This is a genomic window from Chryseobacterium sp. SN22 (assembly GCF_008329705.1).
Lineage (GTDB): Bacteria > Bacteroidota > Bacteroidia > Flavobacteriales > Weeksellaceae > Chryseobacterium.
Genome location: NZ_VTSX01000018.1, coordinates 57,672 through 111,539, shown reverse-complemented (window position 1 = coordinate 111,539; position 53,868 = coordinate 57,672). Strand labels below are relative to the sequence as shown.

Below are 53,868 nucleotides of genomic sequence, written 5' to 3'. Positions count from 1 at the left end.
ACACCCCAGAGTTCGCTGCCCTTGGAATTCATGTGGCAGAATACAATGCCCGGATATTCCATTCCGCCTTCGTTTCCGGCCACACAAATATGCAGGACAAGAAAATACATCAGGGCAGGAACATCAAGCGGTTCCGGGAAATGTTGGGCATCAAGCAGGAAACACTGGCTTATGAGCTTGGTGAGTGGAGCCAGCAGAAAATGTCCATTTTGGAACAGAAAGAAACCATAGAAAAGGATATTTTGGAAAAAATAGCGCAGCTTCTGAAAATTCCTGTAGAAGCCATTGAAAATATGGATGATGAACAGGCTGTCAATATTATTTCCAATACTTTTGACAATGGTTCTATACTTAATGGCATCAACTATAATCCTTCATTCCATCCTATTGACAAAGTTCTGCAACTTCACGAAGAGAAAATTGCCCTGTACGAAAGAATGCTGAAAGAGAAAGACGAAATGATGGCGAAGCTGGAGCAATACCTGCAGAAACCGTGATCCGGATTTTCCTGGCGGTGATTTCGGGTATTCTTTTGTTCAGTTGTTCTAAAACCGATACGTTGGTGCAAACGTCACACCTCTGATTTTCAACAGAATATTTTTCAGTATCATTGAAAGTTAGCTAAAATCAATACTTATGATCGATCCGGATTATGTTCAGCAAATCATCGAAAAAGAAATAAGCCCGGATTTTAAAATCTCCGGATATTTTGACACCGAAGATATGGTGATCTATTTTTGAACGCAAAAAGAATATGATCCCGATGACGAAAGAGGACATATTATTGGTTCCGGACCTGTAGTTTATGATAAGAAAACGAAAGAGTACCGGGTAATGGGTTCCCGGGAATGGTTCAGTGAAGAAATCTGCAAGCTTTTCGAAACTGAGGAAGGAAAAGAACGTATGAACGAACATGACTACCTGATGAGCCTGTTCGAAAACGGTGAAGAAAATCCCGACTATACCCGCTCACTGATTGAAAAAATCAAAGCGAGAATTCTTCGCAGGAAATATGTAAATTCTGAAGATGTGGATTTTCTGTCTATCCTTACCGGAGCCAGAAGAATAGATAAGGAATTTGATTTAATGTTCAAACCGCAATGGAAATTTGAAGAACATATTGTTGTCGTATCAGATAACATTGTTGCACGGGAAAAATTAATGGAGATCTGGAAAGAGATTAATTTTGACTGTAAATTACTGTCTGAAAATGAACTGCTTTTATTTCGGATAAAGAAATAATCTTTTAACGCCGGCGCAAGCTACCAGGCTTGTGTCCCCATACTTAAACGGACATCCTGCCCATATCTGACAGAAAGACTATTCTGCGTAAAGCACAAGACGCTCATACCGGCAAAGGAAGAGCGCTTTTCATTTCATTAAACTCAACATCAGTGATTTATGATGCTTATTTTTTCCCTATCTTTAAAAATAAATTCAACAAAACCTTGCTACCATTGAAAAAAACAGTATTTCTCCTTTTCATTTCCGGCTTATTCTTCGCGAATGCGCAAACCCTGAATTTTAAGCATCTTGCCGATATGTCCGTTCGCAGAGGAGGGATCAGCAGTGCTGTTGCAGATGATGATATCTATGTGAGTAACGGGTATAGAGATAATGACGGCAATGCCACTTTTATTGAGAAATACAGCATTAAAGATAACCGCTGGAGTGTCGTCAATGCTAAGCTGCTTCCCAGAAGATTCGGTAATTCCGAGACGGATAGTCATAAAATCTATATTTTTAACGGCTGGGGAAACAGCCATCTTGAAATCCTGGACCTTGAAACCAATAAGATCACAAAGGGAGCGGTGAACCGTGCCTACACGGGAAATGCAGGTTCTGCCATCCACAACGGAAAAATATATGTATTCGGCGGCAGCGGACTGAACAATGCTGCCACCACCGTATTTTCCAACAGGTTCCAGTACTATGATATTGCTTCCGATACCTGGCATCCCCTACCCGATATGCCCACGGCCAGAGAAACAAAAGGCAAAATTGTGAATGATAAGCTGTATGTCATCGGTGGGTTTAACGGTACGCCTTCCCGGCTGGTCAATGTTTACGATCTCAACAAAAGTCTCTGGACTGAGCAATATACGATGCCTGTGGGGATAGCCGGTCATTCATTGGCGGTATCCGGTCATAAGATTTTTATTGCAGGAGGAAGTAATAATCAGACTTTCTTAGCCTATTTCGATACGGAAACCAATACATTGCATCAGCTATCCTCCAATATGATTCCCAGAAGACACGCAGCTGCGGAAATCTATAACAATAAATTATACATCATCGGCGGAAGTACAACGTCTTCAGCCAAATCGGCCCTTAAAAGCCTTCAGGCTGCGGATATCAGCGAGGGAGCACTTTCCGCTGAAGGTACCCGTTAATACCCTCTGCCGGCGCGAGTTTTCAGGCTCGTTGCCCCATTATGCACTGGAACATTTTATCTAACCTATGGATTTCCAATCTGCAAATTTACTTGTAGTCATTTTATTAAAACACACAAATATAACGATGAAATTAGATCTCATTTTATTTTTCATTCTTCGTTTTACTTTACCGTGATTTTTCTTAGTTTAGCTGCCTAAAAATTAATCCTTAAAAATGAAAATCGAATTAAAACCGGAATTCTCTATTGAGCACGACGAATTTCCGAAAATGATTGAAGTCGATATCGATGAAAATTCATCCTCGATCGGGGAGCTGATTTCTAAAATTCATGAGCAGACGAATATTCCCGCCAATATAGAATTGAAATGGGAAGATTTTATCGAAAAAATTTCCTGTACCTATTATGTCATTGAAAAAGGCGAATATGATGACTACCTGATGATTACAGACATGGAAGAAAAAATCACTAATTTCCCCAAACACGGGCAGGACGGGGCCTTGCTTTTAGTAATCGATGGAAGAACCAGGCTTGTTAATTAATCATCAGTGGGGACAGCATCCAGGTGATGCGGCCATCAAAGAAAGTCTGCAGCAGGGATATCCCTTAGTTATAAAAAATTTCCCCCTGTCTGACGAGGAACTGCAATTATTCATCAGCCGGTTGGGCACCGCATTAAACGAAAGGCGAAATAACAATGGAAAATCAGTTTTTGATGTGACCATTCACCGCCATAACAATTTTTTCACCTCGATTGCCAATTCCAATTTGGCTTTTCCGCTGCATACTGACTGCGCCGATTTCGATGCCATTCCCAATACGATAGGCCTATTGTGCGTGGAGCCGGATGAGGAAGGCCGGGGTTCCAATACCTTTATGCTGTTGAGCAGTCTTTTAAAGCACCTTCCGGAAGAGGAAAAGCAGAAAATGCTGGGTAAAAAATGGAAGTTCGGAAATCAGCAAAGAAGTATTTTATCGGTGGAAGACGGAAACTATGCCCTCTGCTACGACCGGATCACGATGGAATCTTTTTCCAGGCTTGAGGCAACAGAAATTGATGAATTAAATAAACTCGATAAGCTTTTTAAAAGTTTTTCCTTCGAGATTAAGCTGGAAAAAGGTGACCTTATCTTATTCAGAAATGATTTAATGCTGCACGGACGGGATAAAATCCATATCGATTCAAAAAGATGGATTAAAAGGATCAGGTTCGATGTGAGATAGTTCAGGCTTATTACTTATACAATTTGCCAGAGCTTATTAAATCTTAACCTCAACCCCAATTAACAAATGAACCGTAACCAAAAGAAATTTGAAGAAATTAAACAGCTCCTCATTGAAAAATTAGGAGACCAAGCTGAATATTCAAAAGACGAAGACGGAACCGAATATCTGGCTGTTAAAGATTCAGATTTCTGGGTTTCAACGACTTTTGGAGAATTGGTGATAGGCTACGGTTTACATCATACGCATTTCAGCGAAGAATTCGAAAATTTAGACAACGGAATCGTTCAGGCTTTCGATTTATTAACCAACAAAGTCAAAACAACCAATTACATAAAAGGAAACACGGTATTTAAAACCGTTGTAGAAATTGAATATCCGGATGCTACACTTGTCAATATCGGAAGTTCAGGTCTGTTCCTGTTTCCTTTCTGGAAAAAAACAAAGTCTGAGATAAAGTATGATGAAAAGATTTTAGAGAAAAAAGAAATTGAGGATTGCGTGAATTCAATTTTAAATACCTGAAATTACTGAATACCGTCATCATAATTATCATTTCTGAAGACAATTTCACATAAAAATAAACCGTTATGAGCAATAATTTATATTTTAACAAAACAATAATCAATGAATAAAGTACTCACCATTTTAATCTTAATGACTTTAAGCATAAAACTAAATGCCCAAGACAAGCCATCTTATCCGCAACCAAAAGAGGGCTTCAAAAGAGTTGACCTGCTTCTCCCCAAAATAGAAAATTCAAAAAACTATAAAGTACAGGTTAAGTTTTCGTTTGAAGCAACAGCCAGAGAATGTTCAGACGCAAGTTTCAGTTTTAACAGAAAAAATTTAAAAGAAGAATATGGAATTCAGCAGGGTTCGAGATATCCCTATTATGTTATAGAAAATAGTTCAGCAGAAATTTTTGAAGGAATGAATCCGGATTGTAAAAGTGATAAAAAAGTAAAAAGGAAAATCATCAGCGGTCAGGATATTTTCATTGAATATCAGAGTTATTACGCAACACCGTTTTATATTCCCGAATCTTGGTCAGTTGAATACAGAATATGGAAAGCGGACGATAAATACACGACTGTAAAAAATTAATAGACTTCTCTTTCCCTGCCAGCGCGAGCTTCCAGGCTCGTGCCTTTTTTCAGCTTAAAATAAGGTTCACTCCAGATCCACCAGCTCCGGCAAAGAGATCTCCAAAGCATTAGCCAGTTCCAGCAGCGTATAAAGTGTAGGGTTTACCTTGCCGTTTTCCAGTTTTTCGATGGCCTGGCGGTCTTTGTTGCAGGCGCGGGCGAGATCAGACTGGCTCCAGCCTCTCTTTCCGCGAAGCATGATAATGCGTTTGCCTAATGCGATCTTTAACTGATCTTTGATCATGAACCCGTAGATACCAATAATTCCCGGATATCTACTTTCAGAAACTTAGATATTTCGTAAAGTGTTTCAATGGAAGGCTGAACTTCGTTGGTACACCAGCGTGAAACGGTAGATTCCGTCTTTCCTAAATGACCGGCGAGATCCTTGCTGGTCTTATTTTTTTCTGCTAAGACAGACTTTATTCTATTTAAATTTATTTTCGGCACAGTGCTCAATGATTAACTTCTCCTGCAAATATCGTAAAATTCTAAAGACCTGAAAATCATATTTAAAACAACAATAATTATAATTTCATGCGTTTTTATTTGTTTTTAATTATAATTAATTATACTTTTAAATCAATAAATCCGCATGATGAAGCAAGAAAAAAATTTCAATACAAAAAAGATCGCTATCTGAAAGTATATGGAAAATACACCGGAAATTCCAATTTCCGGCGGCCTAATATCCTTCCTGAAATCCGTTTATGCGGCAAATGGCTGCAGGAAATCGGCTTTGAACAGGGAAACAGCATCAAGGTACAGCAGAGAAAAAATAAGATAACCATTATGCTGGACCGGCAAAAACAGAATTAGTATTTTTTTGTTTTTGCCATACTTCCATTTCAAATTTTTGGTTAAGTTTGCGCTGTAGAAAATACCGGCTCCGCTTCATCTTTCCCTGATTCAGGTTTTTTGAAAGTCTGCATTCCCAATTTTCTCATGTGATATTACGCAATATAAAAATTAATAACAAATGAAATTCACTACGACTATCGCTGCCATTTTTCTTTCGACTGCAGCTTTAACGGCACAAGCTACCCAAAAAAGCAAATCTGTAGAAATTATTGAAAAATCCATTGAGGCCCAGGGCGGAAAACAGGTGCTGGAAAACATCAGAACATTATACACCAAATCAGAAACCGTGATGGACGGCAGAAACGTTTTCTGGATTACCAAGGAGATGGCTCCCAACAAGGGAAGTTTTGAAATCGAATACCAGGGCAGAATTGTGTATCAGTCTTTTTATGATGGAAAAACGGGTTATGAAGTGGTGAACGGACAAAAAAAGGTTGCTGATCAGGAACAATTTAAAGACAAAAATTACCGCCGTCACATCATGAATTCTTTAGATTATATTGATCCTGCACTTTATACTTTGGAATACGTCGGGGAAGAAAAAGCCTGTAACAAAGACTGTGATAAAATTAAAGCGACCCTGATTAATGGGAAAGTAACCTATCTATACTATGAGAAGACCTCAAATTTTTTAATGAAATCCGAAGTCGTTAAAAATCCTGAAAAAGATTCTTTCTCTGTTATCCTTAATGATGACTATAAAAAATTCGGTGACCTGTTTTATGAGACCAAAGAGACCTTAGTATCTGGAGATGGCAATCAGGTCGTTAAACTTGTCGATTTATATTATAACAAAAAGATCAGCGAAAAAGACTTTAAATAATTGCATCCCCGCCTGCACTTCCCTGCTAATACGCATAAAAACCTGACGGGTTTGGTGAAACTTAGAGCATCTGTCTTTCAGTATTCACCATCCGATCTGATTCAACGGATCGTAATTTGTTTGTAAATATTTAATTTCACTAAAAACCGTAAGATGAAAAAAGCCTTTGAATTCCTGAAGCAGCTGGAGAAAAACAACACCCGCGAATGGTTTGCCGCCCACAAAGCGGAATATGACGTGTTGGCAAAAGAAAACAAGGCGCTTTTCAACCGGATCCATGCCGGACTTCAGCAACATGACCGGGTACCGGGAATCCATCTGTACCGGATTTACCGGGATGTCCGGTTTTCAAAGGACCAGACGCCGTACAAGACCCATTTCGGAGCCGGGTACTCCCGCCTGAAGCCGATGCTGAGAGGAGGCTATTACATCCATCTCGAACCCGGCAACAGCTTTGTGGGCGGTGGATTTTGGGGACCGGATGCCAAAGACCTGCTCCGCATCCGCAAAGAATTTGAGATCAGCACCGTGGAAATTGAAAAGATCACTTCAGACCAGACCTTCATCAATTATTTTAAAGAGATAAAAGGCGAAGCTGTGAAAACCGCACCGAGAGGTTTCAATAAAAACCATCCCGCCATTAATCTCATCCGGAAAAAGCAGTATGTCGTGATGCGGCCGTTTACCGATCAGGAAGTTTTTTCAGATGATTTCCAAAAAGAAGCCGTGCTCACCTTCCTGGCCATGCGTCCTTTCTTTGATTATATGAGCGAAGTGCTGACGACGGATCTGAACGGACAACCTCTATGATGGCTGTAAATGTGATTTGGAATTTATTTTGGCAGAAAACCATTGATATTTTATTTATTTTTACCGTTTTAAACATCAGTTAAAATCATGAAAACCATTCTTTCAGTTGCTTTACTATTGATGGCTTCTGTTTTTCATTCTCAAACGAAAGACATTGCAGGAATATATGGCGAAGGACTTCTCAACAGACTCAACCCGGCAGCAAGTTATATTGAATTGAAACCGGACTCCACTTTCATCTACAACTATTATGGAAAAAAATATGAGGGCCATTGGAAGCTTTCCGGAAACAGGGTTCTGCTGAATCCCGATCTTAAGAAAGAATTTGCCAAAGTAAAAATGAAAGAATCCAGAAACGATTCGGATTCCATCACCATTAAGATCAGCTACATTCCGAAAAAAGATGATTCCGGAAATACGGTAAGCGACGGCTTCAAAATGGCAACCGTTTATTTTGATAAAAAAGCAAATTATATCAATATCCTGAAGTCGCCTTATGTAAAAAGCAGCGGCAGGGCTCCGTATATAGATAGGCAAAATATCCTTAACAAGGAAAATTCGGTAAGTGTTTCCAAAAAAGATTTTTCACAGCTCGGTTTCAGGACCCACAATCTCAGCAACTACCTTATTTTCAATAAGGCTAATAAGGATTCCAACGTCTTCGAGTTTGAAATCGAGGATATCGCCGCCTATGAAGACAACATCCGGGACGAATTTTTTATTCTTGATGGAAAATCATTGTATTATCCCAATAAGAAAGGGAAAATCGATGTGATGCAGCTGCCTTTGATGAAAAAGAAAATGTAACAGCAAGCCCTTAAATATCCTCTGAAATAACCATGAAAATAAAGCTTCTCATCTTATCATTTCTGATTTCAGTAAAATTATCCGGATGCAAATGCGAGAACATGAGTATTCGGGAATCGTTTAAGTATGCGGATTTTGTGTTTACAGGAAAAGTATATGACATTATTCAGGTCCCTTCCGGATTCAAGACCTTAAATAGCTATCTCAGCAAAATAAAGGTCAATACAATTTATAAGTCGGAGGCTTACGGAGAATTTTACAAAAAAGACGCCGTCCTTTTTTCATCCCCGCTCAGATCATGCGATCTGTCTTACGATAAAAATACCGAGTATCTGATTTTCGGCTATATCGAACCCGATACCGGTTTACTCTACTCTGAATTCTGCACCTACACCAGGCCTCTGAAAAACGTCACGAAGGACGAACTGAAAATTTTACAGGATTTGGGAAAAGAATATGTAAATCAGGATGAGGATGTGGTTCTAAAGCCTTTTATAGAAGACTTTGAGCTGGAGCCAAATAAGCCGGACATTTATATTAAAAAGCTAAAACGAAAAGCTGATTTGGACGAATCCAGATATGAAGCACTGAAAACCGAACATAGAAATTTAAAGATTCTTTTATTTGCAGTCATCGGTATGCTAATAGTTGGTATTTCGCTTATGTTTTGGAAAGGAAATAATAAATTCAGGTAGCTTTCAACCGGCTGCTATTGTAATAATTCTTCAGCTATACACAACCTTTTTTCCTGTATCTTAATTCCCCAAAATCTACCCGTGAATACAGAAGAATACATAACAATTTATCGGAGACGCTGCCATTGCTATTAGGACAAAATTATAACGGCTTTAACAAGAACACACTATGAAATTTATAAAAAATTTTCTGATCAGGCTCCTGATTATCGGCACTCCCCTCCTGGTCCTGTATGGATATTCACAGGCGGTATTTGAAGCCAACCGGAAAAAAGAACATCCTACCGATGCCGGATTAGGCATTGCTTACCTGCTGTTTATTATTCTGGCCTTAATGATTACCGGCCTGATTACAGACCTAATCATCAGGATCCGGAACAAGCAGTATGCCGCCGCCGCATCCGACCTTCCGTTTATCATCCTGTTTTTAATTCCGGTCCTGTATATCCTTTATCAGATGAAGAGTTGATAAGAAAGCTAATTTCCCGGATTTGCAGTCCGCGAAATGCCATTCTGCATAAAACTTGGCAGTAACCCCTTTTTTCCGTACCTTAATTCTTCAAAAATCCACCAATGACTACAGAAGAATACAGAAAACAATTTACGGAAGACGATGCCGTCGGCTGGGAATGCATTGACAGGGAACTGGAAAAAATCTATCCCGGCCAGGAGCCGCTTCATTTTGCACCGCCACTCCATTATGCGGTTGGTGGCAACGATCCGCTGGATGGAATCAGTGTGTACCGGAGCGAAAAACAGGAAAAGCATTTCCATTTTGTGACCTACGGATTCTCGGAACTCTATTACAGTGAAAAAAGTACCGGCGGGGAATTCAGCAAATTCGGATTTGAGCTCACTTTCCGGCTGAAAATGGAACAGGAAGATGACAACATCCATTGGGTTTGCAACCTTCTCCAGAATCTGGCGAGGTATGTCTTCCAATCCGGCAAATGGTTTGAGGAATACCACCTGATCCCCGCCAACGGTCCGATACGGATCGGATATGATACCGACATCACCGCATTGTCTTTTACCCTCGATCCCGAATTTGGAAAAATAAATACGCCGCACGGGGAAGTTTCCTTTTTACAGATCGTAGGCCTTACCACCAGTGAATTTAAACAACTGGAGCAGAATCCGGTTCCTTCCGAAACCGAGAAAACCGTTGATCGGCTAAGACAAAACAACGGATTACTGATCACCGACCTGCGCCGGAAATAATTTCGGGTTTGAATAGTAAAGCATACTCCGCTGTTATAAGCATTTACGCTTATACTCATCATCTAAAAACATTTTAAAATATCATGCAGTAACCGTTTTTCCAAAGTCTTTCCTTATTTTTATCTTTCAAACAGCCACTTATGAAAAATCTGGAATCAAAAATAGATGAAGCCTTTCAGGAAACCATCCTTTTCCCAAGGGAAAGGGCAGTTACCGATTTTCTGGTAAAGGTTTTGAATTCAACCGATACCTTCAGGGAAGATGACCGGAAAGTGGAAGTGATCGGCCTGTATTATTATGCCGCAAGCCCTTTAAGCTTCCTCTTTGCCATGCCGAATTACGCCTATTATGCCCCCGACAAAACCGTTCACATCGCAGAACTCCACCTGAAGGAACATGGATTTCAAGATTACACGCAGGCAGACCTTCAGGACCTGTGCCGGAAAATCCTGGATGAAAACGACATCCAGTATACCGGACATCTTAATGCCGACAACAGGCTGGACACGACCGGTTATTGGGAAAACCAGTCCGGGCTGGAACATGAATTCCTGAAGCAGTGCTGGAAAAAAGCCAAAGAACAGACCCGCTCGAAAGTCCTCGGATTCCTGGAAGCTTCCGATTCAAGCAGTGCGGTGTATGATCTGGAGAACGGCTATTACCTTCCGTTTGAAGTAGATCTGGAAGAATATCTGCAGGCACAGGGCTTCCGATTTGAAAAGGAAAATTAATCATTTGAACCAATTGATTTGGATTGTTAATCTACAAATTGGTTTAATCATGTTCCCATAATTACTGCTAATAAGCAGCCTAAAAAATTCCCCTTCACCAGAGGATAGCGAAAATTCAAAGAATTTTTGACGGGGTGGTATTAAGATTAATTTTTTTTAAAAAGGTGTAATATCTACCTCAAGAAGGCAATAAATTGTTGCACAAAGTTAACCGGATAGCTTCATCGAATCAGCTTGCTGATTCATTCTTTGCCACCTTACAAATATGCAGATTTAAAATAAAACCTTTGCGTTAAAGAAAAATCACGCAGATTTACCGATGACTCAGATGTTCTTACCAGAATTTTCAATCCCTCACATTATAAAAAACACAACGGAATTCCGTAAATTTAAAATAAAAAAAATGAATCCTATCGCAAAACAGTATATTGCCGGACTGAAAAAAGCGTATTACGAAAAACAGGGAAAAGAAAGCTGGGACCATTTTGAAATGGTAAAGCATGGCCTTGCCGAAGAAAATATCCGGAAGCTTAAAGAACTTTATCCGGAAATTCCTGAAGCACTGATCGATCTCCTGAAATACGTGGACGGGACCTATTGGCGGGAATATGAGGGAGAGAAAATAACCTTTTACTTTCTGGGTTCCGATATGGAGGAATACCCGTATTATCTGCTCTCGTCCGGTGAAATGATTGAAAACCGGGATCTGGCAGCCCAATATTATAAAGATTATATCGAACGGGAATACGATGAGGTAGAAGTAGATGAAAGGATCACCACGACAGCAAAAGATTTAAAATGGCTCCATTTTTCAGACTGCATGAACAATGGCGGCACCTCCCAGCTGTTTATCGATTTCAGCCCGTCCGAAAAAGGGACAAAAGGCCAGATTGTACGTTTTGTCCACGATCCTGATGAATTAAGCGTCATTGCCGGCAGTTTTGAGGAATACCTGAACATGCTGATGGACAACGGCTATGACTTTATCAATGAAGAATTTATGGAGTAAATGCTAAAGAACTTGCCGGATGAAGAAAAAGGACATCAGAACCTATTTTAAAGCCATTACGGATGGTAACACCGAAAAAGTAGCGGAGCTTATTGAATCCGATAAGGCTTATCTGACGGTATGCAGCTTTGCACCGCCCAAGAAGAACGACGGGCAGTCCGGGCTGCAGGTAGCTTTTAAAATCGGAAACTTCGATATCGCCGGACTTCTTATCGAAAAAGGGGCGGATGTAAATTTCATGGAAACCTCAGCCATCAACGAATGGACGGCGCCCGTTCTTCACGATTGCATTCGGGCTTTGGTATTTAATACCTACACGCTTCAGAAAAATGAGGATAAGTTTAATCAGGCATTTGCGCTGTTTCAGCAGATGCTGGAAAAACAGGCAGATCCCAACGCTATGGATTCGTATGGTAACAATTGCCTGCACCGCGCCATTCTGGATGCCAATCAGATGATCCGTCATCCCAATGCAGATCTGTCCGATGGTATTCTGTTGCAACAGCTCAGAAAAATATTTAAAACACTTATTTCCGCAGGGGCTGATATTCACCGTCATGACGAAAGAAGGCCAAATGCGGAAAGTCTGATAAATAATTTCAGACTGGAAAATTATCAGCTGTGGTAAGCAGAAACCAATAAACCATCCGGTCTTAATAAAAAATGATCAATACAAAAAACACACAACCGATGAAATTAACACAGGAACAGCAGGACATTATCAACTCGTCCGGAAATATTAAGATCAATGCCGTAGCCGGTTCCGGAAAAACCACCACCGTTATCGAATACGCCGGAACGCGCCCCGCGGGAAGTAAAATCCTCTATCTGGTATTCAACAAAGCGGTGCGGATCGAAGCAGCTAAAAAATTTGCTGACAAAGGGCTTCATAACGTCAGGGTAGAGACCGCCCATTCGCTGGCATTCCGGCATATCGTCTTCCATTACAATTATAAAGTCCGTGCACAGGGCTACAAAACCCATGAGATCGCTTCCCTCCTGAACCTGCAGGGCAATGGTGAAAAACATGCCGAATATATTGTTGCCAACCACATCAATAAATGCATCGCCTATTTCTGCAACAGCGACAAACGCAAGGTCCAGGACCTGAACTACCTGGATACCGTTACCGACCCGAAGGCCAAAGCATTCGTTTCAACGTTTTACGATTACATCATAGCCCAGACCCGGCTGCTGCTGAGTAAAATGGACAAAGGGGAAATTGAGGTGACCCACGACTTTTACCTGAAAAAATTCCAGCTGCTGAATCCGGAGCTCGGTTACGACTATATCCTTTTTGATGAAGGCCAGGATGCTTCTCCGGCGATGCTCGATCTCTTTTTTAACCAGAAAGCCGTAAAAGTAATTGTCGGCGATACCCATCAGCAGATCTACAGTTGGCGGTATGCCGTGAATTCCCTGGAGAAAGCGGACTTTACAACCTATCATCTTTCCACCAGCTTCCGGTTCGGACAGGACATTGCCGGTCTGGCTTCGGAGGTATTGGATCTGAAAAAGCATCTTTATGAAAACTTTACGGCTTCCGTCTCCATAACCGGAGCCGGCAACAGTAAAGGAATAAAAACCCGGGCTACCCTGGCGAGAACCAATCTCGGACTGCTGCTTAAAGCCATCGAATACGTTACGGAAAATAAAAGATCGAGACAGATTTATTTTGAAGGAAACATCACATCCTACACTTACGCTGATGACGGCGCTTCGCTTTATGATGTCTTGAACCTCTACAGCAACAAACGCCATCTGATCAGAGATGAGCTGATCCGGTCGATGAAAGACCTGGCTGAACTGGAAGATTATATTGAAAAAACAGAAGACGTTCAGCTTTCCCTGATGGTTGAAATTATTAAAGAATATGAAAGTGAAATCCCGGAAATCATCAATACCATCAAGAAAAGACATGTCGGGAACAACAACAAGGAGGATGCGGATATGATTTTCTCTACCGTTCACCGCTGCAAAGGAATGGAGTATGATTCGGTAGAGCTGGTGAATGATTTTATCTCCGAAAAAAGGCTGGAAAAGCTTAAGGAAGACAAGAAAAACTTTGAACTGAATATCCCTAAAACCAACGAAGAGATCAATCTGCTCTATGTGGCGGTGACGAGGGCTAAAAATACCCTTTCTATTCCCGAGACCCTGCTGCCGGATACCTTTATCTTGGAATCGCCTTCCATTCATGTTGTAAAAGTGAAAAATGAAGATGAAGAGTTACCGAAGAAACATACTTTTGCCGGTGCTGAAAAGAATAAAAATAAAAAAGACAAAGCCTATTCCTTAGAACAGATCCGGACGACCCACAAAGGAGCCTACAAGCCATGGACCCAGGATGAAGATGATGAGCTGGCCGGAATGTTCAGCGACGGCTGTCCGATTAAGGAAATCGCCGACCACCTCGGAAGGACCAGAGGAGCTATCGTTGCCCGGATCAAAAAACTGGAACTTGAAAATTTTTATTAAATTAACGTGAAATCGAAGTAGAACTCATATAATTGGCTGGAAGAGGGATGCCGGATGCCGGAAGTTCTTTCTGCCGATATAAATAATCCCACAATGAAAAACATAAGATCCATCACCCTTGAAAAATACAGTCCTCCGGTTTATGAATCCATAGACGATCATATTTACAGAAATACGGAAGACAATACATACGTCACCGCCCTAAGTTTGGAGCTGGAAGACGATGAAGATTCCCAATACCCTTTGGAAGACCTGCTGGACCGGTTCAACCTGTATATTTCAGGTTTTATAAATCCTGAAGTGATCGAATCACAATATCTGAATCTCGAATTTGCCGGTGATCCGGAAGATATCCGTGAATTTTTAAAATCCGTTGTCGGTAAACGGGTGTACAATATGGAGGTTGAAGGACAAGATGGTAAAACATATGTGAAACTGCTCATTGAATAATATCATCTAATTTTTTAAACTTTAGAAAAACTGAAATTTTTTACATTTGTTTTACATCAATCTTTATGAAAAAAGAATTCAAACTGAGAGCCTGGAAAAAGGAAGACCTCAACAGCCTCGTTAAATATGCCAATAATTTAAGCATCGCAAAAAATATGACCGATATGTTTCCGCATCCTTATTCGGAAAAAGACGGAATGTCGTTTATTGAATTTGCCACTCAACCTGGTTCTGTCCATATCTTTGCCATTGAAGTAGACGGCGAAGCGGCAGGTGGGATCGGGATCCATCCTCAACACGACATCCATCGGAAGAATGCCGAGCTGGGTTATTGGCTCGGGGAAACTTTCTGGGGAAAAGGTATTATCAGCCGGGCCATTCAGCAGGCCATTGATTTTGCTTTTCGAAATTATGATGAAATCGACCGTATTTTCGCCCGTCCGTTCGGCAGCAACACCGCCTCTCAGAAAGTCCTGGAAAAGAACGGATTCATACTGGAAGCGCGCTTTCCAAAAATCCTCATCAAAAACGGCGAATTACAGGATGAGCTGGTGTATGCCATACGCAGGGAAAACTTTTATCAGGATTAATATTCTTATCACTTATGGATTTCAAAAGCGCAGCCGAAAAAATCATCAGTCTTAAAAATGCCGATCTTGAACTCCGGGATCAGCTGATCCGTAATGGGGAACTGGGGAATGGCTATCAGAAAGCCATGCAGGCGCTTCACCATAAAAATGCGGAAATACTGGAGGAAATCATAGATCATATCGGCTATCCTACTACTGAAAAAGTGGGTACAGAAGCTTCTGAAGCAGCATGGATAATTATCCAGCATGCCATCTCCCGGCCGGATTTTATGAGGAAATGCCTGAAACTGCTGGAAGACTCCAATCCTGAAACCCATGCTGAGAATATCAATATTGCTTATCTGTCCGACAGGATTGCCGTTTTTGAAGGAAGGCCACAGTTGTACGGGACCCAGTTTGATTGGGATGAAAACGGACAGCTGAGCCCGAATATTTATGATGACCTGAATGAGGTGAACGAGAGACGAAAATCACTCGGCCTGAATTCACTTGAAGAACAAACCGCCAGCATCAGAAACCGCACACAGAAAGAAAACCAGCATCTGCCGGCAGATCTGAAGCAGAGAAACGAAGAAATGAAAGCCTGGAAAAAATCGGTAGGCTGGATTGCCTGAAAGCTTCCCTCTTTCAGCCTACTTCTTCAGATTACGCTAAATTTTACTTAAAAAACGAATTCGTTTTAATTTCAGAAAGCTGAATGGCTGTTGTCGGAATTCCATAAGAAATCAGCCGGTCAATGAGTTGCTCCAGGTGGCGGCTGTCTTTCAGCACACATTCCGCGATCAGGCAGGATTCGCCCGTCACCCTTTTACAGTTCAGGATTTCCGGAAACTGATGCACATCATCGATAAACCTTCGGAACTCGTCATTCTTAAATTTCATGCTGATCACCACCTTCAGCGGAAACCCTAATTTTTCATAATCCACCTCTACGGTAAACTGCTTAATGATCCCGCTGTCCAGCAGGTTCTGAACCCTTTCTTTGGTTGCCGATTGAGACAGGGAAATTGTACGTCCGATTTCCGCATAACTCAACCGGGAATTTTCACTCAGGATTTTTAAAATCCGGTAATCGAAATCATCCAACATTATTTTCACTGAAAAATATTTTAAATACCATTAATTCAATGCAAATTTAAAACTTTAACCTTTAAATCCGTTTTCAGATTGGTAGAATATTGATGAATTTTGTATTGGTAAAACAATAGATATGACAACAATACCTTTCTCGGAAAACGGGAACACACCTTTTGAAAAACTGATCGGCCACAACCCGGCAATCCTGAATTCCTGGAATATTCTGGAAGAAACTTTATGGAAAGAAACCGTTTTAGACAAGAATATGCTAGAGCAGATCCGCAGGGCGATGGCTTTCGAAAACGGCTGTGAATACTGTATGGCAAAAGCCGGTAAACCGGACTTTGATGCATCGCAGATGAAAATTTCCGTAGCCGTGGCTTTTGCTGAACTTTTCTGCAAAGACCATACATCCATTTTCCCTTCGCATTTCGATATGCTCCGGGAATATTTTACCGATGATGAAATTTCAGAACTCTGCGCTTTTATTGCGTTTGTAAATGCTTCCCAGAAATTAGGCAAAATATTTAATCTTTCTGAAAAGGAACAGCCCAATGCAGCCATCCGGCTTTAAAAACCTAGCCATACAGGAACATTCAAAAACAAAACAATTCATCATACTGTGAATCATTAATTTACAGTTGAAAATCCGTAAAATACCTGAATACCGCGGTGCCTTTTTTGCTTATCTTTAAAACAAAAAATTTTTATGAAACAAACTCTATTTTTTCTGCTTGCATCAGCAGGTATCTTATCGGCACAGACGACAATTACCAAAGCGTTTAACGATCCCGTTTCCGGTGAAACGGTGGCTTATCTCGGCGTTGTCGGAACTCCGGACAATTCGGCTACAGGCGCCAATACAACGTTTAACAACAGTTCGCTTGCATTCGCCGGATCGGCCTCAACGGTTTACTCTACGCCTACCGCCAGTGAAGTCAGTACTTTTCCGGGATCAACACTGAAAATGACAGGCACCGGAAATACGGTATTTTACAAACAAAGTGCTTCCAAACTTGAAATTACAGGATTGGTAACGCCCGATGCTACCCTGAATTTATCGGCCAACAACGGAATATTCATTAGTTATCCTACTCAATACACAACAACTACAGAAACGGATATCGCACAGGGGACTTTCTCTTCTACTGCCTTAAGCGGTCTTTGCAGGGGAACCATTACCATCAATCCCAATGCTTCCGGGACACTGATTCTGGGTGCTTATACATTTACGAATGTTTTAAGAGTAAGATCTGTCCAGACTTTCAACTTGTACTTGCCAAATGATACGAATTTCATAATTCCGATCGGAAGTATCACCAATACGTCTTATTCTTACTATAACAGCTCCAAGAAATTCCCGTTGCTGACCACCATTCAGACGGTTATTAATGTACCTCTTGCCAACATCAACAACCAGACGACCGATGGAGCGCAGGTATTGAGCTCAGCAGTTCTTTCAACCGGGGAAATAAACGCCGGAAAAGCAGGACTGCAGGTGTACCCCAATCCGGCTCAGGATTTTATCGGCTTTAAAGGAAAGACCGGTGAATATTCAACGGCAAAAATCTACAGCGTAGACGGGAAACTGATTAAAACCTCTGACATCCAATCCGGGAAAGTACAAGTGTCTGATCTTCCTGCTGCCTCTTACTTTATTGAAGTATCCGGAAAAAACAGCCAGAAGCCGGAAACGTCAAAATTCATTAAAAAATAAAATCTATTTCTATAGATAATAAAAACTCCGCCCGGAATTTCCGGGCGGAGTTTTAAATTTTAAATAAAAAAAATAAACGGTAAAAACCGGATTAAAAAGTAGCAGCCGGAGCCGTATAATTGTTCAGCTTCTTATTCAGTTCCGTCTTTTTGCCTTTGGAAAAATCATAGCTGAAGCCCAGTACAAACATACACCGGTTGTTCATAATCCGGTTAACGCGGCTGTAATTTACCAGGCTTTCCGGAAGGCTCTTGGTCTTGTATTCCGACGGCATTCCGATCCAGTACATTCCTGCCATCAACGTCCACTCTTTCTTTTTATAGCTGGCAAAAGCATGGTTCTGGTTTTCATTGGTGCTTAAAAAGGCACCGTTCAGCGTGTATACCGGGATATTCAGCTGATACTGCAGGCTGAAGGACTTGTATTCGGAAGACAGCACCAGATTATTGGCCAGGTAATTATTCTTAATTAAAGCGCCGCTGCTTGTCCTGACCGTTTCCGTTGCCGGAGTCAGGTTTAATTTCACCACAAGAAGACTGTTACCGAATGGCTTGTAAGAACCCGAAAGCTGAAGCCCCGATCGCTGGGCATTTTTTGCATTCTCATACGTCAGCGCATAGCCGAAATTTTCATCCGCTATATAATACTGGTTGATGATCCGGTCTGTATATTGGTAAAACAGATTGGCATTGAAATCAAAATATTTATTGTTAAATGAATAGATGAAATTATTGGCAAAGATCTGCTGGGATTTCAGGAAAGGATTTCCGCGCTGTACAATGTTCGGTGCCATTTGTACAATATTGCTGCTCAAAGCAGTACTCCAAGGGCTTACCGGTTTATAGCTGCTGGTAAAACGCAGGTTCTGGTTATCTTTCAGCTGATATCCCAGAATGACCTTAGGGGTAAAAGCCCACTGATCGAAGGTGTTTTCAGCGCTTTTATTATGGATGTTGGTAAGGCCTGCTCCTACCCGATAGCTGAATTTCTTTACTTTTCCTGAAAATTCCGTATAAAAATACTGTTCCAGGTAATTGACACGGTATTCCGAAAATCCGGTCAGGTTCTGAAGATCATTGGAAATCGCCGTGTTGGAAACCCGGTACCCCGAAGAAAGCTTCCCTGATTCGAAAGTATGGACATGCGCCAGTTCTCCGATGATGCCCGTCTGTCTGGTTGTAAGGTTCATATCATTATCGAAAACGGAAGTTCCGGAGGAAATGATCCATTCCCTTGCAAATTCAGAAGTATCGGTATTAAAGGTAGATCCGACTACATTTATGCTCAGCTCATCTTTTTTACTGATGTTTTTGGACAAATAAAGGTCGAGGGTCGGAACGGTATAGCCGGAAGATCCGTTTTTAAGGAGGGCATGCTCTTCGGTAAAGATGTCTTTGGTAAAAATGCTGCCGCCTTTTCCTTTGATGAAACTGGTAAAAATATCCACATCCATTTTTGCCTGTAAAGCATAATTGTCCGGAACCATCCGGGTGTATCTCAACGCCAGATTCTGAGAGGTATATCCGAAGTGATCAACTTTGCTTTCATCGGTCCGGTAATGGCTGCCGTCCAGGTGATAATCGTAAATACTGTGGATCTTCCGGTTATTATAATCCCTCAGGTTGATAGAGTATTCCAGTCCGATGTTATTTTTTCCTTTGGTAAAATTCGCATATGCCGAGCCATTTACAAATCCGGTATTCAGTGCGGAACTTACATCGGTCCCAAAAACGTAGCCGGTTTCAGTGGAGCGGGTCACCAGGTTCACTACGATATCTGCTCTTGTTGCCCATCGGGCAGGAGGAATATCATAATATTCCACTTTTACCACTTCACTTGGAGCTATGCTTCGGATCTGCATATCCGTTGCTTCAATCCCGTTGATTAAAAACAGAGTGGTCCCGCCTTTTGTACTTTTCAGCGTATTGGTTACCGGGTCCAGCTGAAGTTCCGGTAAAGTCTGTATCAGGTCTTTTGCATAGCGTGCTTTTTCCAGGGCTTCCTTATCAAACGTGTAGACAGCACGGTCGGCCATCTGTTTCTTACGCTGTGCTTTTACGATAACTTCCCGGATTTCCGCCGTTTTCGTATTCATGGTATCGTTCTTTACAGTTTCCTGCGAAAAAGCTAAAATTCCGCACAAAAGAAACAACGAACATAAAGTTTTTTTCATTTCTGAATTTGAATATATGGAATAAGACAAGCAGGAAGTATAAATTGTTACATCAGAGATTAGCTTAATGCCTGAAGCCGGCATATATTTTTATCAAGAGAATATTAATTTTATTATATGCCTGTAAATTCCGCAATTATTTGCCCGTTTTTTGCTTGCACCTCAGCAACACTTAAATATATGATTATGAAAAAATACCTTGTACTGCTTCCCTTTATTTCTTCAGCATTAGCTGCGCAGGAAGCTCCGGTTTCCGACTATTCGGACAAGCTGAACATCATTAAAACGAATGTTACCGCCTACGCTTTCAGGAATATCAACCTTTCCTATGAGAGAGCCTTTACCCAATGGTTTTCCGTGAATATGGGGTTCGGGGCCATGCCTGAAGGAAAAGTACCCTTCATCAATTCGTTTCTGAAAGATGAGGACGAAAGAAGATTCCAGAACCTTGAAGTAAAATCCTTCAATTTCACCATCGAGCCGCGTTTTTATCTGGGAGCCGGCTATGGAAAAGGATTTTACCTCGCACCGTACTATCGGTATTCCAAAATAACGTCCAATACCTTCGATTTTTATTATGATTACACCTTCAGCGGAATCACATATGAAATTCCGCTGAAAGGAAACGGAAGTGCCCACGGAAACAGCGGCGGACTGATGATCGGCGCCCAGTTCTTTCTTACAAAAAGCCGGAACCTGGTGCTGGATTTATGGATTGCCGGAGCCCATTACGGAAAAGGCCAGGGCGATTTCATCATGACCAGCGATGTGGTGCTGACGCCCGATATGCAGGCAAGATTAAAACAGGAAATCGAAGACCTGGATATTCCATATGTCAATTATACCGTAGAAACCAACTCCAGCGGAGCCAAAGTAAATGTAGACGGGCCGTGGCTGGGATTCCGGAGCGGATTGTCTGTAGGATACCGGTTCTAGAAAAATAATTTGAATATTCAGAAAACCGTTCTATCTTAGAGCGGTTTTTATTTACCCGAATGAAAAAATTTTTTACCGCCGTTTTTATTCTGCTGGTTCTGCTGCCCATGGTGATTTACCTCAACCCTTTTACCTGGGGAATGAGAAGAATGCCGCGCTATGAGCCGAGCCAGAAGACCGCTGAACTTATGATGCAGCTGAACAAAAAGTATCATATCGATATGGATACCGGTGAAACCATCGATACCCTCTGGTATTTCCGTGATCTTAAGCACCGCCGGATCTCCAGGCTGGAGCATTTCAACATGGTAGCCAGGCAGCAGGATAGTGTCCCGGTTGATATCAAGGCAGTAGAAGCCTATGCTGCCGAATTTATGGCCGGTTTTGATCATAAAAAGTATTTCGATTCGATGATGGTATCGGTAAACGGGGATTCTGTTGTATTTAAATATAAATTGAAATGAAAGCATTAACCCTATGTAAAATCCAGTCCTGCGCTTATCTTTTTATCATCATTTTCAGTCTTCAGCATTTCTTCTTCAGGGAATTTAATTATGGATTTGATGCGTATGAGGGAATGGTGAGCGGAGTTGTGGCAACATCAGTCCTCACGGTACTGGTTTCGCTGGTTGTCCTCATCAGGCAGGGCATAATCTTCATCAACCGGAAAAACATTCGTGAAACCGAAATGAAATACCTGATTCTGAACCTGGTCTTGTATTATGGAACGCTGATAGCAAGCCTTTGCATGTCGGGAGAAATAAGGCATTAAAGAACTGGAGTAATACCGGAAATTCTTTTGTTCAGAGATGATATTGAACCATGGAAATAAATAAAAACACAAACGCGGCCCAGGATTCCGGACCGCGTTTTATCTTAATGGTAGGCTTGCTTAAATTTTGCCAGAATATTGTCCAGATTATGCCGCTGAACATACACGCTCTTCACATCTTCATACCGTGGCGACTTGTAAAAGACTTCGTGGAAATCCATACTGCCATTCCCAACTTTTACCACTTTCTGTACTTCGATATTCAACTTTCTCAATTCGTCTTTAAAAACCTGAAATTCGTCTTGGATATTTTTCATCTATTTTTGATATTTTAATTAAAAAGTACTTGTTTACATCAAACACCCTACCAAATCGAAGGATGACTGTTTAATTTCACAATAAAGTTAATAAATTATCTGGGACAAACATAACGTTTTAACATAAATTATTTAATTTATTTACCATAATCAAAAACATTTTCAAAAATAAATGCATTATATACAGATTTAAACTTTCTTAATTCTCTTGCACAACTGATGAATAAAGCTGTCCTGAACGCTACTCAACTGATGCTGTCCGGTAGTGTTTAATTTTTTTCTGCTTTAAACAAAGAGGTCAAAACTTGATGATCCGTCGCAAATTATCGAATTCAACGCCCTGAAAAAATGACTTTTACCAGAGGTGTTTTTTTTATTTTTCATTCAAAAGGAAATGAGAATGTAACAATTTATCTTTCTTTAAAACCTATTGTTAAAAATTACTGTGAATTACTTTCTCCGCCTGAAAAACGATGCTGCCGGATTATGGCATTTTGTAAAGAAACCTGACGATGTCCGGATCCATATTTCTTCCAAAAACAGATTCCTGCTGATTTTTAATTTGCTGCTTATTGAAATTTTACTGCACTTTATCATTGTATTCCCCTCTGATTACCTGGTGGAGAATTTTATAACCGTTCAGGAAGCCTATCCTCTGAGCAGCCTTACCTTATTAAACCTGTTTTTACTGGCAGTCCTTATGGCACCATTGCTGGAAGAATTTCTTTTCAGGTATTCGCTGAGGTACCACCGGCTGTTTTCCCGTTTTATCAGCCGTGAAAAATGGAACAGGATCTTTCCGTACCTGGTGTATGGTTCCGCAGTGGCATTCGGTTTCGTCCATCTCGATAATTATATAAATGATTCATGGAAATTCTATGCTTTATCCCCGCTGATCGTCATTTCCCAGCTATCGGGCGGTTTTATTTTAAGCTATATCCGTGTACGGCTGAATATTCTGTACAGCTTTCTGTATCATGCCGTATGGAACCTGCTTTTTGCCATTATTGTTCCCTTCGTGATGCTGTTTTTTACACCGTCTTTTACCCATCATACTTCACGCTACAGCATCAGTATCGAACAGAAAGCTTTTCTGCTTCCCGGAGATACGGTCTCTTTTGAAGCTGATATTCAGGATGATAAAATTTACAGCCTGAAAGCAGATCAATACGATCTTCAGAATCTGCTGGATTATCTCTATGGCAAAGGTAAGCTGACGACCGCTGAAGGCCTGGTGAATGTTCGCTTCACGTCGGGAAAAGGAATTTCAAAAGAAGAATTTGCAGACATCCTCAAAAAGAATTATGAGATTAAATAAAAAATAAGGGTTAAAATCGGTACTGATTTTAACCCTTATTTTTTATTTGGAACAACTATTTCTTGCTTTCCTCTTCTTCCAGCTCGATCTCATGTCTCAGCTGGGCTTTGTATAAGGTAGAATAATACCCGTTCTTATCGAGGAGTTCAAGGTGTTTGCCTTCCTCTACAATTTTACCGTGTTCCATCACGATGATCTTGTCTGCTTTCTCAATCGTTGAAAGCCGGTGGGCAATGATGATGGAAGTCCTGTTTTTAGTAATCTTTTCCGTGGCCCGCTGGATCAGCTTTTCACTTTCATGGTCAATCGAAGAAGTGGCTTCATCCAGGATCAGGATCTTCGGATCCGACAGGTACGCCCGCAGGAACGATAGCAGCTGTCTCTGTCCTAAAGAAATCGACGACCCCCTTTCGCTCACTACATAATCGTAACCGCCCGGAAGCTGCTCTATAAACTGGTCAACCTCAATTTCCCGGGCTCCCGCTTTTATTTTATCCAGCGTAATGCTTTCGTCCCCAAAAGAAAGGTTCTCAAAAATACTGCCGTGGAATAAGAATACGTCCTGCAACACCACCCCAATATGGCTTCTCAGGTTATACAGCTCGTAATCTTTCAGGTCGACATCATCAATCAGGATATTTCCTGAATTGATATCGTATAATCTGGTAATCAAACTGATGATCGTAGATTTTCCCGCCCCGGTAGCGCCTACGATGGCAACCGTTTCTCCCGGATTCACCTTGAAATCGATTCCTTTCAATACTTCCTGCTTTTCGTCATAAGCGAAATGAACATTTTTAAATTCGATCTTGCCGTCGAAATGATCTTTCTGCACTTTTCCTTCATTGGTCATGCCATTGTCTTCATCCATCAGCCCCAAAACCCTTTCCGCTCCTACGATACCGCGCTGAATGTTATTGAAACGGTCTGCGATCTGCCTCAAAGGACGGATCAGCATTGAAATATACTGGATAAATGCAATCACCACCCCTGCACTGATTGTAATATAGCCTCCGTAAAAAAGGATAAACCCGATGAACAGCGAGGAAATCAGTTCGACTACCGGGAAGAACAGCGAGAAAATGAAAACCGTTCTCAGCAAGGCGCTTTTTAAGGTAATATTGATGTCATCAAACTTTTTGAACTCGGATTCCTGACGGTTGAATACCTGAATGATCGGCATTCCCGCCAGCCTTTCCTGCACAAAAGAATTCTGGTTGGATGTCCAGTTTCTTTCGTCGCCAAATGCTTTTTTCAGCCTTTTCTGGAAAAACCGGGTAATTACCACCATCAGCGGTAAAATTGCCAGTGTAATATAACTCAGGTGAACATTCGTGCTGAACATCATGATCAGTACAAAGACAATTCTCAGGACGTCCCCGAACACCATCAGGAAACCGTCGGTATATACCGTGGCAATGGTTTCCACATCACCGACCGCTCTGGTTACCAGCTGGCCGATCGGCGTTTTATCGAAAAATGAGGTTTTAAAATAAATCAGTTTGCTGTACAGCCTTTCCCGGATGTCCCGGATCACATTCTGCGATATGAAATTGGAGAAATAAACCAGGAAAAAGTTGAGAATGGTTTCGGCGCACACCAGACCTACCAGCAGATAGATGTGCTTCATCATCAAAGCTTTATCTTTCAGCCTGGTAATGTCGTTATCCACCACCTCCATTGTAAGGTAGGGCCGGTACGTAGAAACCATGGCGAGTATAACGGAGATAATTAAAGTAAGGATGAACCATGAACGGAACTTCATTCCGATAAAGAACAGCCGCTTCACGATCCCCCAGGTATCTTGTTTTTTCATTGTACGAATTGAAGAAAGAATTACATAAAATCCTATGCAAAAATAAGACTTTCTAAATTGTCAGCCTTTACGACAGGATGAATTCGTGATGAAAATTTGTGATGACCGTTATTTATGGGATAGATAAAGCTGGAAGAGGATGCCGGATGCCGGAAGTTTTTGCCCATGCAAGCATCAAAAGATCTGAAGTTAATTGACTATGGTTACAGAGCCATCTGCTTTTTAATGTGAATTCCATGGTATTTATCTCGTTTTAAACAAACAGAAATGATCAGAAAATTTAATGGATTTTTTCTTAGTCTGATGCAAAAAAATCATTTTGATGTTCAAGACTCTCAGAAGTATTTTAACGGAGGGTACTCCCATCATCCGGCTTCCCTCTTCCAGCCTTTTGATACGGTCTCTACTTAGAGTTCCTGTTTTTTACAACTCCTTTTTTCCGATTTCCTCGATTTCCATCACCGGTTTTTTCAGGTTTTCTTTCCTGAATCTATCTTCCAGAATCTTATAAAATCCCCAGACCGCCGCTACGGAAAGAAGCCAGCCCACCAGGTTCAATACCGAAAATTCCATGAAGTTGTTGTCATCCAGAGAAGAGGGATCCGTAAGGCCTGCGTAAATGCCGTAGGAAAATGCGAAAACAAACTGGGTGCCCAGGTAAATCCCCAAAGCCAGAAGGCCGTAATGCCATTTTGTTTTACCGAACCGTCCTGCAAGACCTGCATAATAGCGGTAAGCGGCAATTAAAATCAAAATTCCAATCATGATATTAGTTTTATTTGTTAAATAAGAACGGCAAAGATAACCATCTTTTCAGCTTTCCGTAAAAGTCAAAGCAGATTTATAATTAAATAACAATATTAAGTTTTAATTTTCACTCAAATTCATACCCCACATCCACGAGGTACAGCCCGTGTGCCGGTGCAGAAGTTCCCGCTGAATTGCGGTGCTTGTCTTCAATCACTTTCCGTACCTCCTCGGGCTTCAGCTTTCCGGTGCCGACTTCCACCAGGGTTCCGACGATCGCCCGTACCATATTCCGTAAAAAACGGTTGGCGGAAACGGTAAATTTAAGTTCGCTTCCATTCTGTTCCCACTCTGCTTTATAGATTTTGCAGAGGTTGGTCTTATTATCGGTGTGGAGCTTGGCAAAGCTGGTAAAATCTTCATATTCGAATAAAATTTTACAGCCTTCGTTCATCTTATCAACATCCAGCGGTTTTCTCCAGTGCTGCCATGCCGATTCTTCAGTAAAAGGGTTTTTCTCCAGCGAGATATAATATTCGTATGTCCGGAAAGTCGCATCAAACCGGGCATGAAAATCATCCTTTACCGGGAAAATCCTTTTAACGGAAATATCTGCCGGAAGGAAACTGTTCAGCCTTCTGGAAAGATCCTGATCCAGAACTTTATCCGTATCAAAATGGGCGAATATTTTTTTAGCATGAACACCGGTGTCCGTTCTTCCTGCCCCTGTTGTTTTAATATGTTCCTGTAAAATCGTGGAAAGTGCCTTTTCCATTTCTTCCTGTACAGAAATGGCATTCGGCTGGATCTGGTAGCCGAAATAATTCTTGCCGTTGTAGGAAAATTCAATGAAATATCTCATTGTAATAAAAATAAGTCTGCAAAAATACTGTAATTTAATGATAATCAACTGCAGAATTTTTAAAATAAATATCAAAAAGAAGCTGCTATATTGATTCAAATCCCTGTGAAAATCCCTATTTTTGCAAGGTATGAAAAGATGGTACCTCTATCCTTTTTCCTTAGGCTATCACTTGGTAACGGGTATCCGGAATACCATGTATGATTTAGGGCTTTTTAAATCGACGAAATTCAGTACCCCGATCATCTGTGTCGGGAATCTTTCTGTGGGCGGAAGCGGAAAATCGCCGATGGTGATGTATCTTGCCCAGTTTTTATCCAAACATTACCGGACCGGCGTGCTTTCCCGGGGCTACGGCCGCCTTACGAAAGGCTATGCCGTGACCAACTATGAAAGCAACTACAAAACGGTGGGCGATGAAGCCATGCAGCTTTTTGAACGGTTCAAAAACCGTTTTGTAATTGCCGTTTCCGAAGAAAGGGTTCCCGGTGCGCGAAAAGTGATCAGTGACATGGACCTGGATGTTCTTGTTCTGGATGATGCCATGCAGCACCGTGCCATCAAAGCCGGATTCAATATCCTGATGACGGATTTTAATGATCCCTATTTCAAAGACCACCTTCTTCCGGGCGGAGATCTGAGGGAATCGCGAACCGGTTCCAGAAGAGCGGACATCATTATGGTGAGCAAGTGCCCCGACGAACTTACAGAAGAAACCAAGCAGTATTACATTTCAAGAATACGGCCGGACCGTACCCAAAAGGTGTTCTTCTCCTCCATCGGATACGACGAAAACGTATACGGAAGGGAGAAAGTGCTTCCGGACAACAACCTGAATTATTATGACATCCTTTTAATTACCGGAATTGCCAACCCTAAACCCCTGCTTACCCATCTGGCAAAGTTTTCGCAACGGGTGAAGCATCTGAAATTCCGGGACCACCATAATTTTACAGAAGCGGATATTAAAAATATCGTTGCTGAATACAAGAAGTTAGGTGAATATAAATTAATCTTAACCACAGAAAAAGACTACGTGCGTCTTAAAAGTTTTGACTATCTTCGGGATATTGTTTACTACTGGCCGATCAATGTCATCATTGATAAAAAGGAAGAATTCAACCAAATCATCCTGGATTATGTTAGAAAAAATTAAGCAGACCGCAGAGTTTATTAAAAGCCGGATTAAAGATATCCCCGATTTCGCCGTTGTCCTCGGTTCGGGGCTGGGAAAACTGCAGGACGAAGTGGAAGCCATCCAGGTACTGGAATATCATAACATCCCGAATTTCCCACAGACCACCGTTGCCGGACACGGCGGAAAACTGATTTTCGGAATGCTGCAAGGCAGGAAAGTCCTCATGATGAGCGGCCGTTTCCATTATTACGAAGGCCACTCCATAGAAGCCGTTGTTTTCCCGATACGGGTTTTCCATCTGCTGGGCATCAGAAACCTAATCCTTTCCAATGCTTCCGGCGGCGTCAACCCGGATTACCGGATCGGTGATATCGCGATTGTGAAAGACCACATCAACATGATGCCCGAACATCCGCTCCGTGGCAAAAACATCGATTCTTTCGGTCCCCGCTTTGTGGATATGAGCGAACCGTACAACCGGAAAATGATTTCAGTTGCCGAAAACGTAGCTGCTGAAAATAACATTCCTGTTCATCAGGGCATTTACGTCGCCCTCCAGGGCCCTACGTTTGAAACTCCGGCAGAATACGGCATGATTAAAGCCATTGGTGGTGATATGGTAGGCATGAGCACCGTTCCGGAAGTCATTGTCGCCAGACATATGGGAATGGACGTTTTCTGCGTTTCGGTAATTACCGATCTCGGCGGGCCGGACATCGCCTTTTCCGTTTCCCATGAGGAAGTCCTGAACGCTGCCAATAAAGCAATGCCGAATGTAATCGCTCTGGTAAAAGGTCTGGTGAAAGATTATCAATAGAAATCCTCAATCTTATACATTATTAGTATTTCATGAAAAGCAGTCCCGAATTCCGCTTTATGAATTAGCTTTGCATAAATATTTTTTGAACATGAAAAAACTGTTATTGGTATTAATGATGGGAATTTTCGGATTAGGTTGTTCACAACAGGCTCCGAAAGTCCTGAAAAAGAGTTTTTCCAAAGAAGCCCTGGCGCAGAAACTGGAAAATGAAGAAGGAAAAACAGTAACCATTCAGCAAATTCTGGATCAGCATAAAGGAAAAGTACTGATCATCGACTTCTGGGCCGGATGGTGCCGCGATTGTCTTAATGCCCTGCCAAAAGCCAAAGAGCTGGAAGAAAACAATACGGATATCGACTTTGTATTTCTATCACTCGACCGCTCCAAAGAAGGTTTCGAGAAAAGCCTGGAACGCTTTGATATGAAAGACAAGGAAAATTACTGGTTTGCCAGCGGCTGGAAAAATGATTTCAACAATTACGTCGATCTCAACTGGATCCCGAGATACATGGTGATCGACCAGGAATCCGCGATTGCCAAGTATTACGCCATTTCTCCGGAGGACCCCGAAATCCAGTCTGCCATAGACCAGCTTTTGAAATAAGTGTCGAGATGCCTTTAACTCTGAACATTAAACCCTGAACATTAAACTCTAACAGGAATCCATATCTTTGCGGTATGGATTCTTCTTTTCCTATGCGCAAAATCATTCACGTCGATATGGACGCATTTTATGCTTCCGTGGAACAGCACGACAATCCTGCGCTGAAGGGAAAAGCCATTGCCGTCGGCGGACAGCACCGCGGTGTAGTGGCAGCGGCCAGTTATGAAGCCCGCAAATTCGGGGTCCGTTCCGCCATGCCCAGCAAAACGGCCCAACAGAAATGTCCGGAACTTATCTTCGTGCCGCCGCGCTTTCCCAGATATAAGGAAGTGTCGCGACAGATCAGGGAGATTTTTTACGAATATACCGACCTGGTAGAACCGCTGTCGCTGGACGAGGCCTACCTGGATGTTACGGAGAACAAAAAGGGCATGACGTCGGCCAATCTCATTGCAAAGGAGATCCGGCAGAAAATTTTTGAGAAGACCGGGCTTACCGCTTCTGCAGGGATTTCCATCAACAAATTCCTGGCAAAAGTGGCCTCTGATATCAATAAACCGAACGGACAGAAAACCATCCACCCCGAAAAGATTGAAAGTTTCCTGGAAGAGCTTCCGGTAGAGAAGTTTTACGGCGTAGGAAAAGTGACGGCCAATAAAATGTTCAGCTTAGGAATTTACAAAGGAAAAGATCTGAAGAAAAGATCTATTGAAGATTTAACAAGACTGTTCGGAAAATCTGGGGCGCATTATTACAATGTAGTCCGGGGGATCCATACTTCGGAGGTGAAGCCGCACCGCATCCAGAAAAGCGTTGCCGTAGAAAGGACGTTCTCTGAAGACCTTTTCGAAGAACAGCAGGTCAATGAAAAGCTGGAAAGCCTCAGCCAAGAGCTGCACAGCCGCCTTCAGAAGAACAATATCCTGGGAAGAACATTAACGCTGAAGATCAAATACAGGGATTTTTCGTTGTATACCCGAAGTATGACGCAGGAAGAGTATTTTTCCCTTCCGGAACAATACGTAAAGACCGGAAAAAAGTTATGGGAACTCCGGCCTTTTGACAAACCCGTAAGGCTGCTGGGACTCTCCCTCTCCCATCTGAATACGGAAGAAAAAAAGCAGGTTTCCGTTCAGCTTAAAATCCCTTTTGAGGAATTTGATAATCGATAATCCGTTTTTTTTCACTAAATTGTAGTAACCAAATTTACAATTTTATGAATGAAACGATGATCCAGTACTTCCATTGGTACTCCGAAGGAGACGGAAAGCTGTGGAAGCAGACACAAAATGATGCAGAATATTTAGCCGGTCTCGGCATTACCTCCATCTGGTTCCCGCCAGCTTATAAAGCAGCAGGCGGAAAAGATTCTACCGGATACGACACCTATGATCTTTATGATCTCGGGGAATTTGATCAGAAAGGAACCGTGGCGACAAAATACGGTACCAAGGACGAGTATATCAGCGCAATCAATACTTTAAGGGAGCACAACATCAAAACGATTGTTGACATCGTACTGAACCACAAAGGCGGCGGCGATGAGCTGGAAACGTTTAAAGTGGTAAAAGTAGATGAAGAAGACCGTGAAAAAATTATTTCAGACGAATTCGAGATCCAGTCGTACACGAAATTTACATTTCCGGGAAGAAATAAAAAATACTCCGATTTCGAGTGGAATTTTACCTGCTTCACGGGGGTGGATTATGCCGAGGGAATGGATTCCCATATTTACATGATCAAATCCGAGTACGGCGACAGCTGGGAGGAGATGATCGATGATGAAAAAGGAAACTACGACTATCTGATGTTTAATGATATCGAGCACCGCAACCCCTTCGTACGTGAAGAGCTGAATAAATGGGCCAAATGGTACTTTGATCAGACGAATTTCTACGGCGTACGTCTTGATGCCGTAAAACATATTTCTTATGAGTTTTATAAAGAATGGCTTACGATGCTGCGCTCCAATACCGGCCAGAACATTTTTGCGGTCGGGGAATACTGGGCTCCGGGAAGACTGCCGTTGCTAAGAAAATACATTGCTGCTACCGAAGGCTGCATGAGCCTTTTTGACAGCTCACTTCACCATAATTTCCACAATGCTTCAAACGAAGGCAGTTCGTATGATCTCCGCAGGATTTTTGAGGAAACCTTAACCCTGGAAGATCCTTTACATTCGGTAACACTGGTGGATAATCATGATACCCAGCCGCTACAGGATCTTGAGGCGCCTGTTGAAGAATGGTTCAAGCCTCTGGCGTATGCTTTAATTCTTTTGAGAAAAGACGGCTACCCATGTATTTTTTATCCTGATCTATACGGCGCTCATTATGTAGACAAAGACAGAGAAGGGAATGACCAGGAGATATTCCTCAATAAAGTGGACGGAATCGAAGAAATGATGAAAGCCAGAAAGGACCATGCTTATGGTGAGCAGCGGGATTATTTCGAAGATGCCAACTGCCTGGGATGGGTGCGTTACGGTGATGAAGAGCATTCCGGATGTGCCGTAGTACTGAGCAACAAAGATGCTTACGAAAAACCAATGGAAATGGGAGAAAGATACATCGGCAAAACCTTTTATGACGTCCTGGGAAGATCTGAGGATAAAGTGATCATTGATGAAAACGGCTGGGGCAACTTCCCTGTACCCGCAGGCAACGTCAGCGTATGGCTTGAAGAATAATCATAGAAAGGATGTTCAATATTTAATAGAAATCACATGATCAGGATGAACGCAGAAGGCTGGAAGTTTTTCCTGCCGACTGTCTTAAAATATCAAATGATATTGTATGTTAAGAGGAACTTTATCCAGAATTTGATTTATCCGGTTTGATTCTTTTGTTGTCAAATTAAATTAATATTGTCGAATCCATTTCATTTATTTTACCCTATTGCCGCTCCGAAGAAATTATCGGTTTGGGCTTGCATTCAGCAAGTTAAATCTGAATTTCTTCGGAGCGATTATTTTTAATCTTTTCGGATTATTTTTTAGACTGAGCTTTTCGGAGTTCCAGGATTTCCGGAAGTTCCGACTTTTCGGATATTTTCCCCGTTGTGGCAAACTCAGCCCAGAGTGCGCGGAGTTTCCTGCCATTCTCCTGAATATACTCCCAGGGAACGTCTTTTAACAATTCCGAATGTTTCCAGGCTTCTTGGTTTTCAAAAATCAGGGGAAGGTCAGCACAATGCGATGCGCCGATGTTATTATTCTTTAAAGTGGATTTTAGGGTAAACCGGTAAACATTCCCTCCCCCATCGGCATAATTCCTTGCAAAAACATCAGCAGGCTTTTCGTAAATGGATTCTGTTGTTTTCCGGACGATGCTGTTGAGAATCCTTTTATGAAGATAGGTATACAGTCCTTCCTGTGCGGTCTTTACATAAAAGGCCGTTTCATCCTGATTGGATCCGATCAGCACATCATATTTTTCCGCATTTTTCTTCCACTGATCCAGGCTTTCCTCTTCTGTGCACAACGGAGCGAAACCATATTGCGTACAGAAAGGCATGGCGGTCTTTAAACCGTACTTCCGGAATGACGGCAGGAAATTCACATATTCATCAACCATTTTTAAAGGATCTTTTACATCCTTCAAAAACTCCGTTCTCCGGAAAAACTCCAGTGACATTTTCTGTCTTTTCAGCCTGAATCCCAGCGGCGCACTGTGAATAATGGCCCTTTGAAACAAATGCTCGGCTCCTTCGGAAATCATAAGATGCGCAATGGCATCTCCGCCGGAAGACTGCCCGAAAAGCGTGATGTTCTCAGGATTTCCGCCGAAGCTTCGGATGTTTTTCAGGATCCATTTTAAAGACTCCATGATGTCGAACAGACCGAGATTCGCCGGCCGTTCTTCGCTTCCACCCAGAAAGCCGAAAAGCCCGAGGCGGTAGGAAACGGAAACGACAATAATCCGTTGTTCTTTTACCCACACCGACGGATCGGAAGTTGGCAGATCGCCACAGCCGATTTCATAAGATCCGCCGTGGATCCAGACCACGACCGGTAGATTCTCATTTTCAATCAGATTTCCGGGACAGGTAACAGTTAAGAACTGAGGTGATTCATCGGGTTCAAACTGATCCACATCCGTTCTCTGGATCAGCCTTTCCAGCAACGGACTGATGTGTTGCGGGCATACCGGGGTTTTCTCCGGAATTTCATGACAGCCCAAATCTACCGGTACAGGCTTCTTGTATCTTTCAGAACGGGCATACCGGATGCTTTTCGCCCGGATTACGCCATTGTGCTCTACTGCTGAAATTTTTCCGGAAGGGGTTTGAAAAGTGTGAATTCCTGAATGCTGCTGGGTGGTCATGCCGAAAACAAAATTTATATTCTTTTAAATATAATGATTTTTCTGCTAACAGTATAGAGCTTTTATTTTATTGCCTTAAAAAGCAGCTTGAACATTTAGTAGATCAGGCATATAAGATTATGACTCAGTTTTGAAAATATTTTCAGATCACATCAGAAGAGAAACCGAAGATTTTCGTTGAAGCCTGTTTAATTGTCTGCCTGCTTTCATCCTGAAAGAATCAGATACAAATCTTTTCTTCTGTTCTCTACGATGGTTTAGATCTCCATGGGATGACAACGGAACCTTGTATTAAGTCCTGTACTTTTAAAACTACGACCATCCGGTGGCTGAGCAGAGTCGAAGCCACACGCAATCATCTGTGAAAATCCGAGCCAGTCCGTAATTTAAAGATTTGAAGATCAATTCAACGATTTATACTCGCTCGGGGAGACACCGACCTTGCTTTTGAACAGCCGGGTAAAATGCTGCGGGTATTTGAAGCCTAAATTGTAGGAAATTTCACTGATGGATCTGGCGGGATCGAAAATCTGGTCCTTAGCCGCATCAATAATCCTGTCATGAATATATTCCTGCGCGGAAATACCGGTTTCCTTTTTGATCAGGTCCCCGAAATAATTCGCCGAAAGGTTCAGCTGTTCGGCAAAGTAATTCACCATCGGAAAACCGATATGTTTTGGTTTTTCGGAGCGAAGATAATCATTCAGCAAAGCATCGAATTTACCGATGATTCCCTGGTTCACATGATCCCTGGTAATAAACTGCCGGTCGTAAAACCGCATGCAGTAATTCAGGAACAGTTCGATATTGTTGATGATTAATGATTTGCTGTGCTTGTCGATCGGCTGTGCGATTTCGTGTTTTATATTTTTTAAACATTCCAAAACGGTTTCTCTTTCTTTTTCGGAAAGATGCAATGCTTCATGGACATCATACGAAAAGAAGCTGTAATCTTTAATATTCTTTCCGAGAGCAGTTCCCTTCAGCAGATCAGGATGAAAGATGAGCGCAAAACCGGCAGGCTGAATGTAGGTATCCGCATTATAAATCCCGTACGTTTGTCCCGGCGCTATAAATACCAGTGTCCCTTCCTGATAATCGTAGCTGTGCTTGCCATACTGCATGTCGCCACACATCACGTCTTTTAGAAAAACAGTGTAAAACCCAAACCTCCTGATGAACTGGCAGATGGGATTGGATTTTGAGAAATCAACGACACTTACCAGCGGATGCAGAGTTTCGTGATTCAGCATTTTATTGTATTCCGATACGGTATTAAAAACTTCAACGCCCTGATTCTGCATGACTTTATATTTTATGGATTCAAAATTACCACTTTCTCCGCAACATTCTGCATGGCCGGTAAAATTGGTAATTCTTTCCGTAATTTATATAAGCTGATTTTGTGCAAAAGGTTCGAATTTTGCAGCCATAGAATGAGATCCTGACACCATTCGTTTTCAGGTTTATTGATTCTCGGAATATTATTTTTAAGATTACCCCAATATTGTTTAAGTCTGAAAAAATAACAAACTAAAAAATAATTAATACTAAACAAATGAGCACATTCACAGTAAAAGCTTACGGAGCAGAATCCAAAACTGCCGATCTTCAGGAATTAAAGATTGAAAGACGGGAAGTTACCCCAAAAGACATTGAAATTGAAATTCTATATTGCGGTGTATGCCACTCCGATCTTCATACCGCCAGAAACGATTGGGGCGGATCGATGTACCCTGTGGTTCCCGGACATGAAATCGTAGGAAGAATTACCAACGTAGGAAATGAGGTTTCCAAATTTAAGGTGGGCGACCTGGCTGCCGTCGGCTGTATGGTAGATTCCTGCGGAGAATGCGAAAGCTGTAAACACGATCTGGAGCAATACTGCCAGAACGGATTTACCGGAACGTATAACGGAAAAGACAAGCATCTGGGCGGACAGACTTTCGGAGGATATTCCCAGAAAGTGGTCGTGGATGAAGACTTTGTACTGAGCGTCCCTGAAAACCTTGATTTGGCAGCCGTGGCTCCTCTTCTATGTGCCGGAATCACCACCTGGTCTCCCCTGAGACACTGGAATGTTGGTGCAGATTCCAAAGTAGCAGTAGTCGGTTTGGGAGGTCTGGGGCATATGGCCATCAAGCTGGCCAAAGGCCTTGGTGCTGAAGTTACTTTATTTTCCAGAACACCGGGAAAGACCGAAGATGCAAAAAAACTGGGTGCAGACCATGTGGTGATTTCCACAGAGCAGGAACATATGGATTCCGTGCAGGGGAAATTCGATTTAATTATCGATACCGTGCCTTACGAACATGACATCAATCCTTATCTGCAGACAGTTGCATTAAACGGGACACTGGTTCTGGTAGGATTTGTCGGTCAGTTTGAGGAAACCAAGCCAAGCACCGTTCCGATGATCTTCCAGAGACGTTCGGTAGCAGGTTCCCTGATCGGAGGAATTGTCGAAACCCAGGAAATGCTGGATTTCTGCGGCGAACACAATATTGTTTCGGACATTGAACTTATTAAAATGAGCGAGATCAACGAAGCGTATGAAAGAATGCTGAAAAGCGACGTGAAATATCGTTTTGTAATTGATATGAAATCTTTATAAATCTTCATATATTTTCAACAAAAGCTCTTCGGTTCCGGGGAGCTTTTTGTTTTGAGGCTGAGGTTCAGATTAAGGTAGAGGCAGAGTTTAGAGTAAGAACAACGTGGGCCCAGAGTAGAAATCAGATTAATAGGCTGAATAAGGAAGCAGGGTCCCGGAAGTTTCTTTTGTCAGCATTGCTATGAAAGGTATTAATTAAATCGTTGTTACTTATCAACAGAAACCTCATTAAAATTCTGACCCACCAACCTGAACTACAACTTCCATTTAAATAAACTATTGAAAATAAATCAATACGGCTGAATTCACGCTAAGATTAATTTAAGTATTGATGATACCATTAAATACATTCTTACATTATTAATTCTTCTTCAGTATTCTTTTCAGTACTTTCAGTTTTCCGTCGATTGGGTGATCGATTTTTAATCCTAGAATATCGGCAACCAGCGGGTATACGTTTATATTCTGGAATTCACCGATTTTCAGATTATTTTTAAATTCCGGGCCCCAGGCAAAGAAAGTGGCTTTCATCTCAGGAACCGTACGTGGATCGTAACCGTGTTTTCCTACCGGACCCTTCTTTCCTTTTTCGAGAAATATTTTCGGTGCTTTCGGGATCAGTATAATCTGCCCGATTCTGTTGTAACGGTCATCCTTTGTGGCGAAATGAAGATATTCAGGGAACTTTTTATCCAGATAAACCTCATAATCTCCGGTTTTCTCTTTTTTCAGTTGTTTATACGTCTTCCTGATATCCACCGGATCTTTAACATAAACCCTCAGAATTGTCTGGGAATTGTAGTAATCGAATTTATTTTTATCCAGTAACAAAGAAGGAATTTCCAGAGGATATTCTCCGTCTACTTTGATCATGCCGTGGTCTGAGACAAAGACAAAATTTACATTTTTCAGTCCCAGATCATTTACCTTGCGAACCAGATTGCCAATAGCCTGATCCACTAAATGTACTGCTTCTCCGGTTTCTCTGGAATCGGGCCCGAAATGATGGCCGGACGCATCCACTTCCGGAAAATACAGGGCGATAAAATGCGGTCTTTGGTCCACCGGCAGCTTCAGCCAGTTGATTACTTTATCTACCTTTTCCGAAGGTGAAAATTTTTCGTGGTAAGGGTAATAGTAGGCAGGCCGTTTTCCTCCGGCATCGCTTGCGGATCCTACCCACATCATGGAAGCGGAAACCAAGCCCTGTTTTTCGGCCAGTGTCCACAGCGGAGTTCCGCCGTACCAGCTTCCGTCTTCCGCAGTCTTCCTGCTGCTCGCTTCGTAATTTTCCTTCCGCTTATAATCGTAGAAATAATTGTCGATAAGGCCGTGGTGGGAAGGATACAGGCCGGTAATTAATGTCCAGTGGTTCGGAAAGGTAATGCTCGGATAGCTTGGCAGCATATCTTTTGCCCGTACTCCTTCCGCAGCATATTTCAGAAGGTTTTCCGCGTGGTATTTTTCAGCATAATCATAGCGGAATCCATCGGTGGAAATCATGATGACATACGGTCTGGCCTGCGCTTCCACACTGTTGTACCGGTTTGGGACGACAACCTGAGCCGTATCAGCACTTGCTTTCTGCGCTGAAACCGCCAGTGAAAAAATCAGCATTATAAATAATACCCCTTGTTTCATTGCTTAAATTTTCTGCAAAGGTAGTCTCCCTGTTTTTCACAGGAAAATTTAGCCGGTTAAAAAAACATTAAAGCTTTGTTACCGGTTATAATAAAAAAAGCCACTTTTCAGTGGCCTTTTGCTTATTGTTTGATCAGCTGTTCGAAAACGGTAGAACCGTCTTTTAAAGTAATTTCCAGATAGTAATTCCCGGATTTCAGTTCGGAAATATTTACTTCTTTTCCCTCTATTTTTAGGGCCCTCACTTTTCTTCCCGTCGCTTCGTAAATATCAATATTCTTTATTTTCTCTACGTTTTTAAAGGTAAAGGCCTCTTTGGCAGGATTCGGATAAAGCACCACTTTTTTAGGTTCCGCCGCTGCTTCCCCTGTTGCCAGAACAGATCCCATGGTAAGGGTTGTGAGGCCTCTCGTACCTGCGGCATGATAAGCGATGGCCTGGCTGCCGCCGGTTCTTGCATAGAAAATATTGATGCTTCCCGGTGCATTCTGAATAGCGAAATCACCTGATCCTCCTGTAAGGGAGCGTGTGGCGACAACCGTTCGGGTACTTCCGGAAACTGTATTCGAAGTCTGGGTCCAGTCCTGGGATGCATCAGCTGTAGGCGCGGTATAACCGGCAAATGTGTAATCCCGGTTTGCAGAGGAATTGTAAATAAACCCGTCTGATCCGGATGCCATCCCTACATTTCCAAAGCCTATCCCCAGCATCGAATTGCTGTCACCGGTCAGCGTAATGGTAACCGTCGTGGCATTGGTATCCAATTTCACCGTCATTCCCGCGGCGGGGAGATTGACTACCCCTGAGGAATAAAACTGCGCGCTCAGTAATGAAGCCGCAGCCATGGATAAAGTAAGTAAAACTTTTTTCATTCGTTAATTTTTAAGCAGATTAATAATTTCTTTATTGTTTGTCTGTAATGCATATTCAAAAGGCGTCATTCCCTGAGCATCCTTTATGGCTTTATCGGCTTTGTGCTTCAGCAGCAATTCCGTCATTTCCTTATTACCGAATTTTACGGCCCAGAACAGAGGTGTGGCTCCGGAAGCATCTGCAATATCCGGATTGGCCCCTTTGCTGAGAAGATACCCTGCCAGCTCTTTGTTGTATTTTACAGAAAGTCCCGATAACGCCGTTCCTTCCGGGCTTTTGTAATTAATGTCTTTCACATGATCCATCAAAAATTTAGCAACCTCAACGTTCCCCCTGTAGCAGGCAAGAATAAGCGGTGAAAAGCCGCTGTCGTTGGTCTGGTTGATGATGTCCGGGTTTTGCTTCATCAGCTCTTTTACTTCGTCAACCGTCCCGCTTCTGGCAATATCATAAATGGATTTTGCTTTTTCCTGAGCAGACACGAATGCCATACTCAGGAACAGGCTTAAGAATAAAATGATCGTTTTCATTGTTTTGAAAAGGCATAGCTGTATTGAACATTTACACTTTCGGCTATTTTTTTGGTGACCATTTTCGGGATGGTTACTTTATGATCGGCCGGCCTTACCACAAATCCTCCGGCCATGTATATTCTTCCGTCTTTGGCATAGACGGAAGCCGTAGAATTGTATGCTTTATCAACCCCGTGGAAATTCAGGGTTCCCTGAACCGTATATTTCTGAGGAGAGGAAGAAAGCTTGGATTTATCAAAATTCACAATCTTTCCTTTGAATGTCGTCTTAGGGTATTTTGCCGTTTCCGCATAGCTTTCGTTAAAGTGTTCTTCCATCAATTTCGTTTTGAAATGGAAATTCTTGACGTTGGAAACCGAAGCAAATTCACCGGTATCTGCATTGATCACCGCTACGTTATTGTCATCCTGTGCAAAAACGTCTTCAAATAAAGGCACAGATGCTTCAAATGATACTTTTCCTGTTTTCGCCACATATTTCTGCGCCAAGGTAAAATTGGCAAAAAGTAAGGCAGCCGTAATTAAAATAAGCTTTTTCATAAGAACGGATTTAGTTTTCAAGAAGGCCGTCGGCTTTCCATTTGTTGATGATATTGATTTGCGCCGGAGACAGACTTCCGCCCTGCGGCATTTTCAGTGGATCTCCGTTGGCACGGCTTATCCTGTCGATGATATTGTTTATGTTGGTTTTAACCTGGGTATAATTCGTAAGGTCCTTCGGTCCCGGCGAATGGCAGCTTATGCAATTGGCATCCATAATCGCTTTCACATCCTTATTGTAGGTTACGACCTGTGTAATCGGCGTATTATCCGAAATCTCTTCATAGGTCCTGCTCTCACATGCCGTCAGCAGAACAGCCGATGAAAGGGTAAATATTATTTTTTTCATACTTTAAAATACTCTGTAAAGATTAAACCCGAAGAAAATCTGTCCTTTATCCCATTTTCCTGCCGCGTTGGTAAGATAACCAATGTCGGAATTAAGCTGGGAATTGGTGAATAAAAGCTGGAACACGTGTCCCCCGGTTTCTATATCCATCCCTAATGAAAGTGGGTTCTTGTAGAAACTGTGGCTGTCAAAATTCACAAAATATTCAGCATTGATGGAAATCCTTTTGGAGATTTTATAACGGCCGCCCAAACCTGTAAGAAACTGATTTTTATCTTCAATCATCGGTTCGTAAAGGTTCTTGTGAACATACGACGGCGTCAGCTGCAATGAAAATTTATCGTTGAATCTCCGCGAGATCAAAGCCTGGGTAAGATAGGAAAGCCTGTCGCCGAACTGAAGATGCGGGTAACTGTCCTTACTCAGGGCTGTATTCACTGCCATTACATTATATCCGGCAATGTCTACCGGAAAACTTTCGCCTTGTTTTACAAGCTTATATTTTACGGCACCTTCAAAAGTTTTAAGGTTGGTCTCGCGCGAAAAGCTTACGGAAATACCTTCCGTAACTCCATAAATAACCCCAAGTTTGGTAGAAGCATCATCTAATCCGAAAAAGTCTTTGAACCCTTTGCTCACATCCCCGAAACGGTGGGCGACCACAATGTACCACTCGTTATTTGCCGGAAGTTTGGTCGATTGTCCGGTAACGATCTGGAGCGCTTTGAATGCAGGTTGTTCCGTATCCGGAGTTTTGGTTTGAATGGTGTCGATATCTTTCAACAGATCGTCCTGTGCAAAGGCGGAACCTGTGATGAACATCGACAAAAAGAGGAGTGTTTTTGTCATACCTATTATTAAAAAATTAGTAAGACAAACTTAGAAACTTAAAAAGCGAAAATTGCGTGATAAAAGTCACCGACCGGACTGTTTTTATCAATAAGACTATTAATATTATTTAATAAAAAGTATTAGCCCTGTCTAACATTTTCATTTACAGGAATTTTTATGCCTTCTTTGGTCTGAACGAGCTCACCTTCATTCTCCATTTTTTTTAATACCCGGCTGATTACTTCTCTCGATGTTCCCAGATTTCCTGCAATTTCCCGGTGGGTAAGTCGTACCGGATTGTTACCGGTAACAGAGATCTGCTGACGGACATAGTTCAGTACCCGTTTATCCAACCGGTGGAATACGGCATCATTCACCATGCTCATGACATCGGAAAACCTTTTGTCGTATTCTTGATAGAATACTTTATTGATTTCTGGAAAACGGATCAGCCATTCGTGGATTATGGAAACAGGGATCAGCATGATTTCGGAATCTTCTTCAGCAACGGCATATACGCGGCTGGTGTAATCGGTAAAAATGGAAGAAAATGTCATCATGCAACTGTCGTTTCTCCGGATGTAATAATAGACAAGTTCGCGGCCGTCATTCAATGTAAAAACCCTGATGGATCCGTTGATGAGAAACGGAACAAATTTATTCTTCTGCCCTTCCCTTACAATTTCGGTCTTGGCTTTAATTTGAGTCATTATGGCATGCTGATCGAGTTCCTTTATGAAATCACCACCCATAAAGCCGAATTTATTAATAATAAATTGATTAGTCATCATATCTGTTGTATCATATTTAAAAGCAAAGATATAAAATTGTAAAATGTGGATGTTATTTTTTTAATTTATCAGCATTATTATTTTGTTTATGTATGGATTGGTCATTAAAAACATGACAGGAGCAAAGAACCGGGGATTTAATAAAAAAGCTGCTCCACGGGATGAAACAGCTTTTTTGTGAGAATCAGAACCGGTATTTCAGATTCAGTCCGTAAAAGAAATAGGCTTTGTTCGGTCCGGGATTGAGATCCGTTGCGACACCCTTGGGATAACCACTGCCGGTATCTGAATCGTTGATGCTGTTTCCTAAAAAAAGGAAAGTATAATTAACCTGGCTGGTTAAATTATTTCCCATAACATAAGCATCAAGATCAAATTTGCCGAAGGATTTTCTATAACCCAGTTTAGAATTAAGCAATCCGAAACCTTTTACAAGATTGGTATTGGCAAAATCCGTATACACATTGCCCAGATAGTTGTAGGTATTTACCAGATAAAAACCAGGCGTTGTATATATATCCAGACCGATGGCATATTTATTTCTAGGAACACCCACTACTGTTTGATGATCATAAGTCTGTTCTCCTCCTAATAATCTTGTTTTAAAATCTTTATATTTCGCATCGTAATAAGACATATTAACAAAAGGGACTATTCTGTTGACAAAAGAATTATCGTTTTTATACTGATAACCGACGCTTACTTCCAGACCGCTGTTTTTCTGGCTTCCCGTATTTGCCCAGTAAGTCTGGTTATTGGAATTAGGAATGGCCAGTTGGGTTAATTTGTTTGAATAATCAATCCTGAAAACAGAAACCTGATAATCCAGCTTGGTATCCATCAGCAGCCCATGCACGCTGAAATCCAACATCTTGGCGCGTTCCGGCTTCAGGTCATTATTGGTTGTGTTGGTAAAATTGATAAAAGAAGAAGTTGCTGTAGGAGCGTTATAGCCCTCGCTGTAGCTTAAACTAAAAATCTGATGCTTCCATTCTTTCTGTATGGCAAAATGCGGAGTATATGCCGTTTCATACTGCTTTTCGAAAGACTGATCTTTTTTACCCGAAATCAATCCCGGAAGCGCATACAGATCTTTCCGGTCATAATTGGTTTTATTGGCGCTGATCCCTGCAAGGAAAGTTACGCCCCATGGTTTGTACGTTAAATAATCGATCGCAAAATAAGTTGCCTGGTTGTTGTTGTATTTAAAATAGGAAGCCCCGGAAACTCCCGTGGTTTCCAGAGGATTTGTAACAGATCCGGTGAAACGGTAACTTGAGGTGGTAGACATCGAATTCTGAATTTCGGTTCCGAAATCGAATCGGTTTTCGAAATCTTTGAATTCATTTTTCAGGGTAAAGGTAGAACGCAGGCCTACATTCGGTGAATTTGTTACTCCGTATGCTCCTGCTGAAACACTTTCGATATTTCCGTTGTAATAAAACAAAGTGGTATAATTTCTAAGATTCGGAAGAATATTCACCGAGTTGCTCAGCCCTACGCGGGTAGATTTTATCTTATTCCCTGCATCTTTACGAATATAAGCAAGATTCCCGTTATCGATTCCTGCATAATAATCGTCGTAAGAAATCTGTCCGGAAATCCGTTCATAGGAGTAAGCCTGACTTCCAAAGAAACTCAATTGGTCATTTTTTCCCAATTTTACCGTTCCATTAACATTAAAAAAGTTTTTCAGGCCGCTTCCGTTCGGCCGGTAGCCCTCCGTTTCAAGATGGCCGTAAGCTGCATTCACGGAATAATTTTCATCTGCCAGATTAAGCTGCGTACGGGACTGGAATGTTTTAAAAGCACCTGCCAAAACATTTTCCGATACGCTGACTCCTTTGATAAAATCGGGACGTGTGTAAAAGCGGACTACCCCGCCTACTCCGCCGCCATACATAGTTGCTGCCGGCCCTTTAATCACCTCAACATTGTTGACGTAAGCAAAATCGACATCATCCAGAATAGTGATTCCCTCGGCATTGGTAAGCGGCATATTATTCCAGTAGGCTTTTACTCCCCAGTTATTGAATTTCTGATCGTTTCCGTAACCGCGGACAACCAGCCGCTGGCCTCCGAAATTCGTTCTTTTATCAACCTGCACCCCCGGCATGGTGGATAAGATCTGGTCGATGGCAGCGGGATTATTTCTGTTCAGTTCTTCTTCAGAGAGGGTTTCCACCGATTGTGCATGTCTTTTAAATTCTGCGCGTTCCTGCTTTATTTTTTTCCTTCCCTGGATGGCTACTTCTTCGATATTCGTTTCCGGGGACTGTTGGGCATTCGCAATGGTACAGCCTAATATAGCTGCCATACATATATATTTTTTCATTGATTTTAAAATTAATTATTTGTCGTTTAAAAGTTTTTCAGGGGATGAACTTTCTTCCGGAGGCGGAATTACAACAGACAAATCATAGGTATTTTCCAACCGATTTAAATAATCTGATTCAGATTTAAAACAAAAAGTAAAAAGATCCGGCTGCCCGGAGCCGGAAACAATAAAAAAGCCTGATGTTTTTATGACTTTTTTGTGCTGTACAGGTAGATTAAAATGCCGCCAGGCATACACTTTTTTTGTCACGAAAAATCCCGAGAACTTTAGGATGGAGTTGATAACGATATCTTTTTTGTCAAAATAACAGCGGTAATATTTTTGTCCGTTTTTAAGATCTACTTTAATGATGTCATAGGAAAACCCATTCAGGACAAATTCTTTTTTTTCTTTCCATTCAGCGTTTATTAATTCTTTTTCTGAAAAAGAAACGGTTTCGGACGTACCGGTTCCATGATTTAAAATATGATACTGGGTGCTTTTATAAAGCGCACCTTTGATGTAGGAAACCGCAGGATAAACCGTATTCATCAATACGATCAGGAAACGAATAAAAAGGAATATAAAAAATAGTTTTTTAATCAAGAAATAAGAGATTATGGTCGCCGTGGGATCAATTCTCCCTCAGGTTCTACCGTAGTAAATTCAGGAATCACGATTCTGTATTTTTTTCCGGAATCATTTAGTGTATACTCGATCCAGCTGTCTTTTTGATTCAAAATAACCGGTTTTTCAGCGGGTACTCCGGAAGAAGGATAGGTAAAATTATTGGTCTCATCAGCCATCTGAAAATTACCTTTTACACTAGCTGTATTTCCCGAACCAATCTGCCTGAAGCTTACTGTATTTCCTTCTGCTCTGAAAGTTTTAACGGTAATGTGATCTTTGCTGTTTTCAGATTTTAAAGCCACGGTATAGAGTATTCCCCGTATTCCGGGCCTTCCGCCGGACCATGCTGACTTTTCAGCAGAAACCAAAGTCACCCTGTTATTCTGATATGAAGAAACCGGCGCTTTACAGGAAAGCGCCAGTATCCAAAATAGTATTGTCAATAATTGATTATTCATTAATCATCGTCCCCGTCATCTTTGACTTTGCCCAGCACGAGATAGTTTCCGCTGTATACCGTTTTTCCTTTGGCTTCGGCTTTCAGTATGTAGCCTCCGGGGGTTAAACGCTGCCCGAATTCCTCATCGGATCTTACGTTCTTCTTTGAATACACCAATCTTCCGGATGCATCGAAAATGCTGATGTCTACCGCGTTGTACTCAGCTGTATCGAATCGGAGATGTGAAATTCCTTTGGACGGATTCGGATATATTCTTATGCCGTCTTTTTTAGATTTTACTTCTCCGGTTGCCAAATTGACGAGCGTGTTTTGGGTGGTCCATGCTCCTCTTCCATAAGTAGAAACCAAAACGGTTCTGGTAGATGGCCGGTAATCCAAGTTGGTCACCCTCACGTTTCCGATATTTCCGGTAATGGAAGCCCAGGTCGGAGATGAGGAAAGGAAATTCGTAGTTCCCCATACCCCCATTTCGGTTCCCAGAATAACTTCGTTGGCATCATCAGGATTTCTTAGAACCGTTCTTACCGGCATATCCGGAAGGTTTCCTTCTTTATTCTGCCACGTTGTTCCGCCGTCCGTTGAGAAGAACACGCTGGTAAGGTTATAATTGGACAGCGTCACAATGATTTCATTTTCGCCGGCTCCGAATTCGATGTCGGAGATTGTTCCCACAGCCGGTGTGGTAAGCAGAGAAGATACATACGATGTGGTATTGGCATTGGTTACTTTAAAGATTCTTCCCAGGTTGGTTCCTACAAATAATGTAGTGGAAGCCGTGGTGTAAGGAGAAACTTTCATCCATGAAATCTGCTCATTCGTCTGTGCCGTTCCTAACGTCATGGTAACGTTGGTGAATGATGTTGAAGTTGCAGAAAGGCCAGCTGTCCTGAAAAGGGTTAAGCCTGCACGGTACGAATAAAATACGTTATTGATCCTGTCTAATGCGATTTCATTTACGAAATGCCCGTATGCATTTCTGTTAGCACTTGAAATAAGGTAATAAGTGCCGCTTGTCAGTAGATAATGATTATTGTAAACATAACTGGCAATTTCATAATTATCCAGATCATCATATTCGGTATACATTCCGTCGCCGGAAGTAGCTGCCTGGCTGGTCAGGAAATTATTGGACTGCGGAGCACCATACAGCCACCATGAGCCGTTATCCTGGGCTCCCGCCAGCATTTCTTCATCAGCCGATGTTTTTATAGGATTCAGCATCGCTGTATAAAACTGCGTTACGTTATATCTTGTATTCCGGGCTGCAAAACCGCCTGCAGTAGCAATATTATTTTTGTTGGCTGCAAAATAGATTCCGCCGTCATTCCCAAATAACATCTGATTGGTTGCATAGTTGTTGAACGGGTTGAACACAATTTCATGCTGGTCTGCGTGAACCTGGGTAACCGGTAGGTTAGCCATATTATTGTTGTTCGACCATTTCGAGATCTGTGACCAGCTGGCTCCTCCGTTGATGGATTTATAAAGATCAATTCCCCCGATATAAACGATATTGTCGTTCAAAGGATCGGCAGCAATAATAAGATCATAAAAAGATTGTCCTCTCGTAAAATCATTGGCCGGAATACCGGTATCCGTAGCTGTTGGAAGCGTAATTACCGGTGATGGATCGTTGGTGGCCTGCCACGTTGTTCCGCCATCTGTAGATCTGGCGATACGGATTGGCTCAGAACTACTGCTGGCTCCCTGCATGAAAGCATATACTTTATTGGTATCAGTTCTGGAAAGTGTGAAATTCACTCTGGAACCGGCATTCCCGACATTATATACTTCAGTGAAGGTATTTCCATCTGCCGATTTTAAGATCCGTCCTCCTGAACTTATATTGGAGAATACTGAAGTTCTGGTAGAAACCCAAACCGAATTATCCGCCCCGATTTCGATCTGCTGAATAGAATATCCTGTCGAGCTTGGCAATCCGGTGTTTGTATTAAGGGCTAATAAACTGGTGTTTTTTGTAAAAGTAGTTCCACCATTGGTCGATTTATACAATCCGGCCTGGTTCAGACCGTTAAATGCTCCGTCATTGTAGGCGCCGCTGACACCTGCATATACTTCAGAGACCCCGGCATTATTCCTGACTTTAATGTCATTGATGTAAAAGTTTCCGTTTCTTATGCTTCCGGAATAGGTTGGGGTAATGGTAAAAATCTGGGTCCAGGTATTTCCTCCGTTGGTGGATTTCCAGATTCCCGAACCTATGGCATCAGACGTTGAAGATTCGCCGGTTCCGACGTAAATGATCTGGGGATTATTAGGGTCATAAGCAATAGAAGAAATAGAGGTATTTGCCCAGAAGGTACTCAGCGGGGTCCATTCATTGGTACTGACGGAAGGATCCTGATTTACCCAAAGCCCTCCGGAAACGCCTCCCGCAAAAACCCTTTTGCCGGCAGGATCATTGGGATCATACATAATAGCACGGGTTCTCCCGCCTACACTGTAAGGACCTCTCTCGATCCAAGGCTCATTGATTATTTTCCCGGTAGAAGATCCGCTTCCCGGAATAAAAGACATCGGTTTTGTCGGTGCATATCTTCCCTGTTCGATTTCCTGATTCAGTTTGGCAAGCTTATAGAAGCCATTGTCTCCGGTTAGCGGATCCATTGTTCTTTTATAATCTTCTTCGTTATAAGCATTGGGCGGAATACCGGCTGACTTTGCGGCTTTATGCAGTTTTTTCAGGCCTTTGTCATATTTCCCATACAGCTCCTGAAGGTGTTTCTGATTTTTATGAATGGAATTATCCTGGCTATACATTACTGTAGTTGTACACAGCACTGCACCAAAAATAAAATATCGTTTCATTTTATATATTTTGTGCAAATATAGCTAAGTGTAATGATAATTTTATTAATTTTTATAAAATTCTAATAAATTATCAACCGATCCGGTATATAGATAAAATTAATTAAATATCAATGAATAAAAAATACCCCGAATAATCGGGGCACTTTATTTTTATATAAGAAAAATCTTAAGCTTGTACGTTGTTTCCTCCTAATACGAAAGGCTCAACTTCTTTGATTTCTCCAAATTGCTGCTCATAGTTAGCAATGTTCTGCTGAAGAGCAGAAAGTACTCTTTTAGCGTGAAGCGGAGCAAGAATAACTCTTGATCTTACTTTAGCCTGTTGTACACCTGGCATTAACTGGATGAAATCTACTACGAATTCAGATGGAGAGTGGTTTACCAAAGCTAAGTTAGCATAGATACCCGCTGCTACCATTTCGTTTAATTCGATGTTGATGTTTCCGTCTTGTGGATTTTGATTGTTGTCCATTTGTTATAAATATTTTTTTATTCGAAATTTTGAGGTTGTGAAAATATAAAAATAAATCCAAACCTCAAATTTCCGAATCATTAATTTTAGTTAAGATCTTCGAATTCTTTTTTAGAACCTACGATCACATTCTGATATTCTTTAAGACCTGTACCTGCAGGGATTCTGTGTCCTACGATTACATTTTCCTTAAGACCGTTCAGATCATCTACCTTACCTGCTACTGCAGCTTCGTTCAGTACTTTTGTAGTTTCCTGGAACGATGCGGCAGACATGAAAGATTTCGTCTGAAGAGCTGCTCTGGTGATACCCTGTAACACAGGGGTTGCTGTAGCCGGCAGAGCTTCTCTTACCTGAACCAATGCCTGGTCTTCACGTTTCAGCTTGGAGTTTTCGTCTCTCAGTTCTCTTGCCGTGATCATCTGACCTGGCTGGAATACTTTGGAATCTCCTGCGTCAACAACCACTTTAAGACCGAATACCCTGTTGTTTTCTTCCAGGAAGTCGTATTTGTGCTCAAGGGCTCCTTCAAGGAACTGGGTATCTCCACCATCCACGATCGATACTTTGGTCATCATCTGTCTAACGATGATTTCGAAGTGCTTGTCGTCGATTTTTACCCCCTGAAGACGGTAAACTTCCTGAATTTCATTTACCAGATATTCCTGAACCGCCGTTGGACCTTTGATTCTTAAGATATCATCCGGAGTAATGGAACCGTCGGAAAGCGGTGAACCTGCTCTTACGAAGTCATTTTCCTGTACCAGGATCTGGTTGGATAATTTAACCAGGTAGATTTTTCTTTCGCCTGTTTTCGCTTCAACGATAAGTTCCCGGTTACCTCTCTTGATTTTTCCGTAAGAAACCACCCCGTCGATTTCTGTAACCACTGCCGGGTTGGATGGGTTTCTTGCTTCGAATAATTCGGTAACTCTCGGAAGACCCCCGGTGATATCCCCTGCTTTTGCAGATTTTCTCGGGATCTTGATTAAGACTTTACCGGCCTTGATCTTTTCACCATCGTTGACCATTAAGTGGGCTCCTACCGGTAAGTTGTATGCTTTCTGCTCAACCCCTTTGGAATCTACCACTTTCAGAGTAGGTACGGCTTTCTTATTTCTGGATTCGGAGATTACTTTTTCTTCGAAACCTGTCGCTTCGTCGATTTCCAACTGGAATGAAACCCCCTGGATAATATCCTCGTATTCTACTTTACCGGAAGTCTCAGCAATGATTACCGCGTTGTAGGCATCCCACTTACAGATCACATCACCTTTCTTCACCTTATCACCCGGTTTCACAGCCAATATGGAACCGTAAGGTACGTTGGCTACCATTAATGGTGTTCTGGATTCGTTATCCGCCACCAATCTGAATTCCGTTGAACGGGAAACCACTACCTCAGCCGTGTTACCGTTTTCATCTTCAGAAGTAATGGTTCTGATCTCGTCCATTTCAACGATACCGTCTCTTCTTGCCACGATGGATGGATTTTCGGAAACGTTTCCTGCAGTACCCCCCTGGTGGAAGGTTCTCAACGTAAGCTGAGTACCCGGTTCCCCGATGGACTGTGCTGCAATTACCCCTACTGCTTCACCCATGTGAATGGTTTTACCTGTTGCCAGGTTTCTACCGTAGCATTTAGCACAGATTCCTTTCTTTGCTTCACAAGTTAACGGTGAACGTACTTCAACCGCTTCCAGTCCAGCTTCTTCAATTCTTCTGGCAAATACTTCGTTGATCACTTCATCAGCATTGATGATTAACTCATCGCTTTCAGGATCGTAAATATTATGTAATGATACTCTACCTAAGATTCTTTCGGAGATTCTTTCAACGATCTCGTCATTTTTCTTAAGTGCCGTAACTTCTGTACCTCTTAAAGTTCCACAGTCGTCTTCTGTAACGATAACGTCCTGTGCAACGTCTACCAACCTTCTCGTTAAGTAACCGGCATCGGCCGTCTTAAGAGCGGTATCCGCAAGACCTTTACGGGCACCGTGGGTAGAGATAAAGTATTCCAAGATGGAAAGACCTTCCTTAAAGTTGGCAAGGATCGGGTTTTCGATGATCTCCGCTCCGGTAGAACCGGCTTTCTGCGGCTTGGCCATCAAACCTCTCATCCCGGATAACTGACGGATCTGTTCTTTGGAACCCCTTGCCCCGGAATCAAGCATCATATATACAGAGTTGAATCCGCCCTGGTCGGTTTTCATTCTGCTCATGATCATCTCCGTTAATCCTGCGTTGGTGTTTGTCCAAACGTCGATTACCTGGTTGTAACGTTCCGTATCGGTAATAAGACCCATGTTGTAGTTGGCCCTGATCTCGTCAACAGTTTCAATAGAAGTGGCAATCATCTGCTTCTTCTCCACAGGAACTACGATGTCTCCCAATGAGAAAGAAAGACCTCCTTTGAATGCATTTGAATACCCTAAGTCTTTCATGGCATCAAGGAACTTCACGGTAGTAGGGAAATCCGTATCAGCAAGGATCTTACCGATTACGTTTCTCAATGATTTCTTAGTAAGAAGTTCATTGATATATCCTACCTGCTTCGGTACAATCTGGTTGAATAAGATTCTGCCCACAGAAGTTTCGATCAGTCTGGTAACGATCTCGCCGTCTTCTTTTACCGGAAGCCTGCATCGTACTTTAGCATTCAGAGATACTCTTCCTTCTGCGTAAGCGATTTCCGCTTCTTCCGGAGAGTAGAATGCCAGACCTTCACCTTTCACTTTCATCTCTTCCGTAGAGCTTAATTCTTTGGTCATGAAATAAAGACCAAGAACCATGTCCTGAGAAGGTACGGTGATCGGGGAACCGTTTGCCGGGTTCAGGATGTTCTGAGAACCTAACATCAGTAACTGCGCTTCAAGGATCGCTTCAGGACCTAGCGGCAAGTGTACCGCCATCTGGTCACCATCGAAATCCGCGTTGAAGGCCGTTGTTACCAACGGGTGAAGCTGGATTGCTTTCCCTTCGATCATTTTAGGCTGGAACGCCTGGATCCCCAGTCTGTGAAGCGTAGGTGCCCTGTTCAGAAGAACCGGGTGGCCTTTCATCACGTTTTCAAGGATATCATATACGACAGGCTCTTTTCTGTCGATGATTCTTTTTGCTGATTTTACGGTTTTTACAATCCCTCTTTCAATCAGTTTTCTGATGATGAACGGTTTGTAAAGTTCCGCTGCCATATCTTTAGGGATACCGCACTCATGAAGCTGTAAGTTTGGACCTACAACAATTACCGAACGTGCCGAGTAATCTACCCTTTTCCCCAATAGGTTCTGACGGAAACGACCCTGCTTACCTTTCAATGAATCGGAAAGGGATTTCAACGGTCTGTTGGATTCAGATTTTACCGCAGAAGATTTTCTTGTGTTGTCGAATAAGGAATCTACGGATTCCTGAAGCATACGCTTCTCATTTCTCAGGATTACTTCCGGAGCTTTGATCTCCAATAGTCTTTTCAGACGGTTATTTCTGATAATCACCCTTCTGTAAAGGTCATTTAGATCGGAAGTTGCGAAACGTCCACCATCCAACGGAACCAATGGTCTCAATTCCGGCGGGATAACCGGAAGCACACGCATGATCATCCATTCAGGCTTGTTGATCATTCTTGTATTGGCACCTCTCAATGCTTCTACAACGTTCAGTCTTTTAAGCGCTTCAGTTCTTCTTTGTTTTGAACCTTCGTTGTGTGCTTTGTGTCTCAGGTCGAAAGACAAGGCATCAAGATCGATTCTTTTCAGCAATTCTTCAACCGCTTCAGCACCCATTTTGGCGATGAATTTGTTCGGATCGGAATCATCAAGATACTGGTTCTCGATCGGAAGGGTTTCCATGATGTCCAGGTACTCTTCTTCCGTTAAGAATTCCATATTTTCGAAGTCGGAACCGTCTAATTTTTTAGCAATACCCTGCTGGATCACCACATATCTTTCATAGTAGATGATCATATCCAATTTCTTGGAAGGGATTCCCAGAAGGTAACCGATTTTGTTCGGTAAAGAACGGAAATACCAGATATGAGCGATAGGAACTACCAGATTGATATGCCCGATTCTCTCTCTACGTACTTTCTTCTCCGTAACTTCCACCCCACAACGGTCACAAACGATCCCTTTGTAACGAATTCTCTTGTATTTACCACAAGCACATTCGTAATCCTTTACGGGACCGAAGATTTTTTCACAGAACAACCCGTCTCTTTCAGGCTTGTGCGTTCTGTAGTTAATGGTTTCCGGCTTCAGAACTTCCCCTCTTGATTCCTGAAGAATCGATTCCGGAGAAGCTAAACCGATGGTTATTTTATTAAATCTACTTGATTTATTTTTATTTGACATTTGTTAGATTTTAAATTTTAGATTTTAGATTTTAGATTAATTTCCGGGTGTTGCCACCCGGTATTGATAATTTAAAATTTAAAATTATTCCTCTAGTCTTACGTCTAATCCAAGACCTTGTAACTCGTGAAGCAATACGTTGAATGATTCAGGGATACCCGGTTCAGGCATCGATTCACCTTTTGCAATCGCTTCGTAAGTTTTCGCTCTACCAATTACGTCATCCGATTTCACCGTCAGGATTTCTCTCAGGATATTGGATGCCCCGAATGCTTCAAGAGCCCAAACCTCCATTTCTCCGAATCTCTGACCTCCGAACTGCGCTTTACCTCCTAACGGCTGCTGCGTAATTAATGAGTAAGGACCGATTGAACGGGCGTGCATCTTGTCGTCAACCATGTGACCCAGTTTCAGCATGTAGATTACCCCTACGGTAGCTGCCTGCGTAAATCTCTCTCCGGTACCTCCGTCATAAAGATACGTGTGACCGAATTTAGGAAGACCTGCTTTCTCAGTGTATTCAGTAATCTGGTCAAGGCTTGCTCCGTCGAAGATCGGCGTGGCAAACTTCAATCCTAATTTCTGACCTGCCCATCCAAGAACGGTTTCATAGATCTGCCCGATGTTCATACGGGAAGGTACCCCAAGCGGGTTCAACACGATGTCTACCGGTGTTCCGTCTTCAAGGAACGGCATATCTTCTTCACGAACGATTCTCGAAACGATCCCTTTGTTACCGTGACGTCCTGCCATTTTATCCCCTACGTTCA

Annotated in this window: 57 protein-coding genes (1 of these 57 cut by a window edge); 33 read left to right on the top strand and 24 right to left on the bottom strand. The window is 42.1% G+C overall.

The genetic code is table 11. The features are described from left to right. The first annotated feature begins 89 nt into the window (after positions 1-89). The 7 genes from FY557_RS13640 (at position 90) to FY557_RS13610 (ending at position 4,726) form a co-directional block, all read left to right on the top strand. Entirely contained in the window at positions 90-497 is a 408-nt protein-coding gene (locus FY557_RS13640) for a helix-turn-helix domain-containing protein (protein ID WP_149247792.1), read from the top strand. Positions 498-834: 337 nt separating this feature from the next. Then, entirely contained in the window at positions 835-1,242 is a 408-nt protein-coding gene (locus tag FY557_RS13635; RefSeq protein WP_149247789.1) for a hypothetical protein, read from the top strand. A gap of 215 nt (positions 1,243-1,457) precedes the next feature. Continuing rightward, entirely contained in the window at positions 1,458-2,393 is a 936-nt protein-coding gene (locus FY557_RS13630; protein WP_149247788.1) for a Kelch repeat-containing protein, read from the top strand. Between the two features lie 217 nt (positions 2,394-2,610). Next, the gene (locus FY557_RS13625) at positions 2,611-2,937 is read left to right on the top strand and encodes a hypothetical protein (RefSeq protein WP_149247787.1); all 327 of its coding nucleotides are present in this window, start codon (positions 2,611-2,613) and stop codon (positions 2,935-2,937) included. Further along, complete coding sequence (locus FY557_RS13620) at positions 2,912-3,619, top strand: TauD/TfdA family dioxygenase (protein ID WP_149247786.1); 708 nt, start codon at positions 2,912-2,914, stop codon at positions 3,617-3,619. The genes FY557_RS13625 and FY557_RS13620 overlap by 26 nt, the downstream gene beginning before the upstream one ends. A gap of 66 nt (positions 3,620-3,685) precedes the next feature. After that, complete coding sequence (locus tag FY557_RS13615; protein ID WP_149247785.1) at positions 3,686-4,144, top strand: hypothetical protein; 459 nt, start codon at positions 3,686-3,688, stop codon at positions 4,142-4,144. Between the two features lie 102 nt (positions 4,145-4,246). After that, positions 4,247-4,726, top strand: a complete 480-nt coding sequence (locus FY557_RS13610; RefSeq protein ID WP_149247784.1) for an ecotin family protein — start codon at positions 4,247-4,249, stop codon at positions 4,724-4,726. Positions 4,727-4,792: 66 nt separating this feature from the next. Here FY557_RS13610 and FY557_RS13605 read toward each other — a convergent pair whose 3' ends face one another. Together FY557_RS13605 and FY557_RS13600 are read right to left on the bottom strand one after the other, a co-directional pair. Then, positions 4,793-5,011 carry a helix-turn-helix domain-containing protein gene (locus tag FY557_RS13605; RefSeq protein ID WP_149247783.1) on the bottom strand — a complete coding sequence of 73 codons (219 nt, stop codon included), beginning with the start codon at positions 5,009-5,011 and terminating at the stop codon, positions 4,793-4,795. Continuing rightward, complete coding sequence (locus FY557_RS13600) at positions 5,008-5,217, bottom strand: helix-turn-helix transcriptional regulator (RefSeq protein ID WP_149247782.1); 210 nt, start codon at positions 5,215-5,217, stop codon at positions 5,008-5,010. The genes FY557_RS13605 and FY557_RS13600 overlap by 4 nt, the downstream gene beginning before the upstream one ends. Before the next feature lie 99 nt (positions 5,218-5,316). Between FY557_RS13600 and FY557_RS13595 the strand changes: the two genes are divergently transcribed. The 14 genes from FY557_RS13595 to FY557_RS13530 all read left to right on the top strand — a co-directional run bounded on the left by FY557_RS13595 (position 5,317) and on the right by FY557_RS13530 (position 15,856). Next, positions 5,317-5,586 carry a SymE family type I addiction module toxin gene (locus FY557_RS13595; protein ID WP_185151728.1) on the top strand — a complete coding sequence of 90 codons (270 nt, stop codon included), beginning with the start codon at positions 5,317-5,319 and terminating at the stop codon, positions 5,584-5,586. Positions 5,587-5,746: 160 nt separating this feature from the next. Then, entirely contained in the window at positions 5,747-6,451 is a 705-nt protein-coding gene (locus FY557_RS13590) for a hypothetical protein (RefSeq protein WP_149247780.1), read from the top strand. A 153-nt stretch (positions 6,452-6,604) separates the two neighbouring features. Beyond that, a complete protein-coding gene (locus FY557_RS13585; protein ID WP_149247779.1) occupies positions 6,605-7,261 on the top strand; it encodes a DUF2461 domain-containing protein in 657 nt (218 codons plus the stop codon). Between the two features lie 87 nt (positions 7,262-7,348). Beyond that, the gene (locus FY557_RS13580) at positions 7,349-8,068 is read left to right on the top strand and encodes a hypothetical protein (protein ID WP_149247778.1); all 720 of its coding nucleotides are present in this window, start codon (positions 7,349-7,351) and stop codon (positions 8,066-8,068) included. Between the two features lie 32 nt (positions 8,069-8,100). Continuing rightward, positions 8,101-8,763: a hypothetical protein gene (locus FY557_RS13575; RefSeq protein WP_149247777.1), complete on the top strand. Its 663-nt coding sequence runs from the start codon at positions 8,101-8,103 to the stop codon at positions 8,761-8,763. Positions 8,764-8,932: 169 nt separating this feature from the next. Next, on the top strand, positions 8,933-9,232 hold the full coding sequence (locus tag FY557_RS13570; protein WP_149247776.1) for a hypothetical protein: 300 nt from the start codon (positions 8,933-8,935) through the stop codon (positions 9,230-9,232). 104 nt (positions 9,233-9,336) lie between these two features. Next, on the top strand, positions 9,337-9,984 hold the full coding sequence (locus FY557_RS13565; protein ID WP_149247775.1) for a suppressor of fused domain protein: 648 nt from the start codon (positions 9,337-9,339) through the stop codon (positions 9,982-9,984). A 140-nt stretch (positions 9,985-10,124) separates the two neighbouring features. Beyond that, entirely contained in the window at positions 10,125-10,715 is a 591-nt protein-coding gene (locus tag FY557_RS13560; protein WP_149247774.1) for a hypothetical protein, read from the top strand. Positions 10,716-11,118: 403 nt separating this feature from the next. Next, positions 11,119-11,724 (top strand): SMI1/KNR4 family protein, encoded by a 606-nt coding sequence (locus FY557_RS13555; protein WP_149247773.1) that lies wholly within the window; start codon positions 11,119-11,121, stop codon positions 11,722-11,724. 19 nt (positions 11,725-11,743) lie between these two features. After that, a complete protein-coding gene (locus FY557_RS13550; protein WP_149247772.1) occupies positions 11,744-12,352 on the top strand; it encodes an ankyrin repeat domain-containing protein in 609 nt (202 codons plus the stop codon). 62 nt (positions 12,353-12,414) lie between these two features. Further along, positions 12,415-14,202 (top strand): UvrD-helicase domain-containing protein, encoded by a 1,788-nt coding sequence (locus FY557_RS13545; protein ID WP_149247771.1) that lies wholly within the window; start codon positions 12,415-12,417, stop codon positions 14,200-14,202. A gap of 93 nt (positions 14,203-14,295) precedes the next feature. Continuing rightward, positions 14,296-14,652 carry a hypothetical protein gene (locus FY557_RS13540; protein ID WP_149247770.1) on the top strand — a complete coding sequence of 119 codons (357 nt, stop codon included), beginning with the start codon at positions 14,296-14,298 and terminating at the stop codon, positions 14,650-14,652. 65 nt (positions 14,653-14,717) lie between these two features. Next, positions 14,718-15,242 (top strand): GNAT family N-acetyltransferase, encoded by a 525-nt coding sequence (locus FY557_RS13535; RefSeq protein ID WP_149247769.1) that lies wholly within the window; start codon positions 14,718-14,720, stop codon positions 15,240-15,242. Positions 15,243-15,256: 14 nt separating this feature from the next. Then, positions 15,257-15,856 carry a DUF6624 domain-containing protein gene (locus tag FY557_RS13530; RefSeq protein ID WP_149247768.1) on the top strand — a complete coding sequence of 200 codons (600 nt, stop codon included), beginning with the start codon at positions 15,257-15,259 and terminating at the stop codon, positions 15,854-15,856. 43 nt (positions 15,857-15,899) lie between these two features. Here the strand turns inward: FY557_RS13530 and FY557_RS13525 are convergent, their stop codons facing one another. Continuing rightward, on the bottom strand, positions 15,900-16,331 hold the full coding sequence (locus FY557_RS13525) for an Lrp/AsnC family transcriptional regulator (RefSeq protein ID WP_228451788.1): 432 nt from the start codon (positions 16,329-16,331) through the stop codon (positions 15,900-15,902). Positions 16,332-16,452: 121 nt separating this feature from the next. Between FY557_RS13525 and FY557_RS13520 the strand changes: the two genes are divergently transcribed. Both FY557_RS13520 and FY557_RS13515 read left to right on the top strand, forming a co-directional pair. Next, positions 16,453-16,893: a carboxymuconolactone decarboxylase family protein gene (locus FY557_RS13520; protein WP_149247766.1), complete on the top strand. Its 441-nt coding sequence runs from the start codon at positions 16,453-16,455 to the stop codon at positions 16,891-16,893. Positions 16,894-17,028: 135 nt separating this feature from the next. Beyond that, positions 17,029-18,036, top strand: a complete 1,008-nt coding sequence (locus FY557_RS13515) for a T9SS type A sorting domain-containing protein (RefSeq protein WP_149247765.1) — start codon at positions 17,029-17,031, stop codon at positions 18,034-18,036. Between the two features lie 91 nt (positions 18,037-18,127). Here the strand turns inward: FY557_RS13515 and FY557_RS13510 are convergent, their stop codons facing one another. Continuing rightward, positions 18,128-20,209, bottom strand: a complete 2,082-nt coding sequence (locus FY557_RS13510) for a TonB-dependent receptor plug domain-containing protein (RefSeq protein WP_149247764.1) — start codon at positions 20,207-20,209, stop codon at positions 18,128-18,130. Between the two features lie 186 nt (positions 20,210-20,395). Here FY557_RS13510 and FY557_RS13505 point away from each other — a divergent pair, with 186 nt between their 5' ends. Genes FY557_RS13505 through FY557_RS13495 form a run of 3 tightly spaced genes read left to right on the top strand, consistent with a single transcriptional unit; the run spans position 20,396 to position 21,917 of the window. Beyond that, on the top strand, positions 20,396-21,145 hold the full coding sequence (locus FY557_RS13505; protein WP_149247763.1) for a DUF3575 domain-containing protein: 750 nt from the start codon (positions 20,396-20,398) through the stop codon (positions 21,143-21,145). Positions 21,146-21,204: 59 nt separating this feature from the next. Further along, a complete protein-coding gene (locus FY557_RS13500; RefSeq protein WP_149247762.1) occupies positions 21,205-21,609 on the top strand; it encodes a hypothetical protein in 405 nt (134 codons plus the stop codon). Continuing rightward, a complete protein-coding gene (locus FY557_RS13495) occupies positions 21,606-21,917 on the top strand; it encodes a hypothetical protein (RefSeq protein WP_149247761.1) in 312 nt (103 codons plus the stop codon). Before FY557_RS13500 ends, FY557_RS13495 begins: the two co-directional genes overlap by 4 nt. Before the next feature lie 104 nt (positions 21,918-22,021). Here the strand turns inward: FY557_RS13495 and FY557_RS13490 are convergent, their stop codons facing one another. Then, positions 22,022-22,234, bottom strand: coding sequence for a hypothetical protein (locus FY557_RS13490; RefSeq protein ID WP_072955399.1), 213 nt, complete (start codon positions 22,232-22,234; stop codon positions 22,022-22,024). Positions 22,235-22,679: 445 nt separating this feature from the next. Here FY557_RS13490 and FY557_RS13485 point away from each other — a divergent pair, with 445 nt between their 5' ends. Continuing rightward, positions 22,680-23,552, top strand: coding sequence for a CPBP family intramembrane glutamic endopeptidase (locus tag FY557_RS13485; protein WP_149247760.1), 873 nt, complete (start codon positions 22,680-22,682; stop codon positions 23,550-23,552). Positions 23,553-23,607: 55 nt separating this feature from the next. On the opposite strand, the gene FY557_RS13480 is transcribed toward FY557_RS13485, so the two are convergent. From FY557_RS13480 to truA, 3 genes are all read right to left on the bottom strand, one after another. Beyond that, on the bottom strand, positions 23,608-25,368 hold the full coding sequence (locus tag FY557_RS13480) for an ABC transporter ATP-binding protein (RefSeq protein WP_149247759.1): 1,761 nt from the start codon (positions 25,366-25,368) through the stop codon (positions 23,608-23,610). Positions 25,369-25,791: 423 nt separating this feature from the next. Continuing rightward, entirely contained in the window at positions 25,792-26,133 is a 342-nt protein-coding gene (locus tag FY557_RS13475; protein WP_149247758.1) for a hypothetical protein, read from the bottom strand. A gap of 109 nt (positions 26,134-26,242) precedes the next feature. Further along, positions 26,243-26,977 (bottom strand): tRNA pseudouridine(38-40) synthase TruA, encoded by a 735-nt coding sequence (gene truA, locus FY557_RS13470; protein ID WP_149247757.1) that lies wholly within the window; start codon positions 26,975-26,977, stop codon positions 26,243-26,245. Between the two features lie 130 nt (positions 26,978-27,107). Between truA and lpxK the strand changes: the two genes are divergently transcribed. The 5 genes from lpxK (at position 27,108) to FY557_RS13445 (ending at position 32,228) form a co-directional block, all read left to right on the top strand. Then, positions 27,108-28,133 (top strand): tetraacyldisaccharide 4'-kinase, encoded by a 1,026-nt coding sequence (gene lpxK / locus FY557_RS13465; protein WP_149247756.1) that lies wholly within the window; start codon positions 27,108-27,110, stop codon positions 28,131-28,133. Next, positions 28,117-28,932 (top strand): purine-nucleoside phosphorylase, encoded by an 816-nt coding sequence (locus FY557_RS13460; RefSeq protein WP_149247755.1) that lies wholly within the window; start codon positions 28,117-28,119, stop codon positions 28,930-28,932. Before lpxK ends, FY557_RS13460 begins: the two co-directional genes overlap by 17 nt. Positions 28,933-29,023: 91 nt before the next feature. Further along, a complete protein-coding gene (locus FY557_RS13455; protein WP_149247754.1) occupies positions 29,024-29,539 on the top strand; it encodes a TlpA family protein disulfide reductase in 516 nt (171 codons plus the stop codon). A gap of 74 nt (positions 29,540-29,613) precedes the next feature. Beyond that, a complete protein-coding gene (dinB, locus tag FY557_RS13450; protein WP_149247753.1) occupies positions 29,614-30,711 on the top strand; it encodes a DNA polymerase IV in 1,098 nt (365 codons plus the stop codon). Positions 30,712-30,755: 44 nt separating this feature from the next. Continuing rightward, positions 30,756-32,228 (top strand): alpha-amylase, encoded by a 1,473-nt coding sequence (locus FY557_RS13445; protein ID WP_149247752.1) that lies wholly within the window; start codon positions 30,756-30,758, stop codon positions 32,226-32,228. Positions 32,229-32,526: 298 nt separating this feature from the next. On the opposite strand, the gene FY557_RS13440 is transcribed toward FY557_RS13445, so the two are convergent. Further along, on the bottom strand, positions 32,527-33,864 hold the full coding sequence (locus FY557_RS13440; RefSeq protein WP_149247751.1) for a carboxylesterase family protein: 1,338 nt from the start codon (positions 33,862-33,864) through the stop codon (positions 32,527-32,529). 401 nt (positions 33,865-34,265) lie between these two features. Continuing rightward, positions 34,266-35,168: a helix-turn-helix domain-containing protein gene (locus FY557_RS13435; protein WP_149247750.1), complete on the bottom strand. Its 903-nt coding sequence runs from the start codon at positions 35,166-35,168 to the stop codon at positions 34,266-34,268. Positions 35,169-35,422: 254 nt separating this feature from the next. Between FY557_RS13435 and FY557_RS13430 the strand changes: the two genes are divergently transcribed. Next, entirely contained in the window at positions 35,423-36,478 is a 1,056-nt protein-coding gene (locus FY557_RS13430; RefSeq protein ID WP_149247749.1) for an NAD(P)-dependent alcohol dehydrogenase, read from the top strand. A gap of 360 nt (positions 36,479-36,838) precedes the next feature. On the opposite strand, the gene FY557_RS13425 is transcribed toward FY557_RS13430, so the two are convergent. From FY557_RS13425 to rpoB, 14 genes are all read right to left on the bottom strand, one after another. Continuing rightward, positions 36,839-38,119, bottom strand: a complete 1,281-nt coding sequence (locus FY557_RS13425; RefSeq protein WP_149247748.1) for an ectonucleotide pyrophosphatase/phosphodiesterase — start codon at positions 38,117-38,119, stop codon at positions 36,839-36,841. A 122-nt stretch (positions 38,120-38,241) separates the two neighbouring features. Continuing rightward, positions 38,242-38,991 carry a T9SS type A sorting domain-containing protein gene (locus FY557_RS13420; RefSeq protein ID WP_149247747.1) on the bottom strand — a complete coding sequence of 250 codons (750 nt, stop codon included), beginning with the start codon at positions 38,989-38,991 and terminating at the stop codon, positions 38,242-38,244. A gap of 3 nt (positions 38,992-38,994) precedes the next feature. After that, positions 38,995-39,522 (bottom strand): ankyrin repeat domain-containing protein, encoded by a 528-nt coding sequence (locus FY557_RS13415; protein ID WP_149247746.1) that lies wholly within the window; start codon positions 39,520-39,522, stop codon positions 38,995-38,997. Continuing rightward, entirely contained in the window at positions 39,519-40,064 is a 546-nt protein-coding gene (locus tag FY557_RS13410) for a YceI family protein (protein WP_149247745.1), read from the bottom strand. The genes FY557_RS13415 and FY557_RS13410 overlap by 4 nt, the downstream gene beginning before the upstream one ends. 10 nt (positions 40,065-40,074) lie before the next feature. Continuing rightward, complete coding sequence (locus tag FY557_RS13405; protein WP_149247744.1) at positions 40,075-40,413, bottom strand: lipoprotein; 339 nt, start codon at positions 40,411-40,413, stop codon at positions 40,075-40,077. A gap of 3 nt (positions 40,414-40,416) precedes the next feature. Beyond that, positions 40,417-41,262, bottom strand: coding sequence for a DUF5777 family beta-barrel protein (locus FY557_RS13400; protein WP_149247743.1), 846 nt, complete (start codon positions 41,260-41,262; stop codon positions 40,417-40,419). A 122-nt stretch (positions 41,263-41,384) separates the two neighbouring features. Next, positions 41,385-42,035, bottom strand: a complete 651-nt coding sequence (locus tag FY557_RS13395) for a Crp/Fnr family transcriptional regulator (RefSeq protein WP_149247742.1) — start codon at positions 42,033-42,035, stop codon at positions 41,385-41,387. 184 nt (positions 42,036-42,219) lie between these two features. Beyond that, entirely contained in the window at positions 42,220-44,352 is a 2,133-nt protein-coding gene (locus tag FY557_RS13390) for a TonB-dependent receptor (protein WP_228451787.1), read from the bottom strand. A 33-nt stretch (positions 44,353-44,385) separates the two neighbouring features. Continuing rightward, entirely contained in the window at positions 44,386-44,958 is a 573-nt protein-coding gene (locus tag FY557_RS13385) for a hypothetical protein (RefSeq protein ID WP_149247740.1), read from the bottom strand. An 11-nt stretch (positions 44,959-44,969) separates the two neighbouring features. Then, positions 44,970-45,425 carry a hypothetical protein gene (locus tag FY557_RS13380; protein ID WP_149247739.1) on the bottom strand — a complete coding sequence of 152 codons (456 nt, stop codon included), beginning with the start codon at positions 45,423-45,425 and terminating at the stop codon, positions 44,970-44,972. Between the two features lie 14 nt (positions 45,426-45,439). Then, positions 45,440-48,271 carry a T9SS type A sorting domain-containing protein gene (locus tag FY557_RS13375; RefSeq protein WP_149247738.1) on the bottom strand — a complete coding sequence of 944 codons (2,832 nt, stop codon included), beginning with the start codon at positions 48,269-48,271 and terminating at the stop codon, positions 45,440-45,442. 169 nt (positions 48,272-48,440) lie between these two features. Further along, positions 48,441-48,746, bottom strand: a complete 306-nt coding sequence (locus FY557_RS13370; RefSeq protein WP_027375539.1) for a DUF3467 domain-containing protein — start codon at positions 48,744-48,746, stop codon at positions 48,441-48,443. Positions 48,747-48,832: 86 nt separating this feature from the next. Continuing rightward, entirely contained in the window at positions 48,833-53,098 is a 4,266-nt protein-coding gene (gene rpoC, locus FY557_RS13365) for a DNA-directed RNA polymerase subunit beta' (protein WP_149247737.1), read from the bottom strand. Between the two features lie 84 nt (positions 53,099-53,182). Beyond that, positions 53,183-53,868: the 3' portion of a DNA-directed RNA polymerase subunit beta gene (rpoB, locus tag FY557_RS13360; protein ID WP_149247736.1), read on the bottom strand. Its footprint extends 3,136 nt past the window's final position; the window shows 686 of its 3,822 coding nt (coding positions 3,137-3,822); its start codon lies beyond the right edge, outside the window — the gene reads right to left on this strand; its stop codon occupies positions 53,183-53,185.

Coding starts and splice junctions, on each gene's coding strand:
- FY557_RS13510 (WP_149247764.1), bottom strand. CDS start 20,209: ATGAAAAAAACTTTATGTTCGTTGTTTCTTTTGTGCGGAATTTTAGCT.
- FY557_RS13555 (WP_149247773.1), top strand. CDS start 11,119: ATGAATCCTATCGCAAAACAGTATATTGCCGGACTGAAAAAAGCGTAT.
- FY557_RS13440 (WP_149247751.1), bottom strand. CDS start 33,864: ATGACCACCCAGCAGCATTCAGGAATTCACACTTTTCAAACCCCTTCC.
- FY557_RS13405 (WP_149247744.1), bottom strand. CDS start 40,413: ATGAAAAAAATAATATTTACCCTTTCATCGGCTGTTCTGCTGACGGCA.
- FY557_RS13460 (WP_149247755.1), top strand. CDS start 28,117: ATGTTAGAAAAAATTAAGCAGACCGCAGAGTTTATTAAAAGCCGGATT.
- FY557_RS13545 (WP_149247771.1), top strand. CDS start 12,415: ATGAAATTAACACAGGAACAGCAGGACATTATCAACTCGTCCGGAAAT.
- FY557_RS13515 (WP_149247765.1), top strand. CDS start 17,029: ATGAAACAAACTCTATTTTTTCTGCTTGCATCAGCAGGTATCTTATCG.
- FY557_RS13505 (WP_149247763.1), top strand. CDS start 20,396: ATGAAAAAATACCTTGTACTGCTTCCCTTTATTTCTTCAGCATTAGCT.
- rpoC (WP_149247737.1), bottom strand. CDS start 53,098: ATGTCAAATAAAAATAAATCAAGTAGATTTAATAAAATAACCATCGGT.
- FY557_RS13410 (WP_149247745.1), bottom strand. CDS start 40,064: ATGAAAAAGCTTATTTTAATTACGGCTGCCTTACTTTTTGCCAATTTT.
- lpxK (WP_149247756.1), top strand. CDS start 27,108: ATGAAAAGATGGTACCTCTATCCTTTTTCCTTAGGCTATCACTTGGTA.
- FY557_RS13550 (WP_149247772.1), top strand. CDS start 11,744: ATGAAGAAAAAGGACATCAGAACCTATTTTAAAGCCATTACGGATGGT.
- FY557_RS13445 (WP_149247752.1), top strand. CDS start 30,756: ATGAATGAAACGATGATCCAGTACTTCCATTGGTACTCCGAAGGAGAC.
- truA (WP_149247757.1), bottom strand. CDS start 26,977: ATGAGATATTTCATTGAATTTTCCTACAACGGCAAGAATTATTTCGGC.
- FY557_RS13605 (WP_149247783.1), bottom strand. CDS start 5,011: ATGATCAAAGATCAGTTAAAGATCGCATTAGGCAAACGCATTATCATG.
- FY557_RS13425 (WP_149247748.1), bottom strand. CDS start 38,119: ATGAAACAAGGGGTATTATTTATAATGCTGATTTTTTCACTGGCGGTT.
- FY557_RS13640 (WP_149247792.1), top strand. CDS start 90: ATGCAGGACAAGAAAATACATCAGGGCAGGAACATCAAGCGGTTCCGG.
- FY557_RS13570 (WP_149247776.1), top strand. CDS start 8,933: ATGAAATTTATAAAAAATTTTCTGATCAGGCTCCTGATTATCGGCACT.
- FY557_RS13455 (WP_149247754.1), top strand. CDS start 29,024: ATGAAAAAACTGTTATTGGTATTAATGATGGGAATTTTCGGATTAGGT.
- FY557_RS13475 (WP_149247758.1), bottom strand. CDS start 26,133: ATGATTGGAATTTTGATTTTAATTGCCGCTTACCGCTATTATGCAGGT.
- FY557_RS13495 (WP_149247761.1), top strand. CDS start 21,606: ATGAAAGCATTAACCCTATGTAAAATCCAGTCCTGCGCTTATCTTTTT.
- FY557_RS13520 (WP_149247766.1), top strand. CDS start 16,453: ATGACAACAATACCTTTCTCGGAAAACGGGAACACACCTTTTGAAAAA.
- FY557_RS13615 (WP_149247785.1), top strand. CDS start 3,686: ATGAACCGTAACCAAAAGAAATTTGAAGAAATTAAACAGCTCCTCATT.
- FY557_RS13540 (WP_149247770.1), top strand. CDS start 14,296: ATGAAAAACATAAGATCCATCACCCTTGAAAAATACAGTCCTCCGGTT.
- FY557_RS13490 (WP_072955399.1), bottom strand. CDS start 22,234: ATGAAAAATATCCAAGACGAATTTCAGGTTTTTAAAGACGAATTGAGA.
- FY557_RS13395 (WP_149247742.1), bottom strand. CDS start 42,035: ATGATGACTAATCAATTTATTATTAATAAATTCGGCTTTATGGGTGGT.
- FY557_RS13575 (WP_149247777.1), top strand. CDS start 8,101: ATGAAAATAAAGCTTCTCATCTTATCATTTCTGATTTCAGTAAAATTA.
- FY557_RS13400 (WP_149247743.1), bottom strand. CDS start 41,262: ATGACAAAAACACTCCTCTTTTTGTCGATGTTCATCACAGGTTCCGCC.
- FY557_RS13590 (WP_149247780.1), top strand. CDS start 5,747: ATGAAATTCACTACGACTATCGCTGCCATTTTTCTTTCGACTGCAGCT.
- FY557_RS13370 (WP_027375539.1), bottom strand. CDS start 48,746: ATGGACAACAATCAAAATCCACAAGACGGAAACATCAACATCGAATTA.
- FY557_RS13375 (WP_149247738.1), bottom strand. CDS start 48,271: ATGAAACGATATTTTATTTTTGGTGCAGTGCTGTGTACAACTACAGTA.
- FY557_RS13560 (WP_149247774.1), top strand. CDS start 10,125: ATGAAAAATCTGGAATCAAAAATAGATGAAGCCTTTCAGGAAACCATC.
- dinB (WP_149247753.1), top strand. CDS start 29,614: ATGGATTCTTCTTTTCCTATGCGCAAAATCATTCACGTCGATATGGAC.
- FY557_RS13610 (WP_149247784.1), top strand. CDS start 4,247: ATGAATAAAGTACTCACCATTTTAATCTTAATGACTTTAAGCATAAAA.
- FY557_RS13635 (WP_149247789.1), top strand. CDS start 835: ATGGGTTCCCGGGAATGGTTCAGTGAAGAAATCTGCAAGCTTTTCGAA.
- FY557_RS13480 (WP_149247759.1), bottom strand. CDS start 25,368: ATGAAAAAACAAGATACCTGGGGGATCGTGAAGCGGCTGTTCTTTATC.
- FY557_RS13390 (WP_228451787.1), bottom strand. CDS start 44,352: ATGGCAGCTATATTAGGCTGTACCATTGCGAATGCCCAACAGTCCCCG.
- FY557_RS13500 (WP_149247762.1), top strand. CDS start 21,205: ATGAAAAAATTTTTTACCGCCGTTTTTATTCTGCTGGTTCTGCTGCCC.
- FY557_RS13435 (WP_149247750.1), bottom strand. CDS start 35,168: ATGCAGAATCAGGGCGTTGAAGTTTTTAATACCGTATCGGAATACAAT.
- FY557_RS13430 (WP_149247749.1), top strand. CDS start 35,423: ATGAGCACATTCACAGTAAAAGCTTACGGAGCAGAATCCAAAACTGCC.
- FY557_RS13525 (WP_228451788.1), bottom strand. CDS start 16,331: ATGTTGGATGATTTCGATTACCGGATTTTAAAAATCCTGAGTGAAAAT.
- FY557_RS13535 (WP_149247769.1), top strand. CDS start 14,718: ATGAAAAAAGAATTCAAACTGAGAGCCTGGAAAAAGGAAGACCTCAAC.
- FY557_RS13620 (WP_149247786.1), top strand. CDS start 2,912: ATGGAAGAACCAGGCTTGTTAATTAATCATCAGTGGGGACAGCATCCA.
- FY557_RS13580 (WP_149247778.1), top strand. CDS start 7,349: ATGAAAACCATTCTTTCAGTTGCTTTACTATTGATGGCTTCTGTTTTT.
- FY557_RS13415 (WP_149247746.1), bottom strand. CDS start 39,522: ATGAAAACGATCATTTTATTCTTAAGCCTGTTCCTGAGTATGGCATTC.
- FY557_RS13585 (WP_149247779.1), top strand. CDS start 6,605: ATGAAAAAAGCCTTTGAATTCCTGAAGCAGCTGGAGAAAAACAACACC.
- FY557_RS13420 (WP_149247747.1), bottom strand. CDS start 38,991: ATGAAAAAAGTTTTACTTACTTTATCCATGGCTGCGGCTTCATTACTG.
- FY557_RS13565 (WP_149247775.1), top strand. CDS start 9,337: ATGACTACAGAAGAATACAGAAAACAATTTACGGAAGACGATGCCGTC.
- FY557_RS13530 (WP_149247768.1), top strand. CDS start 15,257: ATGGATTTCAAAAGCGCAGCCGAAAAAATCATCAGTCTTAAAAATGCC.
- FY557_RS13625 (WP_149247787.1), top strand. CDS start 2,611: ATGAAAATCGAATTAAAACCGGAATTCTCTATTGAGCACGACGAATTT.